The organism is Aureimonas phyllosphaerae, assembly GCF_900113065.1.
GTDB lineage: Bacteria > Pseudomonadota > Alphaproteobacteria > Rhizobiales > Rhizobiaceae > Aureimonas > Aureimonas phyllosphaerae.
Genome location: NZ_FOOA01000005.1, coordinates 1 through 57,671 on the forward strand (window position 1 = coordinate 1; position 57,671 = coordinate 57,671).

General features: G+C 68.5%; 46 protein-coding genes, 3 tRNA genes and 1 pseudogene (1 of these 50 running past the window's edge). 19 read left to right on the plus strand and 31 right to left on the minus strand.

Annotation, left to right across the window (positions count from 1 at the left end):
* Positions 1-9: 9 nt before the first annotated feature.
* Positions 10-279: pseudogene (locus tag BM175_RS08370) on the minus strand (transposase); the annotation flags it as partial.
* Positions 280-410: 131 nt separating this feature from the next.
* Between BM175_RS08370 and BM175_RS22355 the strand changes: the two are divergent.
* Positions 411-839: a hypothetical protein gene (locus tag BM175_RS22355; protein WP_139224590.1), complete on the plus strand. Its 429-nt coding sequence runs from the start codon at positions 411-413 to the stop codon at positions 837-839.
* Here the strand turns inward: BM175_RS22355 and BM175_RS08375 are convergent.
* The 5 genes from BM175_RS08375 to BM175_RS08395 form a co-directional block, all read right to left on the minus strand.
* Positions 810-886, minus strand: a tRNA-Arg gene (locus BM175_RS08375). The genes BM175_RS22355 and BM175_RS08375 overlap by 30 nt on opposite strands.
* A 166-nt stretch (positions 887-1,052) precedes the next feature.
* A complete protein-coding gene (locus tag BM175_RS08380; protein WP_416357705.1) occupies positions 1,053-1,439 on the minus strand; it encodes a septal ring lytic transglycosylase RlpA family protein in 387 nt (128 codons plus the stop codon).
* A gap of 193 nt (positions 1,440-1,632) precedes the next feature.
* Positions 1,633-2,517 (minus strand): SDR family oxidoreductase, encoded by an 885-nt coding sequence (locus BM175_RS08385; protein WP_090961927.1) that lies wholly within the window; start codon positions 2,515-2,517, stop codon positions 1,633-1,635.
* A 180-nt stretch (positions 2,518-2,697) separates the two neighbouring features.
* A complete protein-coding gene (gene queG, locus BM175_RS08390) occupies positions 2,698-3,873 on the minus strand; it encodes a tRNA epoxyqueuosine(34) reductase QueG (protein ID WP_090961930.1) in 1,176 nt (391 codons plus the stop codon).
* A gap of 236 nt (positions 3,874-4,109) precedes the next feature.
* Positions 4,110-4,802, minus strand: coding sequence for a glutathione S-transferase family protein (locus BM175_RS08395; RefSeq protein ID WP_090961933.1), 693 nt, complete (start codon positions 4,800-4,802; stop codon positions 4,110-4,112).
* 289 nt (positions 4,803-5,091) lie between these two features.
* On the opposite strand from BM175_RS08395, the gene BM175_RS08400 reads away from it, so the two are divergent.
* Positions 5,092-5,898 carry an undecaprenyl-diphosphate phosphatase gene (locus BM175_RS08400; protein WP_090961936.1) on the plus strand — a complete coding sequence of 269 codons (807 nt, stop codon included), beginning with the start codon at positions 5,092-5,094 and terminating at the stop codon, positions 5,896-5,898.
* Positions 5,899-5,986: 88 nt separating this feature from the next.
* Here BM175_RS08400 and BM175_RS08405 read toward each other — a convergent pair whose 3' ends face one another.
* Entirely contained in the window at positions 5,987-7,012 is a 1,026-nt protein-coding gene (locus BM175_RS08405) for a complex I NDUFA9 subunit family protein (protein ID WP_090961939.1), read from the minus strand.
* A 195-nt stretch (positions 7,013-7,207) separates the two neighbouring features.
* Between BM175_RS08405 and BM175_RS08410 the strand changes: the two genes are divergently transcribed.
* Together BM175_RS08410 and BM175_RS08415 are read left to right on the plus strand one after the other, a co-directional pair.
* Positions 7,208-7,292, plus strand: a tRNA-Leu gene (locus BM175_RS08410).
* A gap of 407 nt (positions 7,293-7,699) precedes the next feature.
* Positions 7,700-7,984 (plus strand): hypothetical protein, encoded by a 285-nt coding sequence (locus BM175_RS08415; RefSeq protein ID WP_090961942.1) that lies wholly within the window; start codon positions 7,700-7,702, stop codon positions 7,982-7,984.
* A gap of 737 nt (positions 7,985-8,721) precedes the next feature.
* Here BM175_RS08415 and BM175_RS08420 read toward each other — a convergent pair.
* From BM175_RS08420 to BM175_RS08445, 6 genes are all read right to left on the minus strand, one after another.
* Positions 8,722-10,170, minus strand: a complete 1,449-nt coding sequence (locus BM175_RS08420) for an SGNH/GDSL hydrolase family protein (RefSeq protein WP_090961944.1) — start codon at positions 10,168-10,170, stop codon at positions 8,722-8,724.
* Positions 10,170-10,442, minus strand: a complete 273-nt coding sequence (locus BM175_RS08425; protein WP_090961947.1) for a spike base protein, RCAP_Rcc01079 family — start codon at positions 10,440-10,442, stop codon at positions 10,170-10,172. Before BM175_RS08425 ends, BM175_RS08420 begins: the two co-directional genes overlap by 1 nt.
* Before the next feature lie 205 nt (positions 10,443-10,647).
* Positions 10,648-11,508, minus strand: a complete 861-nt coding sequence (locus tag BM175_RS08430) for a glycosyltransferase family 2 protein (protein ID WP_090961950.1) — start codon at positions 11,506-11,508, stop codon at positions 10,648-10,650.
* 98 nt (positions 11,509-11,606) lie between these two features.
* Positions 11,607-12,275 carry an SGNH/GDSL hydrolase family protein gene (locus BM175_RS08435; protein WP_139224591.1) on the minus strand — a complete coding sequence of 223 codons (669 nt, stop codon included), beginning with the start codon at positions 12,273-12,275 and terminating at the stop codon, positions 11,607-11,609.
* 82 nt (positions 12,276-12,357) lie between these two features.
* Positions 12,358-13,740 carry a UDP-glucose dehydrogenase family protein gene (locus tag BM175_RS08440; protein ID WP_244545930.1) on the minus strand — a complete coding sequence of 461 codons (1,383 nt, stop codon included), beginning with the start codon at positions 13,738-13,740 and terminating at the stop codon, positions 12,358-12,360.
* Between the two features lie 238 nt (positions 13,741-13,978).
* Positions 13,979-14,326: a hypothetical protein gene (locus BM175_RS08445; RefSeq protein ID WP_090961954.1), complete on the minus strand. Its 348-nt coding sequence runs from the start codon at positions 14,324-14,326 to the stop codon at positions 13,979-13,981.
* A gap of 163 nt (positions 14,327-14,489) precedes the next feature.
* On the opposite strand from BM175_RS08445, the gene BM175_RS08450 reads away from it, so the two are divergent.
* Positions 14,490-15,479 carry an NAD-dependent epimerase/dehydratase family protein gene (locus BM175_RS08450; RefSeq protein ID WP_244545931.1) on the plus strand — a complete coding sequence of 330 codons (990 nt, stop codon included), beginning with the start codon at positions 14,490-14,492 and terminating at the stop codon, positions 15,477-15,479.
* Positions 15,480-15,585: 106 nt separating this feature from the next.
* Here BM175_RS08450 and BM175_RS08455 read toward each other — a convergent pair whose 3' ends face one another.
* Entirely contained in the window at positions 15,586-16,620 is a 1,035-nt protein-coding gene (locus BM175_RS08455) for a calcium-binding protein (protein WP_090961956.1), read from the minus strand.
* Between the two features lie 327 nt (positions 16,621-16,947).
* Positions 16,948-17,301: a hypothetical protein gene (locus BM175_RS08460; protein ID WP_090961958.1), complete on the minus strand. Its 354-nt coding sequence runs from the start codon at positions 17,299-17,301 to the stop codon at positions 16,948-16,950.
* A 206-nt stretch (positions 17,302-17,507) separates the two neighbouring features.
* On the opposite strand from BM175_RS08460, the gene BM175_RS08465 reads away from it, so the two are divergent.
* Both BM175_RS08465 and BM175_RS08470 read left to right on the plus strand, forming a co-directional pair.
* Positions 17,508-18,941, plus strand: a complete 1,434-nt coding sequence (locus tag BM175_RS08465; protein ID WP_090961959.1) for a mannose-1-phosphate guanylyltransferase/mannose-6-phosphate isomerase — start codon at positions 17,508-17,510, stop codon at positions 18,939-18,941.
* A 51-nt stretch (positions 18,942-18,992) separates the two neighbouring features.
* Entirely contained in the window at positions 18,993-20,405 is a 1,413-nt protein-coding gene (locus BM175_RS08470; protein ID WP_090961962.1) for a phosphohexomutase domain-containing protein, read from the plus strand.
* 167 nt (positions 20,406-20,572) lie between these two features.
* On the opposite strand, the gene rfbD is transcribed toward BM175_RS08470, so the two are convergent.
* Positions 20,573-21,448, minus strand: coding sequence for a dTDP-4-dehydrorhamnose reductase (gene rfbD, locus BM175_RS08475; protein ID WP_090961965.1), 876 nt, complete (start codon positions 21,446-21,448; stop codon positions 20,573-20,575).
* Between the two features lie 36 nt (positions 21,449-21,484).
* Positions 21,485-22,402 (minus strand): LysR family transcriptional regulator, encoded by a 918-nt coding sequence (locus tag BM175_RS08480; protein ID WP_090961968.1) that lies wholly within the window; start codon positions 22,400-22,402, stop codon positions 21,485-21,487.
* Positions 22,403-22,586: 184 nt separating this feature from the next.
* Between BM175_RS08480 and ampC the strand changes: the two genes are divergently transcribed.
* Positions 22,587-23,708, plus strand: a complete 1,122-nt coding sequence (ampC, locus tag BM175_RS08485) for a class C beta-lactamase (RefSeq protein ID WP_090961971.1) — start codon at positions 22,587-22,589, stop codon at positions 23,706-23,708.
* 154 nt (positions 23,709-23,862) lie between these two features.
* Here ampC and BM175_RS08490 read toward each other — a convergent pair whose 3' ends face one another.
* Positions 23,863-24,237, minus strand: coding sequence for a response regulator (locus BM175_RS08490; protein ID WP_090961974.1), 375 nt, complete (start codon positions 24,235-24,237; stop codon positions 23,863-23,865).
* 213 nt (positions 24,238-24,450) lie between these two features.
* Here BM175_RS08490 and BM175_RS08495 point away from each other — a divergent pair, with 213 nt between their 5' ends.
* Positions 24,451-26,160, plus strand: coding sequence for a sensor histidine kinase (locus tag BM175_RS08495; protein WP_090961976.1), 1,710 nt, complete (start codon positions 24,451-24,453; stop codon positions 26,158-26,160).
* 36 nt (positions 26,161-26,196) lie between these two features.
* On the opposite strand, the gene BM175_RS08500 is transcribed toward BM175_RS08495, so the two are convergent.
* Entirely contained in the window at positions 26,197-27,906 is a 1,710-nt protein-coding gene (locus BM175_RS08500) for a methyl-accepting chemotaxis protein (RefSeq protein ID WP_090961979.1), read from the minus strand.
* 208 nt (positions 27,907-28,114) lie between these two features.
* Between BM175_RS08500 and BM175_RS08505 the strand changes: the two genes are divergently transcribed.
* On the plus strand, positions 28,115-28,807 hold the full coding sequence (locus BM175_RS08505; RefSeq protein ID WP_090961982.1) for a methyltransferase domain-containing protein: 693 nt from the start codon (positions 28,115-28,117) through the stop codon (positions 28,805-28,807).
* Between the two features lie 15 nt (positions 28,808-28,822).
* On the opposite strand, the gene BM175_RS08510 is transcribed toward BM175_RS08505, so the two are convergent.
* The 8 genes from BM175_RS08510 to BM175_RS08545 form a co-directional block, all read right to left on the minus strand.
* Positions 28,823-30,334, minus strand: coding sequence for a phospholipase D-like domain-containing protein (locus BM175_RS08510; RefSeq protein ID WP_342029223.1), 1,512 nt, complete (start codon positions 30,332-30,334; stop codon positions 28,823-28,825).
* Between the two features lie 91 nt (positions 30,335-30,425).
* Complete coding sequence (locus BM175_RS08515; protein WP_090961988.1) at positions 30,426-32,216, minus strand: chloride channel protein; 1,791 nt, start codon at positions 32,214-32,216, stop codon at positions 30,426-30,428.
* A 205-nt stretch (positions 32,217-32,421) separates the two neighbouring features.
* Entirely contained in the window at positions 32,422-32,739 is a 318-nt protein-coding gene (locus BM175_RS08520; protein WP_090961991.1) for a formate dehydrogenase subunit delta, read from the minus strand.
* Positions 32,736-35,609: a formate dehydrogenase subunit alpha gene (gene fdhF / locus BM175_RS08525; RefSeq protein WP_090961994.1), complete on the minus strand. Its 2,874-nt coding sequence runs from the start codon at positions 35,607-35,609 to the stop codon at positions 32,736-32,738. The genes BM175_RS08520 and fdhF overlap by 4 nt, the downstream gene beginning before the upstream one ends.
* A gap of 13 nt (positions 35,610-35,622) precedes the next feature.
* Entirely contained in the window at positions 35,623-37,200 is a 1,578-nt protein-coding gene (locus BM175_RS08530) for a formate dehydrogenase beta subunit (RefSeq protein ID WP_090961997.1), read from the minus strand.
* Positions 37,197-37,682: a formate dehydrogenase subunit gamma gene (locus BM175_RS08535; RefSeq protein WP_090961999.1), complete on the minus strand. Its 486-nt coding sequence runs from the start codon at positions 37,680-37,682 to the stop codon at positions 37,197-37,199. The genes BM175_RS08530 and BM175_RS08535 overlap by 4 nt, the downstream gene beginning before the upstream one ends.
* A 63-nt stretch (positions 37,683-37,745) precedes the next feature.
* The gene (locus tag BM175_RS08540; protein WP_090962002.1) at positions 37,746-39,401 is read right to left on the minus strand and encodes an OFA family MFS transporter; all 1,656 of its coding nucleotides are present in this window, start codon (positions 39,399-39,401) and stop codon (positions 37,746-37,748) included.
* A gap of 121 nt (positions 39,402-39,522) precedes the next feature.
* Positions 39,523-40,461 (minus strand): LysR family transcriptional regulator, encoded by a 939-nt coding sequence (locus tag BM175_RS08545; protein ID WP_090962005.1) that lies wholly within the window; start codon positions 40,459-40,461, stop codon positions 39,523-39,525.
* Positions 40,462-40,741: 280 nt separating this feature from the next.
* Here BM175_RS08545 and hglS point away from each other — a divergent pair, with 280 nt between their 5' ends.
* From hglS to BM175_RS08570, 5 genes are all read left to right on the plus strand, one after another.
* Positions 40,742-42,142: a 2-oxoadipate dioxygenase/decarboxylase HglS gene (hglS, locus tag BM175_RS08550; protein ID WP_090962008.1), complete on the plus strand. Its 1,401-nt coding sequence runs from the start codon at positions 40,742-40,744 to the stop codon at positions 42,140-42,142.
* Positions 42,143-42,144: 2 nt separating this feature from the next.
* Positions 42,145-43,428, plus strand: coding sequence for an NAD(P)/FAD-dependent oxidoreductase (locus BM175_RS08555; protein ID WP_090962011.1), 1,284 nt, complete (start codon positions 42,145-42,147; stop codon positions 43,426-43,428).
* 38 nt (positions 43,429-43,466) lie between these two features.
* A complete protein-coding gene (amaB, locus tag BM175_RS08560) occupies positions 43,467-45,011 on the plus strand; it encodes an L-piperidine-6-carboxylate dehydrogenase (protein ID WP_090962018.1) in 1,545 nt (514 codons plus the stop codon).
* Positions 45,008-46,243 carry a pyridoxal phosphate-dependent aminotransferase gene (locus BM175_RS08565; RefSeq protein WP_090962021.1) on the plus strand — a complete coding sequence of 412 codons (1,236 nt, stop codon included), beginning with the start codon at positions 45,008-45,010 and terminating at the stop codon, positions 46,241-46,243. The genes amaB and BM175_RS08565 overlap by 4 nt, the downstream gene beginning before the upstream one ends.
* A 67-nt stretch (positions 46,244-46,310) precedes the next feature.
* A complete protein-coding gene (locus tag BM175_RS08570) occupies positions 46,311-47,225 on the plus strand; it encodes a LysR family transcriptional regulator (protein WP_090962024.1) in 915 nt (304 codons plus the stop codon).
* 470 nt (positions 47,226-47,695) lie between these two features.
* Here the strand turns inward: BM175_RS08570 and BM175_RS08575 are convergent.
* A tRNA-Val gene (locus BM175_RS08575) sits at positions 47,696-47,770 on the minus strand.
* A gap of 84 nt (positions 47,771-47,854) precedes the next feature.
* Positions 47,855-48,220, minus strand: coding sequence for a cell cycle two-component system response regulator CpdR (gene cpdR, locus BM175_RS08580; RefSeq protein WP_019996719.1), 366 nt, complete (start codon positions 48,218-48,220; stop codon positions 47,855-47,857).
* A 162-nt stretch (positions 48,221-48,382) separates the two neighbouring features.
* On the opposite strand from cpdR, the gene BM175_RS08585 reads away from it, so the two are divergent.
* Both BM175_RS08585 and hisN read left to right on the plus strand, forming a co-directional pair.
* The gene (locus BM175_RS08585) at positions 48,383-49,285 is read left to right on the plus strand and encodes an N-formylglutamate amidohydrolase (RefSeq protein WP_090962026.1); all 903 of its coding nucleotides are present in this window, start codon (positions 48,383-48,385) and stop codon (positions 49,283-49,285) included.
* A gap of 61 nt (positions 49,286-49,346) precedes the next feature.
* Positions 49,347-50,129, plus strand: a complete 783-nt coding sequence (gene hisN, locus BM175_RS08590; protein WP_090962029.1) for a histidinol-phosphatase — start codon at positions 49,347-49,349, stop codon at positions 50,127-50,129.
* On the opposite strand, the gene BM175_RS08595 is transcribed toward hisN, so the two are convergent.
* Positions 50,119-51,177, minus strand: coding sequence for an alpha/beta fold hydrolase (locus BM175_RS08595; protein WP_175526803.1), 1,059 nt, complete (start codon positions 51,175-51,177; stop codon positions 50,119-50,121). The two genes, hisN and BM175_RS08595, sit on opposite strands and share 11 nt — an antisense overlap.
* A 515-nt stretch (positions 51,178-51,692) precedes the next feature.
* On the opposite strand from BM175_RS08595, the gene BM175_RS08600 reads away from it, so the two are divergent.
* Positions 51,693-52,157: an Hsp20 family protein gene (locus BM175_RS08600; protein ID WP_090962034.1), complete on the plus strand. Its 465-nt coding sequence runs from the start codon at positions 51,693-51,695 to the stop codon at positions 52,155-52,157.
* Between the two features lie 64 nt (positions 52,158-52,221).
* Here BM175_RS08600 and BM175_RS08605 read toward each other — a convergent pair whose 3' ends face one another.
* Positions 52,222-53,271: a threonine aldolase family protein gene (locus BM175_RS08605; protein WP_090962036.1), complete on the minus strand. Its 1,050-nt coding sequence runs from the start codon at positions 53,269-53,271 to the stop codon at positions 52,222-52,224.
* A gap of 386 nt (positions 53,272-53,657) precedes the next feature.
* On the opposite strand from BM175_RS08605, the gene gltB reads away from it, so the two are divergent.
* Positions 53,658-57,671 carry the 5' portion of a glutamate synthase large subunit gene (gene gltB / locus BM175_RS08610; protein ID WP_244545941.1) on the plus strand. The gene runs 645 nt beyond the window's last position, so 4,014 of the gene's 4,659 nt are visible here — the first part of the coding sequence; the start codon lies at positions 53,658-53,660; its stop codon lies beyond the right edge, outside the window.

A 57,671-nucleotide genomic window follows, 5' to 3' on the forward strand; every position in this document is an offset into this window, starting at 1 on the left:
TCACCAGTTTCCCGAGGCGGCCTCTTTCAAGATCAGCTTCTCCAGCGTCAGGTCCGACACGGCCTTGCGCAGGCGCTCGTTCTCCTTCTCGAGGTCCTTCAAACGCTTCACCTGGTCGGACTTCAGCCCACCGAACTCCTTGCGCCACCGGTAGTAGGTGAACGGCGTCACGCTGATCGTACGGATCGCTTCCGCAACCGGGCGGCCTTGCGACAGCAACACGTCGACCTGCCTCAGCCTGGCGACGATCTCTTCCGGCTTGTGCTTCTTCTGTCCCATTCTCGTGTCCTCCAGCGGCTCAAAAGCCTACTTCACGGAGGGCCACTTTTCAGGGGGCAGGCCACGAGATCGTAGGTCAAATTGAGATAGAGCGGCAAAAGGCTACTTCGAACTCATCCGAGATCCTGCGCTTGGAGCAGGAACTGGCTGACGCTCGCGCTCGCCACATGCGTCTCTTACAGCTTGTCGAATTGGGTCTGGCGGATCCGACCGATCCGGATTTTGCGAGTCGGCTTCGTGCGGCGCAGCGCGACCGAGATATCGCTGGTATTGGTATTGAACGCGTGCGTCGACGCATCGGCTCGGGTGGCACGATAACACCAGACAAGATTGTCGCCTTCGCAGCTTTTATGAGAGATCGCATCCGCAACGGAGATGTCCCATACCGCAAGGCCTATATACGCTCAATTGTTGATACGATCTCGGTTGATGACACTCAGCTGACGATCGTCGGACGGCGTGACGTTCTCGAAGCCCGTGTATCAAAAGCAACCAAACAGGAGGCAACAGTGCCCACTGGTATTCAGGAATGGCGCACCCGACAGGATTCGAACCTGTGACCTCTGCCTTCGGAGGGCAGCGCTCTATCCAGCTGAGCTACGGGTGCGGACCGCTCGGGAGCGGTGGGCGAGAAGCTGACGTTCCGTCCGGGTTCGTCAGTACAGGATCGGCGCGCGCGAGGCAAGGCGAGGGTGGGCTCGCGGGAGGGCGGAACTGCGAGCGAAGACGCTTTGTGCCCTCCGGCGAACCCTTTGTTCAGCGGCGGGAGAAGGTCAGGCGCAGCTGTCGGTGCCGGAGCCGTCGGCCGGCTCGATCTGGACGCGCGTGTGACCTGAATCGATGAAGCCGAGCCGCTGCGCGGCGCCCTTCGACAGGTCGATCAGTCGGCCCTTGATGAACGGGCCCCGGTCGTTGATGCGCACCACGACGGAGCGCTGGTTGCGCAGGTTGGTCACCTTGACCTTGCTGCCGAGCGGCAGGGTCTTGTGGGCGGCCGTCATCGCCATCGGATTCATGCGCTCGCCGGAGGCGGTGCGCGAGGTGAGGGCGTACCATGAGGCGCCGCCACAGGTGGTCTTGCCGCCAGCCGCCTCAGCTGGAACCGAGGTCAGCAGAGCGGCGCCCACTAGGGCAACCGCCGTCAGGGATTTTGCGATCAATCGTCCGGTCCTTCTACCGTTTCATACGGACGCGGACCGAGATCTATGATTTCTTTGATGGAAATCCCCTCGTGGCCCCCGCCGTTCGACGGGCGAGAGGTGCGGGTGGGAAGCGGCCAAAACGTGGCGGTTCCATCACGAAACGTTACATTGCGATTCAATCTCGCGATTTTTCGTTATCCGGCAGTGATGCTCAAGAGGTCAGAAGGCTCATCAGCCCCTCCCGAAACGTCGGGAAGCGCAGGGCATAGCCGGCATTCTTCAGTTTGCTGTTCGCGACTCGTTTGTTCTCCCCATAAAAGGATCGGGCCATCGGCGTGAGATCGGCCGCGGCGAAATCGATGGCCGCGGGAAGGGGGTACCCGCCGATCTCGGCCGCATGGGCGACCACGTCCTGCGGCGGTGCCGGTTCGTCGTCGGTCACGTTGAAGATGCCGGCGGCGCACGTGCCGGCGAGATGGCCGAGAGCCCCCGCGATATCTTCGACATGGATGCGGTTGAACACCTGGCCAGGCTTGACGAGACGTCGCGCCGTGCCGGCGCGAAGCTTGTCGAACGGACTGCGCCCCGGGCCGTAGATGCCCGATAACCTCACGGTCGCCAGCGGCAAGCCGAGATCGTCCGCCAGCGCCGCCCAGGCCCGTTCGGCTTCGAGCCGCTCGTGAGAGCGCCTGGATCGGGGCTCGGGCGCGGTCGTCTCGTCCACCCAGGCGCCCCCATGGTCGCCGTAGACGCCGACCGTCGAGAGGTAGCCGATCCAGCGCAGCGCGGGCGCATGAGCGCGAAGATCCTCGCCGTGGTGCCGCAGGACGGGATCGCCGTCGTCGCCGGGCGCGATCGAGACGACAAGATGGGTGGTCCGGCGGAGGGCCTCGGCGATGCCGTCCCCCGGCGCGTGCCCGTCGAAAAGAAACGGCGGCCAGCCCAAAGCACGAAGCTGCCCCGCCTTCTCCCCGGAACGCGTGGTGGCGCCGACGATCTCCTCCGTCTCGCGCGTCCGCAGAAAGGCGCTTGCCGAATAGCCGCAGCCGAAGACGAAGAACCGGGCAGCCTCGGGTGCCTGGGAGACGCTTACCATGAGCCGCGATCCGATCGAGGAGCGTGGGGGATGGCCGGGGTGCGGTTCCGCCCGTGTCGAACCAGAGCCCCTCCCACCCGAGATCTGTCGGTTGTCGCCGTGCCGATCGCGGAACAATCCTCTGAAAACACCCGGACTGCCGGTGCGCCCGGCATGTTGTCCGCCGTTGACGGTCCCGGCTCAGCAGCTCTCATTTGTCCGCCCACCCTCGATCGCATCCCATTCCATCCTCACCTCGTCGTTCATCTCGTGCGCCAGCGCCTCGCCCCGCGCCGCCAGGGCTTCTTCAGGCGCGAGGCGCCCGAGCGCCCAGACCGCCATTGCGCGCACGACGGGCGCTGCGTCGCCGAGCCTCCTGCGCACGTCGGGCAGAAGGTCCGGCCGCCCGGCGTTGCCGGCGGCGATCAGGCAGTTGGAGACGAACTTGTCGCGGCCGATCCGCTTGACCGGAGAGCCTGAAAACAGCGTGCGGAAGGCGGCATCATCGAGCCGGAGGAGCGCTTCGAGCCGCGGCGCGCGCAGGTCTTCGCGCGCCTGCAGCTTGGCCTCGCGCGCGGTTCTGGCGAACTTGTTCCAGGGACAGACGGCAAGGCAGTCGTCGCAACCGTAGATCCGGTTGCCCATGAGCGGGCGAAGCGCGCGCGGCACGGGCGCGCGCGTCTCGATCGTGAGATAGGAGATGCAGCGCCGCGCGTCGATCCGATAGGGCTGCGGAAAGGCGCCTGTCGGGCAGGCATCCTGGCAGGAGCGACAGGAGCCGCAACTGTCCACGCCCGGCGCGTCGGGCTCGAAGGCGATCGTCGTCGCGATCGAGCCGAGGAACAGCCAGGAGCCGAACTCGCGGCTGACGAGATTGGTGTGCTTGCCCTGCCAGCCGAGCCCGGCGGCCTGTCCGAGCGGCTTTTCCATGAGCGGCGCGGTGTCGACGAAGACCTTGGCGTCGTGCGGACGGCCGTCGGGCCGCGCCCCGGCCCGCGCCACCATGCGGCCTGCGAGTTCCTTGAGCTTACCCTTCACGACGTCGTGGTAGTCGCGGTGCCGCGCGTAGACCGAAATCGCCCCCCGGTCCGTCCGCGCATTGACGGCGAGCGGATCCTCGTCCGGTCCGTAGTTGAGGCCGAGGACGACGACCGAACGGGCCTCGTCCCAGAGCGCCGTCACCGCGCGCCGACGCTCGGCCGTCTCGGGCAGCCACGCCATGGTGCCGTGATGACCGGCGGCGAGAAAGGCATCGAGGCGTTCGCCGGCCAGCGCATCTTCGGCCGGTGTCGCGACACCGACGGCGTCGAAGCCGAGGCGGCGCGCATCGGCGTCGAGAAAGCGGCGCAGGGCGGGGAGGGGCAGGGCATCGGCCATGGCCGATCCTTACCAGAGGCGGCGGCTCCATGCGACGGCCGGCTCGGGCCGACGTCAGGAACACCTGCTCCCTCGGAGCCCGTCCGAAACGTCCGGCGGGTCGGCCCGGCGGCGCTTTCCATCTCGCTTTTCGTTGCCGATCCTCGCAGATGCCGGCGGCATCGACCGCTGTCGGCGCCCCGATGGGCAACGAAAATCCCTCGCCGATCCTCCGCCGCGGACGTTCAGGCGGGCTCTTAGAAGTCGAGTTCGGCGTAATGGGCAGCCGGCGGCACGCCACGCACGCGCTCCACCAGGAAAGGGCGGAACGAAGGGCGGGACTTGATGCGCATGTACCAGTCCTTGGCGGCCGGCTCCTCCTCCCAGGCGACCTCGCCGAGATAGTCGAGGATCGAGACCGCGGCGGCGGCCGAAAAGTCGGCATAGGAGAGGCGCGATCCCGACAGCCAGTTCCGGCTTTCGGCGAGCCAGCCGATGTAGCGCATGTGGTTCTTGAGGTTCGCCCGCGCGGCGCGGATCGCCGAGGCGTCCGGCGCGCCGCCGCCTTCGTTCGAGCGCATCTCGCGCTTGAAGACGCGCTCGCGCACGAGATAGCGCGTCACCTCGGCGTCCATCTTGCCGAGGAACCACTCCACGAGGCGCCGGATCTCGGCGCGCTCGATCGGCTTTTCGGCGAGAAGGCGCTTCTCGCGCTGGAAGGCGCCGCGCGTCTCGTCGAGATACTCGGCGACCACGGTGCCGCCGATGATCGGCACGCTGCGGTCCTCGGTCAGGACGGGCAGCGTCGCCGCCGGATTGAGCGCCAGGAATTCGGGACGCCGTTCCCAGGGTCGCTCCTCCACCAGTTCGGCCCGCTCGCCGTATTCCCCGAGGACCAGCCGCACGAAACGGGAGGCGGCGGACATGGGATGGTGGTGCAGGATGAGCATGGAGGCGTGAAACTTGTACTCTCGATGACGCGGCCGGGGGCGGTCGCGAAAAGGGTTGCCGTGACCTTAAGACCAGATGGTTGGCGGATCGTGAACGCCCGCAGACGCTCCAATTCCCACGCGCCACATAAGCCGATCCTCGTCAACAGCAAGCTTTTTCGCGCCGAGGCGGGCGATAGGGTGGGCCGGGGAAAGCTCCATCCTTCATACTGCAGTGCGGCGAAGGCCTTGACCCCCAGCGGGTCGTCGCGGCATTCCCCGGACGCCAAGCCAACTTGCGGGACCCGCGATGGATACCCTCCAGCTCTTCGACGCTTTCGTCCTCGGTCTGATCGAAGGGCTGACCGAGTTCATCCCGGTGTCCTCGACGGGCCACCTGATCCTCGCCGGCCAGCTTCTCGGCTTCCATTCCACCGGCAACACGTTCGAGGTGCTGATCCAGCTCGGCGCGGTGCTGGCGGTGCTGTCGGTCTATTTCGGCAAGCTCTGGCATCTTCTCGTAACCCTGCCGTCCGACCCGAAAAGCCGGCGCTTCGTCACCGGCATCCTGCTGGCCTTCCTGCCGGCTGCCGTGATCGGTGCGATCGCCCACGACTTCATCAAGGGTGTCCTGTTCGAGACGCCGATGGTGATCTGCGTCGCGCTCCTCATCGGCGGCTTCATTCTCCTGGCGATCGATCGCATGCCGCTCAATCCGCGCTATCGCGACATCGAGGAGTATCCGCTGTCGCTCTGCTTCAAGATCGGCCTGATCCAGTGCCTCGCGATGATCCCCGGCACCTCGCGCTCGGGCGCGACGATCGCCGGCGCGCTGCTTTTGGGCACCGACAAGCGCTCGGCGGCCGAATTCTCGTTCTTCCTCGCCATGCCGACCATGGCCGGCGCCTTCGCCTACGACCTCTACAAGAACTGGTCGCTCCTGTCGGTGGACGACGCGGCGACCATCGGCATCGGCTTCGTCATGGCCTTCCTCTCGGCCCTTGTGGTGGTGCGCTCGCTCCTCGGCTTCGTCTCCAAATACGGCTTTGCCCCGTTCGCCTGGTGGCGGATCGCCGTGGGCGCGATCGGCATCGGCGTTATTCTCGCCTATCGTTGACTGCAGCCGCCGGCTGGTCATGAAAAAGGGCGGCCCCGAGGGCGCCCTTTTTCGTTGCTTGCCGGCGCCGCGTGTGCAGCGCGCACCATCAGGCCTTGGCGATCCCGTCGTCGCCGGGCAGGCTGTCGTCCTCGGCTGGACGGTCGTCGTGCGGCTGCGGCTTGGTGAACTGGCCCTGCGGGCGGAAGCGCACGAGATAGGTCGGCAGCACCGCGGCGAGCGTGCGCGGAGCGATGTCGAACGCCTCGAACGTGCGTCCCTCCGCCTTCGCGGCGTCCGACACGACGTTGTCGATCTGAAGCTGGACGACCTGGTCCGGCGTCAGCGGTGCACCTGGCAGCGCCTTCATCCAGCTGGCCATTGAGGCGGCCAGCCCGAACGGGATCGACACGAAGCGGCGGCGCCGCTCGATCACCCGGAGCATCTCCTCCATCATCGCGCGGAAGCTCATCGCCTCCGGGCCGCCGAGCTCGTAGACGCGCCCGCCCGAGACCTCGCCGTCGACGGCTTTCGCCACCGCGAGCGCGACGTCGTTGACGAAGACGGGCTGGAATTGCGTGTGCCCGCCACCGAGAAGCGGCAGGACGGGCGACAGCCGCGCCATGTTGGCGAAGCGGTTGAAGAACTGGTCCTCCGCACCGAACACGATCGAGGGGCGCAGGATCACGGCATCCGGCACGGCCGACAGGACGCGGGCCTCGCCCTCCGCCTTGGTGCGTGCGTAGCTCGACGGCGAGTTGGCGTCGGCACCGATCGCCGACATCTGGACGAGGCCGATCCCGGCTTTCGCGGCCGCGGTCGCGACATGGCCGGCGCCCTCCGCCTGGAGGGCCGCGAAGGTCTGCTGCCCGCCCTCGTTCAGGATGCCGACGAGGTTGACCGCATGGTCCGAGCCCTCCAGCGCCCGCTCCACCGACCAGGGGTGGCGCAGGTTCGCCTGGATCGCCTGGATCTGACCGAGCCGCCCGGCGATCTGCAGATGATAGGCGAGGTCGGGCCGACGGCAGGCGACGCGGATGCGATGGCCGCGCTGGGCCAGCGCGTGAACGACGTAGCGGCCGAGGAAGCCCGACCCTCCGAACACCGTGATCTGCTTCCTGGTATCGACCTTCATCTGGCTCAATCCCTGTCCGGACGTCGCGCATTCCCGGCGCGTGGTCCGCATGATGTGTCGCGCGTGGCTTTAGCGGCAATCGCGGAAGGCGAAAAGCCCGATCAGGAGCCGCTTTGCCGCAACGCTCGGCCTCGCACGCATTTTCTTCCCGAATCGATTGACAGCACGGCGCGACGAAACTAATCAACCGCCAGTGCCCAGGTGGCGGAATTGGTAGACGCGCACGGTTCAGGTCCGTGTGCCGCGAGGCGTGAAGGTTCGAGTCCTTTCCTGGGCACCAATTCCCCGAATTCGTTCGGGAAGCCCTATACTCAGCAACACTGACGATAAGCAATCGAACGGCTGTCCGGACGGCCGCAAGATCTCGTAATCGGGTGGCTTAGAGTCGCTGCGGGCGCCATTGGCTCGGTGATTCGTTCCGGCCGAGTTCGACAGCCATCCTTCCGCCATACCCGGTGCGGTTCGCTGCGTCGACCTGATGAGTTGGTTCGATTTTTCCCAGAATCGAGTTTCGCCTCTCGGTTGCCCTTCAAGGGGGCAAGGAGGGGGTGCTGCGATCCTATGGGGCGCGCCCTGCCGTTGCGCCGATCTCGCGGCTGGTTTTTGACGTCGTTCTATGCGCTCATCGCCCTCGAGACACGGCCGGTGCCAATGCAACGATCGAGCCCGAGGGAATAAGTATCGCGGATGAGGACCTATGCCATCGCCGCCGACATGCCGGGCGAGACGGAGGAGGCCGCCAGTCGCCGGACCTTTCTGGCCGATCGGATCCGCACGTTCTTCCCCACCTGCTGCCAGCCGTTCGGCGCGCTGTGGATCGTGAAATCCGACCGGGAGCTCGGCGAGATCCGGGACAACCTAGCGCCCTATCTGACTGAGGGCGACAAGCTCGTCGTTCTCCTCACGGACGACGCCTGCGCCTGGCGGGGTCTCGCACCCGATGCCGCCCTATGGCTGCAGGAGCAACTGTGAGGAAGCGACCGGCGTGCCTTGCTCGCGCCTGATCTGATCGCGTCGGCCGGCCGGAAGTGAGTCCCCGGTCCTGAAGGTACTGGCGTTCGGCGCTCGGATTGTCGTCCGGCTGCGCAACCCCCTGGAGCGAACCGCCCTGCCGTCACGCTCGACAACGCTGCGGCGCCCGAGAGGCTGGCGGGCCCGCGCCTTACGGCGCGGCGAGACCCGCTTTCCGGTCGCTCAAGCGATCTTAGACCGGATCGGATGGTAGGGCTCGGCGGTGATCTCGCCTTGCGGCACGGCGCGGGGAAGGAGCGGTTCCATCGCGTCGTGACCGCCGGGCAATGTCGGCTCGAAGCGAAGGCGCCCGCTGCATGGTGGGCGTCCGAAGGAGGATGGCGACCGTTCGACCCATTCGGAAAGCGCTCGAAGGGGAGGTCCGAGAAAGTTGGGGTTTGACGGTCGGGTCTGTTGGCCGACGGCCGGCAACACGTGGTGAGTGAGATCAGTGTCGCCTGGCCCGCTCAACCCCTTCGAACCCGGATGCGCGCCGGTGGTTCGGCACTCCTTCGCCGGTCCCGGCACGCCCGATGCCCTCGGGAGAGCGCAGGCCCCCGGCATCGGTCCTCGTCAGCCGCCCCTCGTTTGAACAACCCGAATTCATCGTCCTTTGCCCCCACGGGTCACGATCCGCCTCCCGCCCTCGAGAGCCGGACCGTTTCGCTGCGCGCGATCCGCTTAAGCTGCCGGACGTCCTAGATCGCCAGAGCGTTCTCGGCTGCAGCCGCGAGGATGATCGCCTCGCCTCCCGCCGCGTTGGGATGCTGCTGGGAACCGGGATTGCCCGTGTCCGACGCAAATCCGGCCCTCCACAGATGCGGATCGCCGGGAAGTTGGGCGGGCAGTGCGAACTCCACGAACCCTGCCAAGAGGGAACCGAAACCGCCGGTTCTCAGATCGGCGTTGAAGGCAAGGCGCCGCCCGTCCTGCATTGCGGCAGGCACCGTCTGGTTGCCTTCGGTGATCGGAGCCGTCGCCACCGTCGAGGGTGTGATCGTCGACTGGTAGATCCGCACCGAAGGGATCGCCGCCTTGAAGGCGCCGAACAGTGTGGTGAGGTGACCCTTCAGGGTGGCTGCTGAGGACGACGAGGACATGTCGTTCACCCCGAGATCGCAGAAGATGTCGGTGACACCGAGCGCCTGCATCAGGGCGATGCGCCGGGTGTAGGTCGCGCGGTTGGCCTGCGCCGAGGCGCCGGAGCGCCCGAGATGCAGCACGCTGCCGGTGCCGGTCTGCACGACGAGGCCGGCCAGGATGCCAAGGGCAAGGCCTGGAGCCGCCCCATGTGAATAGCCGCCGACGCCTTGAGAGATGCTGTCGCCGGCAAGGGCAAAGAGGCGATGGGAGGAAGGCATGTCGCCGACGAGGCCGATCGCGGCAGCCGGCATCTGCTGCGTCGCGTTCCCGATCGTCCCCGACGCCGCCTTGTCGACCAGGTCGACGCCCTCCTCCATGTGACCGATATGGGCGCTACGGAACGCGTCGGTATAGGACCAGCGGCCGCCGCTCGGCACCCGGCCGTGCGTGCGGATCCAGTAGAAGCCGGCCGGAACCGTGAAGCCCGCGGCCTTTTCGGATCGCGCCAGGATCGTGCCCGGCACCACGGTCACCGGCGCGCCCATGTCGCGGATCGTGCCGTCCGGCAGCTCGATCGCGCTGTGGTAGGTGGCCTCGTTCGGATGGTCGAACTCGGCGCCCGAATTGTAGTGGAAGCCGGTATAGGCGACCTCCGGATTGGGGATCGGGACCGGCGTATAGAAGCGTTTGCGGACGTTGAAGGCGGTCTTGGTCCCGTCCGACGGGCGGATCTGGTTGCCCTGGTCGCCGCCAAAGCCGGCAAGGCGCCGGACGGTCTCGCCGCTGGCGGCATATCCGGGGCCGATGACGGTCGCGGGCGATGTGATCTCCGTTCGTGCCGCGAGTGCTTGACCTGGCGAGGGTGCCGTGCCGAGCTGATGGGACCAGCGCCCCAGCGCGGAGGTCGTCGCGGTTCCGACGGGCATGCCGTCGAGAAGGACGATCACGGTCGCGCCCCGAGGCGCACGCCCGCTTGCCGTGCGTGTCGCGGGGTCGAAGACCGGTCGCGACAGGCTGGGGCCTCCACGCGCGCCCAGAAGCAGCCCGATGCCGAGACCCGCCATCACGCCATCCCCACGATATGGCCGGCCGTGGTACCTGTCGCGAGGACACGGCCGACGCGGATCGGAAGCCCCGCGCCGTCCGCGAGATTGCGGAACACGACGGTTTCGCCGGTCGTACGATCCTGCACCGCGAGATCGCCGCCCGTGCCGACGAAGAGGCCGGTGGTCACGAAGGCCAGGTCGAGGCTGTCGCTCGGCACCACCGCGAAGAGTCGGTTCGCCGGGCCGTCTGCGGTCGGGGCATTGCTGGAATAGGGGTCTTGGGCTGCCATCGGGCTCTCCTTGGAACGCCCCAAGGCTAGAGCCGAGGCCGGAGGCCGCGGAGAGACGGGGGAGATGGGCCGAGGACCCTGCTCAACTGGCAGCGCTCTGGGCGGGAGGGCGCGTCAACACGCCGATCTTCCCCTTGGCTCGGCGAGGTCGAACCTCGCTGTTCGGCTGCGGACTGATGCGCCCTCCGGCGCTCAAGGGGGCTTCCTAGCGAAGGCTGCGCTGCCGCGTCCTGCGCATCTCTCCCATCGCGTCGCGCGTCGCGGCGAGGAATGTTCCCGGCTTTAACTCGCCGCGTGCCGTCAGTGCGGAGCCGACGGCGAGCTTGCGAAGGAGCGCGCTGCGCAGCGCCGGGATGCGGCCGGCATGGCGGGCGATCACGAGAAGTCCGGACGGATAGTACTTCGCGCGGATTGCCGTGTTGCGGTCGCGGTGGCCGATCGAGGGGAGCGGCATGAAGCGCGTGCGGCGGCACAAGGCGAGCGCCCTCAACGCGTAGTCGGTGTCTTCCGAGCCGTTCAGGCGCGCGCCGACGCCAAGCTCCGGATCGAAGCCGCCAATCTCGCGAACGATGGGGCTGCGAAACACCATCGTGTTCGAGGAGGCGCGTCGCAGGACGTCCTGGACCGAGGCGTCCCGCTCGATCGAACCGTCCACGGGAACCGGAGCGGACGCGTAGTCGCAGAACCAGAAGTCGAGATCGGGCTGCCGGGCGAAGGCATCGTGGATGTAGCCGAGCGCGCCCTCGGGATACCAGCAGTCGTCGTCGGGAAAGGCGACGATCTCGTCGCCGTGCATCCACCCGAGACGACGGCCTTCGTCGAGCAGCCTGTTGCGCGCCGCCGACAGGGAAACGAGGCCAGGCGTGGTGAGGAGGGTGACGAAGCGGGCATCCTCCTGCGACAGGAGATCGGCCGGAGCCTCTCCGCAGCACTGCAGGAGGATCATCAGCCGAAGGTCGATGTCGGGCCGCGCCCGGGCCGTGGCGGATACCGACGCGATCATCCGCGACAGGGCGTCGGAGCGGCCGGACGACAGGTTCGCCGTGCTGAAGAGATTGACGATCATGAACGGGAAGCTCCGGTCGCAGATGGCTCGGGGGCGAGGGGGAGGGCGGCGGTTGGGGGTTGCACGCGGCAACGCCTCTGCGAGATCGCTGCCATCCGTCAGCGATCTCGATCGGTCGCGCAGGGCAGGACGCCGTCGTCCACCAGGCGTTTCATGACGTTGGGCACGATCACCGCGGTGGCGCTGCCCGGCGTCGGATGGGCACCGTCGACGATTGCAAGATACAGCGCGTCGGCGCCCATCGCCTCCCAGCCCGGCCGGTGGTCGATGTAGCGGGCGCCGATCTCCTCGGCCAAACGGCGGTGTGCGTCCTCGTAGCGGTCGCGGAACGGGCGGGCCCACGAACGGCGGCCGCTCACCGGATTCATTGTCATGAGGTAGACGAGGATGTCGGGATTCCGCCGGCGGAATGCGGCGACGATGGCGCGCATGTTGCCAACACTCTCGTCGACGCCGATCCACTTGTTGAGCGCAGCGTCGTTGACGGCAAATTCCAGGAATACGATGTCGGGCCGGGTGGCCGCGACCGCGTCCACCGCCGCGACGCCCCAGTCGGACGCCGCGCCCGCTAGCCCGTCGTTCGTGATCTCGACCGGTTGCCGCAGGCAGGTCCCGATCGCTTCCGCGAGGGGAGCCTGCCAGCCGCCGTTGGCCGTCAGGCTCGTGCCGAAGGTGGAGATCCTCAACGTTGCGTCCCGCGCCGCGGCCGGAAAGGCTCCGACCAACGCGCAGCCGACGAGCAGCAGGGAGCCGAAGGTCCGGACCATCGCATCCTTCACATCCCGCCTCCGGTCCTCGGCCGGCCGTCCGGTCCGTGGGATGATCGGTCGGCCAGTTCCTTCCGAGACGTCAGGCCGAGCGCGCGAGGGGTTCGGCGGCCGGCGCCTGCACGCTGCCGCGGCCGATCGAGTGATATTCGAAGCCGGCCTCCGCCATGGTCTCCAGCGAGAAGACGTTGCGGAAGTCGACGAGGATCGGGTTGCGCAGGGCGGCGCGGTAGCCCTCCAGCGGGAAGCGAACGAACTCCTCCCATTCGGTCGCGAGAACGCAGAGGTCGGCCCCTTCGATCGCGTCCTGCATCGTCGGGCAGTACTCGATCGCATCGCCCAGCATCTCGCGGGCGTGGTCCATGCCCTTCGGGTCGAAGGCGCGTACGATGGCACCGCGCTGCGTCAGCTGCTCGGCGACCAGCACCGCGACGCTGTCGCGCACGTCGTCGGTGTTGGGCTTGAAGGTCAGGCCGAGGAGGGCGATCGTGCGCCCGTCCACCGAGCCGCCGGCAGCCTGGATGACCTTGGCCACCATGCGGTGCGGGCGCGAGCGGTTGACGGTGATGACGGCCTCGACGATCGTCGCGGGGCTGAGCGCCTTCTCGCCGATATGGACCATGGCGAGCGTGTCCTTCGGGAAGCACGAGCCGCCGTAGCCGGGGCCGGGCTTCAGGAACTCGCGGCCGATGCGTTTGTCCGAACCCATGCCGCGCGAGATCGCACCGATGTCGCCGCCGACCTTCTCGCAGATGTCGGCCATCTCGTTGATGAAGGAGACCTTGGTCGCCAGGAAGGTGTTGGCGGCGTACTTGATGAGCTCCGACGAGATGATGTCGGTGGAGATCAGCTCGAAGCCCTGTTCGGTAAAGGGGCGATAGAGCGCCTCGAGACGTTCGCGGGCCCGCGCGCTGTCGGTGCCGATGACGATGCGGTCCGGCTTCATGAAGTCGGAAACCGCGTTGCCCTCGCGCAGGAACTCGGGGTTCGACGCGACGTCGAAGTCGAGGTTCGGATTCTCGCGCTCGATGATCCGGCGCACCTCGTTGCCGGTGCCGGCCGGCACGGTCGACTTGGTCACCACCACGGCATAGTGGTCGAGGTTGCGGGCGATATCGCGGCTTGCGGCGTAGACGTACTGCAGGTCGGCATTGCCGTCGAGCTTGCGGGTCGGCGTACCCACCGCGATGATGACGATCTGCGCTTCGCGCAGCGCCTCGGCGATGTCGGTTGTGAAGATGAGGCGTCCGGCTTCTGCGTTGCGGACCACGACCTCGTCGAGACCCGGCTCGTAGATCGGGATGATGCCCTTCTTCAGCTTCTCGATCTTGGCTTCCACCTGGTCGACGCAGGCGACGCGCCAGCCCGACTCGGCCAGGCAGGCTCCCGAGACGAGGCCGACATAGCCGGTTCCGATCACGGCAACCTGGGGCGCCGAGCTTCCGGCAAGCGACATATCCAGCATCGGACCGATCCATCACGTTCGAGTTGCAGATCGCGCCGGAGGGCATCGCCGGTCGATATGCATCTACAGGATAACGGACCCATGTTTCACGTCGTCCTTCGCATTGCAAGAAAAGGAACGTGACAGGGTTTCCGGCGGGATCTGCAAACCCCCTCCGCCCGCTGCGTTATGCGATGAACGTGACACTACCATGGAGAAGCCGCAAGGCTTCGAAGGTCCGCGCCGGGACGGGCGTCGGTCAGACCGCCGTCTCTTCGCCCGCCTCCGGTCGTGCCGCGCGGTCCTGCCGCAGCGAGACGACCATGCCGGCCAGCGTGCGCAGGGGATCGCCCGCCGCGCTGGCAGACGGGGCCGCCTCGACCGTTTCGCAGACCGGGATCGTATGCTGGTCGACGAGGGTCTGGGCGTGCTCGCGGATGGCGTCGAGATCTCGCTGCAATGCGGCACGGCGGAACGGTCCGCCCCGCAGGAGGCCGCTGATCCGCCCGAGCGACTGAAGGCGTGCGCTCGCCGCTTCCAGGCGCTCCATCTGCGTCCAGAATTCGGCTTCGGCGGTTGGATCGACCCATGTCCGATTCTGAAGCATGCCCCAAGTCCTAGCAAATGCGATCCTTATAATGAGATGCAATTTGCGGGATCAAGCTTGTTCGGGCCTGTGAGTCTGTCGGTCATCAGGGCCGGACCGCCGTCCGCCGCGAGCCGCGAATTGGTTGATCCTTTTCATGTTGCACTGCATATGAACGGGACGGGTGCTGACGGAGGTCGCGGTGAAGCAGGCGATGGTTGTGGGCGGGGCCGGGTTCATCGGGACCCACCTCTTGGCGCATCTCAAGGCGGAAGGGCGCTACGACCGGCTTGTCAGCGTCGACATCGCTCCGCCGCAGCGGCCGGTCGCCGGCGTCGCCTACGAGATCCACGACATCCGCGCCCCGTTCCCAGAGCGGCTCGACGGCGCGTTCGGCGCGATCTTCAATCTCGCGGCCGTCCATCGCACGCCCGGGCACGAGCCACACGAGTACTACGAGACCAATCTCGGCGGGGCGCTCAACGTCTGCGAGTTCGCGGCGCGCAACGGCATCGAGGCGATTCTCTTCACGAGTTCGATCGCGGTCTACGGTCCGGGCGAAGACCTGAAGACCGAACGTTCGGTGCCCGAGCCCGTCTCCGACTACGGCCGCTCCAAGCTTCTCGCCGAAGGCATCCATCGCCAGTGGCTGGCGGGCGAGGCGGCGCGTCGCCTCGTGATCGCGCGGCCCGCCGTGATCTTCGGGCAGGGGGAGGGTGGCAACTTCACGCGCCTCGCCAAGGCGCTGCGCAAGGGCACCTTCGTCTATCCCGGCCGCAAGGACACGATCAAATGCTGCGGCTATGTCGGCGAGATCGTGCGCTCGATGGACCATGCGATGGACTTCGGCGAGCGCGAGTTCCTCTACAACTTCTGCTATCCGCAGGCCTATACGATCGAGGAGATCTGTCAGGCGTTCGAGCGCGTCGCGGGCTACAGGTCGCCGCGCGGCGTCGTTCCGCAGCCCGTGATGAATGCGGCGGCGATCCCGTTCGAGGTGCTGAACCGGGTCGGGGTGCGCAACGGCATCGATCGCGAGCGCATCCTGAAGCTCGTCCGCTCGACGCGCGTCGAGCCGGCGGCGCTTCTTGCCAGCGGCTTCCGTTTCTCCACCGATCTCGAGGGATCGCTGCGCGACTGGAAGAGCCGCAGCACCGGCGACGTCATGGTCTGAAAGGGGAACGCTCGCGCGCGTTCCCTTCTTTTCGGCGCGGAAAAAAAAGGGGCCGCCGGCGAGATGCCGGCGGCCCCTTTCGTTGTCTGGCTGACCGCTACTCGCCTTAGGCGAGCAGGATGTGCTCGGCCTTGAGATCGACGTTCGCGCCGATGAACGCGATCTCCTGCGAGCCGCCGGCGCCCGTGCCGTTCTCGTCGTAGGACAGGATGCCGGTCGCCCGGTTGTAGATCAGTTGGGCGTCGGTGCCGACGGCCGTGTTGAACTGCAGGTCGGCCGGATCCAGGGCGCCGTTGACCGCCGTGAGGCCGGTGAAGGCGCCCTGCGAGCGGTCGAGCACGATGACGTCGTCGGCGCCGAAGTCGAAGATGCCGTCGCGGTTGCCCGCACCCGCTTCCGCGAAGACGAACTTGTCGACGCCGCCATTGCCGTAGAGCCGATCGTTGCCCGCGCCGCCAGCGATGACGTTGTCGGCGGCGTTGCCGGTGATCAGGTTGTTCAGGCTGTTGCCCGTGCCGTTGATGGCGGCATCGCCGACGAGGCGCAGGCTCTCGATATTGGCGTTGTCGGCGCCGGCATCGCCGAGCTTCACTGAAACCGTCGTGAAGATCTGGTCGTGACCGCCGTTCGCGGCTTCGCCAGTGACCTTCTCGCCGACCGTGTCGAAGACGTAGGAGTCGTCGCCGGCCGAGCCCTTGAAGATGTCGAGACCGCCGCGGCCGTCGAGGAAGTCGTTGCCGGCGCCGCCGACCAGGACGTCCTGGTAGCCGCTCGCCTTGATGATGTAGCGCTCGACGCTTTCGCCGGTCAGCGAGCCGGTCGGGATGAAGCCGAAGGCATAGGACTTCACCGTCACGGCCGTCGCGTCGCCGGTCCCCTCGGACGACATGACGATCCGCTTGTCGGAGGTGAGTTCCAGCGTGTCGATGCCGGCGCCGCCGTCGAACTTCGAGCCGAACAGGAGACCGGTGTTCTCGTTGACGATCATGCGATCGTCGCCGTTGCCGCCGAAGAAGTCGCTCGAGGTGATCACGCCGCCGCTGTCGGGCGTCTGGAAGACGTCGTTGCCGTCGAGACCGTGGACCGCGGCGTTCTTGTAGAACAGCGACGTCAGCGTGTCGTCGCTGTTCGTGAGAGACACCTTACCGAAAGATAAAAGTTTACTGAAATCCATGTCGACCCCCTGCTGTTGGTTAGCGACCTATTAATGACGCTAGGGTAGGAGTCAATCGAATGAATAATGATAAGTTAATGATAACAGTTTATGTCATATAGATTAAATCTGGCGCTATCAGGCGGTCGATGGCGTTGGGGCAGTCGATGTCGGTTGGGGCCGATGTTGCGATCGGCGGACGGGCGTGCGGAGGTGATCCCGCGGATACGGGGCGCGAGTCGTCACGGAGCGGCTGGACGCTGCAGAGTCAGGGCAGGGGCGTTCGAGGCCCGGTGCGGGCCCGCCGTGGCCGGGTCAGCGGATATCGAGCTGGCGCTTTTCGCAGATGTCGATGTCTCTGTAGACCTTGAACGGCTTGGCCCTGGTGCGCGTCGCCGATCGCGCGCGCGCCGGCTGCGGATCGTTGAAGTTCACCGTGAAGGTGAAGATGCACTTGTTGTAGTCGTCGAAGATCGTCACCGTCCGCGAAGAGCCGCCGGTCAGCGGAATGCGGGTCAGGTTGCGGTTGTTGGCGACGAGCTCGCTTGCGAATGCGGTAACGGTGTAGATCGTCTCCGACGTCTCGTTCTTCAGTTCCACGCGCAGCGTCGCAGCGTCCGCGGGCGCGGCAGCAAGGAAGGTCAGGAGACAGGCCATCGATCGGCGCATCGGTCATCGTCCTCGTCGCGGTTGCATCGTCGAACTTGCGGTTTGCCCGCCGCTTGGCAAGCCGGATCCCCGCCGGTCATTAAGACCAATTCGAATGCTTTCTAGACAATGACGGACCTTTGCCGTCTATAGCGGGCCGATATGCCGGCCGGGCCGATGGCCTTGGCCGGGATGGTAGACGGTCGGTCGAGGAAAGAGTTGAGCGCATGACGGTATCCAGCAGGGCTCGCCAGGTTCATCCCGTCGTGATCGCAGGCGGCTCGGGAACGCGGCTCTGGCCGGTGTCGCGCGACACGATGCCCAAGCAGTTCGTCTCGCTTCTGGATTCCGGCCGCTCCACCTTCGAGGAGACGATTCTGCGCGTGTCCGGCCAGGGCTTCGCGCGCCCCGTCGTCGTCACCCATTCCGACTTCCGCTTCGTGGTCGCCGAGCAGCTCGCCGGCCTCGGGGTCGAGGCCGACATCGTGCTCGAGCCGGAGCGCCGCGATTCGGCGGCAGCCATCGCCGTCGGTGCGCTGATCGCGGCCGGGCGTGACGAAGACGCCGTCTGCCTGGTGCTCGCCGCGGACCATCTGATCCCCGACGGCGACCTCTTCACCGCCGACTGCCAGGAGGCCGCCGCGGCCGCGGCCGGCTTCCAGCGCATCATGCTCCTCGGCATCGAGCCGACCGGCCCGTCCACCGCCTACGGCTACATCGCGCCCGGCGCCCCGCTCGGCGACAGCGGCGCCTTCACGGTCGAGCGCTTCGCCGAGAAGCCGAACCGCGAGACGGCCGAGACCTATGTCGCGGAAGGCTATCGCTGGAACTCGGGCAACTTCGTCTTCCCGGCGCGCCTGATGCAGGAAGAGCTGTCGACCTATGCGCCCGAGGTCCTGAATGCCGCACGCGGCGCGCTGGAGGCCGCCGTGCGCGACCTCGACTTCCTGCGCCTCGACGCCGACGCCTTCGCCAGGGCCCCGCGCATCTCGATCGACTACGCCGTCATGGAGAAGACGCGGCGCGCCGGCGTTCTGAAGACGCGCTTCCGCTGGTCAGACATCGGCTCCTGGGACGCCATGTTCGACGTCAAGGACAAGGACGCGGCCGGCAACGTCCTCGAGGGCGCCGTCAGCGTCCTCGACACGCACGGCTCCTTCGTACGCTCCGACGAGGTGCTGACGACCGTCGTCGGCCTCGACGACGTCGTCGTGGTGACGACGCCCGACGCCGTTCTCGTCACCTCGCGCGAGCGGGCCGGCGAGGTGAAGTCGCTGGTCGCCAAGCTTCATGCCGAGAAGCGTCCCGAGGCCGGGCAGCACCACCGCATCCACCGCCCCTGGGGCTGGTACCAGCGGATCGACATCGGCGACCGGTTCCAGGTCAAGCATATCTGCGTCAAGCCGGGCGGCATCCTCAGCCTGCAGCGCCATTACCACCGCGCCGAGCACTGGGTCGTCGTGCGCGGCACCGCCGAGGTGACGGTCGACGGCGCGGTCAAGCTCTTCCACGAGAACGAGGCGGCCTACCTGCCGATCGGCTGCACCCACCGCCTGCACAATCCCGGCAAGATTCCGCTGAAGCTCATCGAGGTCCAGGTCGGCTCCTATACCGGCGAGGACGACATCGTGCGCATCGAGGACATCTACGCCCGCAATTGAGCCCGGCGGCTCCTGTTGCGTGCGGAACGAAGCTGAAGGGCAGGCCGGCGGATGAGCAGCTTGAAGTTCGGAACCAGCGGCCTGCGCGGCCTGGTGGTGGATCTCGTCGGCGGTCCGGCGGCCACCTGGACCGCGGCGTTCCTCGCCCATCTCGACGCGGCGGGCCTGAGCCCGGCCACGCGCGAGGTGATCGTCGGGCAGGACCTGCGCTCGTCGAGCCCGCAGATCGCCGCCGACTGCCTGCGCGCCGCGAGCGCCTGGGGCTGGCACGCGCTCGACGCCGGCGCGCTGCCGACGCCGGCGCTCGCGCAGGAGGCGATCCGGCGCGGCGCGGCCGCGGTGATGGTGACGGGCAGCCATATCCCGGACGATCGCAACGGCCTGAAGTTCTATCGCCCCGACGGCGAGATCACCAAGGCCGACGAGACCGGTATCCGCGCCGCCTTCGAGGCGGGGCAGCAGGCCGGTGAGGCGGGTGGGGAGCCCCGGACGCTCGAAGGCCTCACCGAGACCTACATCGACCGCATCGTCGGCTTCTTCGGGCCGGAGGCCCTGTCCGGTCTGCGGGTCGGCGTCTACCAGCAGAGCTCGGTCGCCCGCGACGTGCTCACTGAGGCGCTGGGCCGCCTCGGCGCCTCGCCCGAGCCGCTCGCCCGTGCCGACCGCTTCATTCCCGTCGACACCGAGGCGCATCGCCCGGAGGATCTCGACCTCATCGTCGGCTGGACGGCGGACGGTCGGTTCGACGCCATCGTCTCGACCGACGGCGACGCGGACCGGCCGCTTCTAGCTGACGAGCGCGGCCGCATCGTGCGCGGCGATCTTCTTGGGCTCCTGACCGCCCGCCGGCTCGGCGCCGACATCGTGGTGACGCCGGTCACCTCGTCGTCGAGCCTCGAGCGCGCGCCGTTCCTCTCGCAGGTCGTGCGCACCCGCGTCGGCTCGCCCTTCGTGATCGAGGGAATGGAAGGCGCGGCGGGATCGGGCACCGTCGTCGGCTTCGAGGCGAACGGCGGCGTCCTCGTCGGTTCGGACGTGGAGCGGGACGGGCGCCGTCTGTCCGCGTTGAAGACGCGCGATGCGCTGCTTCCGATCGTCGCGACGCTCGCCGAGGCGAAGGCCGCCGGCCAGTCCGTGTCGCGTGTCGTCGAGGGCCTGGAGGCGGGCGCGGCGGCGGCCGATCGCCTGCCCGAAATCGCGGCTGACAAGAGCACGCCCTTCCTCGCCATGCTGGCGGCGGGGGGCGAGGATGCCCGGGCCTTCTTTGCCGAGCGCGGCACGATCGAGGACGTCAACACGTTCGACGGCGTGCGCACGACGCTCGCCGATGGCTCGACCGTTCACTACCGCGCCTCCGGCAACGCGCCGGAGCTGCGCTGCTATGTCGAGGCCGGGAGCGAGCCCGCCGCGGCCGAGCTTCTCGCCTGGGGTCTCGAAGCCGCCCGGCGTCGCCTCGGCGCCTGAGGTCCAAGAGCCCGTCCGGAAAGTCCCCGGCGGAGGATGGGCGAGGGATTTTCGTCGCCCATGAGGCGCCGAACGCAGTCGATGCCGGCGGCGTCAGTGAGAATCGGTCACGAAATGGGTGAGGGAAAGTACCGCCGAGCCGACCCGGCGGACTTTCCGGACGGGCTCTAAAGAAGGCGGTCGAGGACGGCCTTCGTCGATACGCGCCAGTCGGGCAGGACGAGGCCGTAGACCCGGCCGAGCTTCTCGCCCGATAGGCGCGAATTGGCCGGTCGGCGCGCCGGCGTCGGATAATCCGCCGTGCCGATCCGCCCGACGGTGACGCGCTTGCCGGTGCGGGCCTCCCGTTCCGCGAAGATCGTCTCCGCAAAATCCGCCCACGTCGCTTCGCCCGAACCCGTCAGATGGAAGGTGCCGCGCAGGTTCGGATCGGGGTCCGCCGCCAGGCGCCGCGCGACCGCGATCACCGCGTCGGCGATATCGAGCGCGCTCGTCGGCGTGCCGTGCTGGTCGGCGACGACGTTCACCGCGTCGCGCGTCTCGCCGAGCCGCAGCATGGTCTTCAGGAAGTTCGCGCCGAAGGGCGAGTAGACCCAGGCCGTGCGCAGGATCGCATGGTTCGGCTGCGCTTGTGCAATGCGTCGCTCGCCTTCGAGCTTCGAGCGACCGTAGACCGACACCGGTCCGGTCGGATCGCTTTCGACATAAGGGTCGGTCTTCTCGCCTGAGAACACGTAGTCGGTCGACAGGTGGACGATGGGGACATCGAGTTCGGCGGCCACCGCCGCCAGCGCCGCGGGGCCCTCGGCGTTGACCGCAAAGGCGAGATCCGGCTCGCTCTCCGCCTTGTCCACCGCTGTGTAGGCCGCGGCCGAGACGATCGCATCCGGCCGGGCGGCGGAGACGGCGGCGCGGATCGAGGCGGCATCGGCCAGATCGAGGTCCGGTCGGCCGAGTGCGACGATGTCCACGCCCGCGGCCGGACCGCGCTCCAGAAGGGCCGAGACCACCTGTCCCTGCCGGCCCGTCACCACGATGCGCATCGATCGATCCCCATGCCTCGAGTCGTTCGCCCCTCCTTACGGCGTGAGCGGCGCCGTTTCGAGCAAAAAGGTTGGCCCAGCCTCTCGCGACGCCTCGGAGAGCCAGGACCGGAAGGCTGACATCGCGGAGGTCTCGGGACGCGAATTCAGGCGGGTGAGCCAGTAGCGGCCGAGGTCGACGACGTCCGCGAAGGGCTGGACCAGCGTGCCGGCGACGAGGTGACGGTCGAAGAGGGCCGGCGGCGCGAGTGCCACGCCCACGCCCATCAGCGCCGCTTCGACCATGGCGAGCGAGGTGTCGAACACGATGCCGCCCGGCAGGCGGAGGTCGCCATGGAGACCGGCGGCCACGAACCACCGGGCCCATTCGTCCTGACGATAGGAGCGCAGCAGCCTCTGGCCGAGGAGATCCTCCGGCCGCGTCAGCGCGGCGGCGATCGCGGGCGTGCAGAGCGGGCTCAAGGGCGCGTCGAGGATCGGCACCGACCATGTGCCGTGCCACGCGCCGTCGCCGAAGCGGATGGCGTAGTCGAGCCCTTCGGCCGCCGGGTCGACGCGGTTGTTGTGGGTCGACAGGCGCAGGTCCACGAACGGGTGGCGCTCCGAGAAGTCGGACAGGCGCGGCACCAGCCAGCGGACCGCGAAGGTGCCGACGGCTCCCACCCGCAGCGTCTCGCGCATCGCGCCGTTCTCGAAGCGCGTCAGCGTACCCGCCATCCGGTCGAACGCGTCGCGCACGCCCGGCAGCAGCATCTCCCCCTCGCGCGTCAGCATCAGGCCGCGCGGCAGACGCTCGAAGAGCGCGGCGCCGAGCGACTGCTCCAGCGCCTTGACCTGATGGCTGACGGCCCCTTGCGTGACGTTCAGTTCGATCGCCGCGCGGGTGAACGACTGGTGGCGCGCCGACGCCTCGAAGGCCCGCAGCGCCGTCAGCGGCAGATAGGGCCTGGCCATCCTCGTCCCCCAATTTTTCTCATGGCTCGCCCGAGAATTCGTGGTTTGCGCCGGATGCCCGAAGTTCCGCAAATGCGGGTCAGAAAGATGCACCGGCGGACCGTCTCGCGGCCACCGCCACCCATAAGGTCAACGATCCATGCCCGCCAGCCCGACGCTCCGATCCCTTCTCTCCGGCCTTGCCATGGCGGCCTCTCTTGCCGCCTTGGTGTCGCCTGCGGCCGCCACCGATCCGGCGGCCGTCGAGCGCCAGGTCCGGTCGGTCATCGAGCCCGTCATGCGCGAGGCGTCCATTCCCGGCATGGCCGTCGTGGTGATCGAGAACGGTCGTCGCCATCAGTTCAATTTTGGTGTCGATGCGCCCTCGGGCGGCAAGCCGGTGACGGCGGACACGCTGTTCGAGCTCGGCTCGCTATCGAAGACCTTCACCGCGACGCTCGGCGCGACGGCGGAGGCCGAGGGGCACCTGTCGCTCTCCGACCCCGCCGAACGCTACGAGCCGGCCCTTGCGGGACACCCCATCGGCCGCGCGACGCTTCTCGACCTTGCGACCTATACGGCCGCCGGTCTGCCGCTGCAGTTTCCCGACGACGTGTCGGGCAATGAGGCGATCCTTCGCTATTTCCAGAACTTCCGGCCGGAGGTCGAGCCCGGAACGGTACGACGCTACTCCAACCCGTCGATCGGCCTCTTCGGCGATCTTGCGGGGCGCGCGACGGGAGAGGGCTTCGAAGCGACGATGACGCGCGACATCCTGCCCGCTCTCGGCCTTCGCAGCACGTTCCTGACGGTCCCGGAGCGCGAGATGCCCCGCTACGCTTTCGGCACCGCGCCGACCGGCGAGGCGATCCGCGTGTCGCCCGGCCCGCTCGACGGATCGGCCTACGGGCTGAAGTCCACGGCTACCGACATGGCGCGCTTCGTGGAGGTGCAGATCGATCCCTCCTCGCTGCCCGCCCCGCTTCGCGCCGGGGTCGAGGCGACCCATCTCGGGCACGCCCGGGTCGGTCCGATGGTGCAGGGGCTCGGATGGGAGCAGTATCCCTATCCGGTCGATGTCGAGATGCTTCTGACCGGCAACTCGGCCGACATGGCGTTGAAGCCGCAAACCGCGACGCGCCTCGATCCGCCACAGGCACCGCAGGGCGCGGTGCTCTTCAACAAGACCGGCTCGACCCGCGGCTTCGGCGCCTATGCCGCCTTCGTGCCGGAACGGCGGATCGGCGTCGTGTTCCTGGCGAACCGCAACTGGCCGAACGCGACGCGCGTGCGGGCTGGCCATGCGATCCTGTCGGCGCTGGACTAGAGCGCTGTCCGAGCGGATCGAACGGTCGTCATCGCCCTTCGGACGCCCGCTGCACCGCAGAGCGCTTTCGCCCCGTGCCGGCCTTGCTCGAGAACCGAAACCGCCTCAGTGCCGACCACCCGATCCGGTCGGAAAACGCTCCGGAGGCGACGCGTCAGCTCCGCTCGAAAAGAAGGCGCACGACGTTGTCCGGATCGGCCGGCTTCCGGAACACCGGCACGTCGTCGTATTCCTGGGGGATGATCCAGTCGTCGTAGCCGGTGACGAAGACGATCGGCACGCCGTGGCGGCGCAGCGCGTGGGCGACCGGAAAGACCTTGTCGCCCGCCAGATTGACGTCGAGGATCGCAGCATCGACTGGCCCGCCGCCTTCCAGGACGTTCAACGCATCGTCGACGCTCGCGACCGGCCCGACGACCTCGCCGCCACCTGCTCTCACCGCCGTGGTCAGCGCTTCGGCAGCGAAATACTCGTCCTCGACGATCAGGACGCGTTGGCCGGAGAGTTCGAAGGCAGAGGCTGTTAACATGGCGCAGTCCGCTCGCGCGCGATCCTTTTCTTGGGATGTAAGAGCTTTACAACCGCTTGGCGAATGAAATGGCGGTAAGAAACTCGTCTCGCCTACCGAAGCATTCCGCCCGGGCCGCCGATTGCCACCTTCGGGAGGGCGCGGCGGGCTTGTGCCGGCCCGTTTCCGCTCGTTAGATCAGGCGCACGATGGATCGGCCGAAGGACAGTGCGGATGGTTCCCGAGCCTTTCGACCACCTGCCACCGGACCTTCTCGCCGGCTTCGTCGACTGCCTCTGGCGGATGGACCGCGACGGAATCGTGACCGCCGGTGGACCGATTGCGAGCCATGCCGCCGATGCGTCGGCCTGGGCCGGGCGACGTTTCGTCGAGTGCGTCGAGCCGCAGGACCGGCATCGCGCCGAGCGCCTCTGGAGCGAAGCCGTGGTCGGGCAGGGGCCGGTCGAGGGTTCGCTTCGCCTCGCGGCCGACGGCGGGCGCGACCTTTTTCGCCTCCGCTTGGTACCCGTCACGAATGGGGGCTGGCACGGCATCGGCCGGCGCGTGTCGCAGGACGACCTGCAGGCCGAGGCTCACCGCCGGCTGATCGAGACGATCGACGACGGGTTCTGCACGCTCGAACTGATCCCGGGCGCCGACGGTCAGCCGGTCGACTACCGCTTCCTGTCGGTCAATCCCGCCTTCGAGCGACAGAGCGGCCTTGCCGATGCCGCAGGGCGCACCGCGCTCGAACTCGTGCCCGAACTGCCGCAGGAGTGGCTGAAGATCTACGGACGTATCGCCCGCAGCGGCGAGGCCGAGCGATTCGAGGAGGAACAGAAATCGCCGCACCGGTTCTACGAGGTCTACGCGACCCCGTTCGATCGGTCCGGCCTCGGCCGGATCGCCGTTCTGTTTCGCGACATCCTGCCCCGCCGAAAGGCCGAGGAACGGCTGTCCACCAGCGAGCGTCGGCTGACGACCCTCGTCCAGGGCATGCCGCAGCTCGTCTGGCGGGCCAGCGCCGCCGGCCGCTGGACCTGGGCAAGCCCGCAATGGGCGGCCTATACCGGCCAGGCGATGGTCGAGGCGAGCGGCTTCGGCTGGCTGAAGGCCGTCCATCCCGACGACCGGCAGCGCGTGGTCACCGCCTGGCGGGAGGCGGGCGCGCGCGGCGAGTTCCGAGCGGAGATCCGGATCCGCGGCGTGGAGGAGGGGGCCGAGCGCTGGTTCCAGGCGAGGGCGCTGCCGGTCCTCGACGAGCGGGGCAAGGTGGTGGAATGGATCGGCACCTCGACCGATGTCGACGAGATGCACCAGTTGCGCGGTCGGCAGGACGTCCTTCTCGCCGAGCTCCAGCATCGGACGCGCAATCTCCTCGGCGTCGTCACCTCGGTCGCCGAGCGCACCGCGCGCAACGCCGCCTCGCTGGAGGACTTCCTCCCCCGCCTGCGCGAGCGGCTGCTGGCGCTCTCGCGCATCAACGGGCTTCTGTCGCAGCTCGACCGCGGCCAGCGCGTCACCTTCGATTCATTGATTCGCGCCGAACTGGAGGCACGGGGGTTTCTCGACCCCGACGGCGACGCGCGGGTGCTCCTCGACGGGCCGGACGGGGTTCGCCTTCGCTCGGCCAGTGTCCAGACCTTCGCGCTGGCGATCCACGAACTTGCCACCAACGCCGTGAAATACGGGGCCCTGTCGCAGGACGAAGGCCGGCTCGCGGTGCATTGGCGGCTCTGCGAAGCCGACAGCGGCCTGCGCCGTCTCGTTGTCGACTGGATCGAAAGCGGGCCTGAGCGCCCGGTCGCCCCACCACCTCTGCCGGGCGGCGGCTACGGCCGGGAACTGATCGAAAAGGCGCTGCCCTACCAACTGAAGGCAAGAACCACCTACGAGATCGGGCCGGGCGGCGTGCGCTGCACGATCGACCTGCCGGTGGACTGAGCGGCCGGCGGCTTCCCTTCCGTCGCGGCTTGCGCCTCAGAAGCCGCTTGCGATCCGCGCATGGAGCGTGTGGACGGGTGAGCCTCGCCGCGGGGCGCTTCGCTCCGCCGCCAGCTCGAACCGGCCGATCATCTCATTCAAGGCCCCGACCTCACCCGACAGTTCGGCACAGGCGGCAGCCGATTCCTCCACCATCGCAGCATTGCGCTGGATCGAGCGATCGAGCGTTCCGACACCCGTGTTGACCTCGTCGAGCCCGTGCGCCTGGTTGCGGACGGCATCGACGATCACGCCGACATGGTCGTTCACGGCGGCGAACTTGTCGACGATGCTCTGCAGCGACACGCCGGCACGCCCCACGAGATCGACGCCCTCGGCCACCTGCTCGCGCGAGGTCGAGATCAGCGCCTTGATCTCCTTGGCGGCCTCGGCCGAGCGCTGTGCGAGCCCGCGTACCTCCTGCGCCACCACCGCGAACCCGCGTCCTGCCTCGCCGGCGCGCGCGGCCTCGACGCCCGCGTTGAGCGCGAGAAGGTTGGTCTGGAAGGCGATCTCGTCGATCACGCCGATGATCGAGCCGATCCGGTCGGAGGAGCCCTGGATCTTGCCCATCGCGTCCACCGCGACGCCGACGATGGAGCCCGACTGCTCGGCTTCGCGGCGGGTGCGGGCGACGAGTTCGCCCGCTTCCTCCGCCTTGCTGCTGGCAATCCGCATCCCCGAATTCATCTCGGACAGCGCCGCCGAGATCTCCTCCACCGCCGCGGCATCCTGTTCGGTGCGTCGGGCGAGGTCGTCGGACGCGGCGCGCAGGCCGTCGGCATTGGACTGGATCGAGGCACCGTTGCGGGAGATCGCGAGCATCGCCGCGCCGAGCGTTTCCACCGACCCGTTGAAGCTCTGGCGGATCGGATCGAGCGCGGGCGTGAAGGGCGTCTCGATGCGGCGATCGAGGTCGCCGCCCGCCAGCGCCGTCAACGCCTGGCCCAGCGTCCGGACGGCGCGCACACGCCCGCTGACGTCGGAGGCGAACTTCACGATCCTCGCGACCTTGCCGTCCAGTCCAAGCACGGGGTTGTAGGAGGCCTGGATGAAGACGTCCTGCCCGTCCTTGGCCACACGGCGGAACTCGTCGGCGATGAACTCGCCGGCGCGCAAGCGCGACCAGAACTCCGCATAGGCGGGAGAGGCCGCCTCGGCGCGATCCACGAACAGGCTGTGATGGCGGCCGACGATCTCGTCCAGCCGGTACCCGAAGGCCTTCAGGAACGACGGGTTGGCGGTGATGATCTCGCCGTCCAGCGTGAACTCGATGATGGCCTGGGAGCGGTCGAGCGCGGCGATCCGCGCAGAGCTGTCGATCTGTCGCTGCTTGGTGGCCGTGATGTCGTTGGCGAACTTGACGATCTTAACCGGCTTGCCCGCGCGGTTGAGGATCGGGTTGTAGTTGCCCCGGATGAAGACCTCGCGCCCGCCCTTGGCCAGGCGGCGGAACTCGTCGCACTCGAACTCGCCGCGGCGCAGCTTCGCCCAGAAGGCGGCGTATTCCGGCGAGGCGGCATAGGCATCCTCGACGAAGAGGCGGTGCGAGCGCCCGACGATCTCGCCTTCGGTATAGCCCATCAGGTCGCAGAAGTTGCGGTTCGCCCGCAGGATCTTGCCGTCGAGGTCGAACTCGATCATCGCCATCGACAGGTCGAGAGCCGAGAGGATTCGGTCGGCTTCCGAGGCGAACAGGCCACTCATGTCAGGATCTCCCGATGACGTGGGTCGAATCCTAAACGCCGCCTCTTAAAATCGCTTAAAAATTGATAGTACGATACATGCCTTCGTACCGAACGAAAGAATTGCTAAAAATTTCCCGATTAACTGCGTTCGGTCATGAATTATTAAGGAATATTGACTGGGCGGGGATTGACGGCAGTTTAACCTCACGAAAAGGCGAGGTGCCGTTATGACAATTGCAGCCGACGAGTGGGTCAAGCCGAACCCCCTGTCCAACCCCGAAAGTCTCGAGTTCCGCTTCCGGGCGCGTCGCTTCGCGCAGGTTGCGTCCCTGATCGAGGCGGCGCTCGCGACGCGCCGCGAGATCGAGATCCTCGATCTCGGCGGAACCGAGACCTACTGGAACATCGGCGCGGAGCTTCTGGCGCGCCATGCCGGGCGGATCACCATCACACTCGTCAACAACGAGGCGGCACCGGAGCCGCAGGGCGCAATGTTCCGCAGCCACTTCGGCAATGCGTGCGATCCCACGCTCTTCGACGGGCGGCAGTTCGATCTCGTCCACTCCAACTCGGTCATCGAGCATGTCGGCGACTGGGACGCGATGGTCGCCTTCTCCCGCACCGTCCACCGTCTCGGGTCGCGCCACTTCATCCAGACGCCGAACTACTGGTTCCCGCTCGAGCCGCATTTCCGCGTCGTCGGGTTCCAGTACCTGCCGATCGCCCTGCGCGCGGCGCTGACGCGCCACTTCAACCTCGGCTTCTTCCCGCGCGCGCGCAGCGCCGCCGAGGCTTGGAGCAATGTCCGCGATATCCGGCTTCTCGATGCACGCATGATGCGCACGCTCTTTCCGGGATCGCGGATCGAGATGGAACGCGTCGCCGGGCTCAACAAGTCGATCATGGCGATCCGCGACTGAGGCCGACAGGCGGGGCTAGCGCACCTTGTGCCGGTGCTGCCGGATCCGCCGCCGCAGGCGACCGATGAGATGTCGGCGCTTCGAGAGGGGCTCGAACATCTCGGCCGGGCCCTCGGGATCGAGGATCTTGTTGTCGGCGAGCCACGCCTCGACCTCGTTGAGCTCGGGCGTCTCGTAGGGGACGAGCGAGCGGCCGGGACCGCGCAGCGCCTCGATCGCCGCGATCAGGGATCCGCTCGTCGCCAACGCGCCTGACACTTGGTCGGGTCTGCGGCCGAGGTGCTCGGCGAGGAGATCGTTGCGGATGTCGACGATCGACCCCGCCGCGCCGTCCGGCGCCAGCGCGGCGTCCACCGTGACGTCGCATTCGGTGTCGAGCCGCATCGAGCGGTTGTTCATGTTGGACGAGCCGACGCGCAGGAACCGATCGTCGACGACGAGGATCTTGGCGTGGACGTAGATCGCCTCGCCGCCCTCGTTCACCGGATGGTACATGCGGAAACGGCCGTGACGGTCGAGCTGCCGGAGCGCCTCGACGAGGCGCGCGCGGGCCGTGTCCATCGCGATCGGCTCCAGCCACCCCTGCGCCGAGACCGGGTTGATCACGACGATCTCGGGGCCGTCCGGCTCCTCCAGTCGGTGCGCGATCGCCTCGGCGATGCGCCGCGAGGCGAAATACTGGCTTTCGGCATAGACGATGCGGCGCGCGGCGCGGATCTGGTCGACATAGAGGTCTTCGATCTCGTGCACCGCGTCGCGATGGCTGAGTTCGGGTGCCGAGCGCGACACGGCGATGTCGAGGTCGCGGAAGGTCGTCCACAGACCCTCGGGCCAGATCGCCGTCTCGCCCTCGATCGGCTTCGGGTCCGGCGCGCCGCCGGCGGTCAGCCAGCGCTGGCGACAGATCTCGCCGAGCCGGGCGGCAGCCGGGCCGGTCAGCGCCGTCGAGGCGTCGTGCCAGGGCTTGTAGCGGCGGCGCGTGAAGGGGCGGCGGCGCCGCTCGTCCTGGAACGCATGGGCCCGCGTGTCCCAGCGGTCGGCCGTCATGTCGATCCCGCCGCAGAAGGCGAGGGCATCGTCGATCACCACGATCTTCTGGTGGTGCGAGGAGCCGGTCGGATGGGCGCCGTCGAGCTTGGTGTGGATGCGTGGATGCGCCATCCACTTGAGGAGGGTGAAGAAGGTCGAGCCGCGCAAGAGCGTCTTCAGAGCGCCGACGTCCCAGCGAAGAAGGAAGATCTCGAGGTCCGGATTGCGCTCCACCAGCCAGAGCACGAAGTCGCCGAGCTTCTCCGGGCCTTCCGCCCCTGCCTCGTAGCCGAGCGCGATGCGGCCGTCGAAGTCCCAGCCGACCAGCATGATGCGCCGCCGCGCGGCCGTCATCGCCTGCCGGGCGAAGCGGAAATAGTCGTCGGCGTCGACGATCACCGACAGGCGGTCCGCCCGGTCGATCGCCATGCAGTTGCGCCCCGGCGCCAGGATCGTCGTCGGGGCGGCTCCGGCGGTCGCCTCTCTCACAGCATCCACGGCCGATGTTCCTTCTTCGCTCATGCCGCGGTGCGCGACCGCAGGTGTTCCATATCAGAGGCGGGACGCAAAGCCATGACGGGCGCCGTCCTCAGCGGACTTCCCCTGCCGCCTCGCGGCGCCGGAGGTCGAGCTCCTCGCTGTAGCGACGCAGCGTGTGGCTTTCGGTCAAGAGGCCGACGACGTTGCGCGTCTTCGCCCCGTCCACCACCGCCAGTGCCTCGCTCTCCGCCCGGTCGAAGAGGCTCGCCGCCTCGCGCGCGCTCATCTGCGGCAGGAGCACGGCGTCCTTCCAGCGCAGGAGGGTGTCGATCTTAGCCTCGAGGTCGGTCGCCTCGTCGGAATAGGCGTCGGCAACGAGCACGATGCCGGCATAGGCGCCCGTCGCGTCCACCACGACGACGCGCTGGGCGGAGCCGAGCGGGAAGTCGCGCCGGAAGGTCTTGAGGCTGGTTCCGAGCGTCGTGGTGCGAACGTCGGTGCGCATCATGCGGCCCACCGTCAGGTTGCGGATCCAGCCGACATCGTGGGCGCTGCGGATGTTCTCGCCGCGCAGGTGGAAGCGCCAGGTGGCGAAGGAATAGCCGAAGGTCTTGCGGGCGGTCAGCGATGCGGTGACGACGGCGGCGAGCGCCAGCGCGGTGATCGGGAAGTCGCCGGTCATCTCCAGCGCCAGGAAGGTCATCGTCATCGGTCCGCCGACGATGGTGACGGCGAGCGAACTCATGCCTACGATCGCGAAGGTGACGGGCGTCAGCGCCGTATGGGGGAAGATCCACGGCGCGGCCGCCGCAAAGAGGTTGCCGAGGAGCGCGCCCATGAAGAGCGAGGCGAAGAACAGGCCCCCGCGAAAGCCGCTGCCGATGGAGACCGCCGACGCCAGCGCCTTCAGCGCCAGGATCAGCGCGAGCATCGACAGGGAGGCGGGCAGGTCGAGCTGCAGATGGAGCGCGCCGTGGCCCGACGAGAGAACCTGCGGCGTGACGAGCGCCAGCGCCCCGACGAGGAGACCGCCCGCGATGGGGCGCAGCGGCGCCGGTAGGCCGGAGCCGCGGATGCCGCGCTCGACGCTCGTCACGCCCTTCATGATGGCGATGCCGAGACCGGCGGCGAGGACCGCAAGGAGGATCGCCGGCGGATAGTCGAGCGCCGTGATCCGGCCCGGCGTGCCGACCTCGATCAGGAAGGGGGCGGCCCCCAGGAGCTGTGCGACGAACGTGCCGCAGAGCGCCGCCGCCACGACGGGAGCGAGCGTGACGACGGAGTAGGTGCCGATGATGAGCTCGAACGCGTAGAAGGCGCCGGTGAGGGGTGCGTTGAAGGCGGCGGCGATGGCGCCCGCCGCGCCGCAGCCGACCAGCATGCGCAGGTCCCCCCGCCGCATCTCGAAGGCGGTGCCGAGGCGCGAGGCGAGCCCGCCCGACATCTGCGTGTAGGCGGCCTCCAGCCCGACCGAGGCGCCGAAGCCGTTGGACACGAGGTTCTGCACCACCACGATCACGCTGTCGCGCAGCGACATGCGCCCGCCATGCAGCGCGTTGGCCTCGATCGGATCGACCAGCGGCCGCGCCTTGCGCCTGCGTGTGGCAAACAGCCAGAGGCCGAGAAGCGCACCGCCGCAGGCCGGCAGGGCCGCGTGCCAGGGAGCGGCGAGGGCCGTCATCGAGCTGAGGTGCCCGTCGTCGGCCGAAAACAGAAGCATGTGCAGCGCCTGCGCCGCCCGGCCGATCGCGGTCACCACGAGGCCGGCGATCACGCCCACCACGCAGGCGACGATCACCAGTCCGATCTCGTTGCCGCGGACCCAGGCGCGGAAGCGGCTGGGTGCCTTGACCGGAACCGTGGTCGCCGGCGTCTCCTGTGGAGCCGTGCCTCCGTCCATCGTCGCGATCGCCGCCAGTTCTCGTCAGCCCTTCGTCCGGGCTACATAGGCCACGACCGGCAAAGGGCTCGCGCCGGCGGCGATCTTTCGTGAACCCCGAGCGCGTTCCGGCCGGATCGAACGGTCGTCATCGTCCTTCGGACGCGCGTTGCGCGGCGGAGCGCTTTCGCCCCGCGGCCACCAACCAACCCGGTCGGGAAGCGTGTTAGCCCGCGTCCGACCCCGGCTTGGTGCCGACCGACAGGCCGCCGGCGGCTTCCAGGCGCCGGTGCGCGGCCTTGGGCGGGCGGGCACGCAGCGAGGCGAGCCCCTCCAGCGCCAGCGGGCGAAGGTCCGCGCCGCCGGCGTCGACATGGGCGAAGATCATGTCGCGCATGCGCGGCGTCCAGAAGGCCGCGACGTGGTCGGCGACGCCGAGAACGCCCGGCTCGTGCGCCTGGCTTTCGAAGAAGCGCGCCACCTGGTTGACCATGGTGACGAGCTTCTGCGTCTCGCCCTCAAGGGGTTCGGGTGCCGCGCTCATTCGGCGGGCTCGGCGGCGGCCACGCGGCGCGAGGTGGCGGCGAACGAGTTGTAGCGCTCCTGCCAGTCGGTCGGCCCGTTGGACGGCGAGACCTGGACCGCCGTGACCTTGTATTCCGGACAGTTGGTCGCCCAGTCGGAGTAGTCGGTCGTCACGACGTTCGCCTGCGTCAGCGGATGGTGGAAGGTCGTGTAGACGACGCCCGGCGCGACGCGGTCGGTGATGAGGGCGCGCAGCGTCGTGTCGCCCGCCCGGCTCGCGACCTTGACGAAGGCCCCCTCGCGGATGCCGCGCTCCTCGGCGTCGTGCGGATGGATCTCGAGAAGGTCCTCCTCGTGCCACATCGTGTTGTCGGTGCGCCGCGTCTGCGCGCCGACATTGTACTGCGAGAGGATGCGGCCAGTCGTGAGAAGCAGGGGAAAGCGCGGGCCCACCTTCTCGTCGGTCGGCACGTATTCTGTGACGACGAAGAGGCCCTTGCCGCGCACAAAGCCTTCGAGGTGCATCAGCGGCGTGCCGAGCGGGGCCTTGTCGGTGACGGGCCACTGGAGGGTTTCGGTCTCCAGCCGCTCGTAGGAGACACCGGCAAAGGTCGGGGTGAGCGCCGCGATCTCGGCCATGATCTCGGAAGGGTGCCCGTAGTTCATCGGGAAGCCGAGGGCGTTGGCGAGAAGTTGCGTGATCTCCCAGTCGGCATAGCCGTTCTTCGGCTTCATGACGCGGCGCACGCGCTGGATGCGCCGCTCGGCGTTGGTGAAGGTGCCGTCCTTCTCGAGGAAGGTCGAGCCCGGCAGGAAGACGTGGGCGTGGACGGCCGTCTCGTTCAGGAAGAGGTCCTGCACCACGACGCATTCCATCGCGGCAAGACCGGCCGTCACGTGGCGCGTGTTGGGGTCGGACTGGAGGATGTCCTCGCCCTGGATGTAGATGCCCTTGAACTCGCCGGCGACGGCGGCGTCCAGCATGTTGGGAATGCGCATGCCCGGCTCGTCGTCGAGCTCGACGCCCCACATCGTCTCGAACAGCGCGCGCGCCGTGTCGTCCGACACGTGGCGGTAGCCCGAGAGCTCGTGCGGGAAGGAGCCCATGTCGCAGGCGCCCTGCACGTTGTTCTGGCCGCGCAGCGGGTTCACGCCCGCGCCGCGCTTGCCGATGTTGCCGGTCGCCATCGCAAGGTTCGCGATCGCCATCACCGTGGTCGAACCTTGCGAGTGCTCGGTGACGCCGAGGCCGTAGTAGATCGCGGCCCTGCCGCCGGTGGCATAGAGCCGGGCCGCGGCGCGAAGCTCTTCGGCCGGCACGCGCGTCATCGGCTCCGAGGCTTCCGGCGAGCGCGAGGCGTCGGAGACGAACTCCGCCCAGGCTTGGAACGCCTCGAGGTCGCAGCGCTCGCGCACGTAGCTCTCGTCGACGAGACCTTCGGTCACGATGACATGCGCCATCGCGGTGAGGACGGCGACGTTGGTGCCGGGGCGCAGCGGCAGATGGTGCGCGGCCTCGACATGCGGCGTCTTGACGAGATCGATGCGGCGCGGGTCGACGACGATCAGCTGCGCGCCCTCGCGCAGGCGCTTCTTCATGCGGCTCGCGAAGACCGGATGCCCGTCGGTCGGGTTGGCGCCGATCACGAGGATGACGTCGGCCTCCTCGACCGAATCGAAGTCCTGCGTGCCGGCCGAGGTGCCGAGCGTCGTCTTGAGGCCGTAGCCGGTCGGCGAGTGGCAGACGCGGGCGCACGTGTCGACGTTGTTGTTGCCGAAACCGGCGCGGATCAGCTTCTGGACGAGGAAGGTCTCCTCGTTGGTGCAGCGCGAGGAGGTGATGCCGCCGACGGAGTTGCGTCCGTACTTCGCCTGGATGCGCTTGAACTCGGATGCCGTGTGGGCGATCGCCTCCTCCCAACTCACCTCGCGCCAGGGCTCGGAGGTCGAGTTGCGGATCATCGGCGAGGTGATGCGCTCGCGGTGGTTGGCGTAGCCATAGGCGAAGCGGCCCTTGACGCAGGAATGGCCGTGGTTCGCCTTGCCGTCCTTCCACGGCACCATGCGCACCAGTTCCTCGCCCCGCATCTCGGCCTTGAACGAGCAGCCGACGCCGCAGTAGGCGCAGGTCGTCACCTTCGAGTGCTCCGGCACGCCCAATGCCACGACCGACTTCTCCATCAGCGTCGCGGTCGGGCAGGCCTGCACGCAGGCACCGCAGGACACGCATTCGGAGGAGAAGAAGTCCTCGCCTTGGCTGGGCGAAACGCGGCTGTCGAAGCCGCGGCCGGCGATCGTCAGCGCGAAGGTGCCCTGCACCTCCTCGCAGGCCCGCACGCAGCGCGAGCAGACGATGCATCTCGACGGATCGTACTGGAAATAGGGGTTGGAGAGGTCCTTCTCCATGAAGAGCGGGTTCGGGCTCCCGTGCTCGTGGGGATGCACGTGGTTCTCGCCGTGCTGGCCGTAGCGCACCTCGCGCAGGCCGACCTCGCCGGCCGTGTCCTGCAGCTCGCAGTCGCCGTTCGCCGAACAGGTGAGGCAATCCAGCGGGTGGTCGGAGATGTAGAGTTCCATCACGCCGCGGCGGAGCTTGGCGATCCGGTCGGTCTGGGTCTTCACCACCATGCCGTCGGCGGCGAGCGTCGTGCACGAGGCGGGCGTTCCGCGCATGCCTTCCACTTCGACGAGGCACATGCGGCAGGAGCCGAAGGGCTCGAGACTATCCGTCGCGCAGAGCTTCGGGATCTTGGTGCCCATCTCGGCGGCCGCGCGCATCAGCGAGGTGCCGGCGGGGACGGTTACCGTCTCGCCGTCGATCGTCAACGTGACGTGTTTCTCGGCGCGGCGAGCCGGGGTGCCGTAGTCGGTTTCGGGAACGAGAGACATGGTCGTGTCCTCCTTATTCCGCCGCCTCGAGCCCGGCCGGCAGGGGCTGAGCGTCGAGGTCGAAATCTTCGGGGAAATGGGTCATCGCGCTGGTTACGGGATAGGGCGTGAAGCCGCCGAGCGCACAGAGCGAGCCGAACTTCATGGTGTCGCAGAGGTCGGCGAGCAGCGTCAGCTCCTTAGCCACCGGCTGGCCCGCCGAGCGCTTCTCGAGGATGCGGTCGACGGTCTCGACGCCGCGCACCGCGCCGATGCGGCAAGGCGTGCACTTGCCGCAGCTTTCCGCGGCACAGAACTCCATGGCGAAGCGTGCCATATGGGCCATGTCGACCGTGTCGTCGAAGACCGTGATGCCGCCGTGGCCGATGAGCCCGTCCTTTGCCGTGAAGGCCTCGTAGTCGAAGGGCGTGTCGAAGAGGGACGGGGGGAAGTAGGCGCCGAGCGGGCCCCCGACCTGAACCGCGCGCACCGGACGGCCCGACGCCGTGCCGCCGCCGATCTCATGCACGAGTTCGCCGAGCGTGATGCCGAAGGGCACCTCGACGAGGCCGCCATACCGGACGTTGCCGGCCAGCTGGATCGGCATCGTGCCGCGCGAGCGCCCGAGGCCGAGCCGCTCGTAGGCTTCCGGCCCTTCAGCGAAAATCGCCGGGACGGCGGCGAGCGACAGGACGTTGTTAACCACGGTCGGCTTGCCGAAGAGACCCTGGAGGGCCGGCAGTGGCGGCTTGGCGCGCACGATGCCGCGCTTGCCCTCGATGGAGTTGAGGAGGGACGTCTCCTCGCCGCAGACATAGGCGCCGGCACCGACACGCACCTCCATGTCGAAGGCGAGGCCCGACCCGCCGACCGAAGCACCGAGCCAGCCGGCCTGACGCGCCCCGGCGATCGCGTGCTCCATCGCCTCGATCGCGTGCGGATATTCCGAGCGGATATAGATGTAGCCATAGGTCGCGCCGACGGAGACGCCAGCGATGCACATGCCCTCGACCAGCCGGAACGGATCTCCCTCCATCGTCATCCGGTCGGCGAAAGTGCCCGAATCGCCTTCGTCGGCATTGCAGACGACGTATTTCTGCGCCGCCGCTGCCTTGCGGACGGTCTCCCATTTGATGCCGGTCGGAAAGCCCGCACCGCCGCGGCCGCGAAGGCCCGAGGCCGTCACGGTCCGCACCCGCGCCTCGGCATCCTCTTTCAGCGCCGCCGACAGGCCGCGCCAGCCGCCGTGGGCGGCATAGTCGGATTCCGAGCGCGGATCGACGATGCCGCAGAGCGCCATGGTGGAGCGCGTCTGGCGGGCGAGGAACGGATGGTCTTCCGGCCGGCCGATCCGCGACGGATGGTCCGCGCCGTCGAGCATCCCGGCCGCCAGCAGCGCGTCGACGTCGGCGGCCGCGACCGGCCCGTAGCCGATGCGCCCCTCGGCGGTCTCGACCTCGACCAGCGGCTCCAGCCAGTGCATGCCGCGCGAGCCCGTGCGCACGATCTCGACGGCGCGGCCCGACGCTTTGAGCGCCGCCGCGACCTCGTTGGCGCCGACGGCGACGGCTGCCGCATCGCGCGGCACGAAGATGCGGGTCGTCGGGGTCATCGCATCGCCTCCTCGATGATGGCGGTCAGGCGGTCCGCGGTCAGGCGGCCGTGGATGCGGCCGTCGACCATCGCGGCGGGCGCGACGGAGCAGAGGCCGAGGCAGTAGACGGGCTCCAGCGTCGCCGCGCCGTCGCCGGTCGTGCCCTTCATCGGCACGCCGAGGAGGTCCTTGGCTGCCGCCTGCAATGCGCGGCCGCCCGCGGCCTGGCACGCCTCGGCAGAGCAGAGCTTGACCACGGTTCGCCCGGCCGGAAGGCGGCGGAAGTCGTGATAGAAGGTGAGGACGCCGTGGACGTCCGCGCGCGACAGGTTCAGCGCCGCCGCGATCGCGGGCACTGCCGCGTCGTCCACCATGCCGAACTCGGCCTGCACGTCGTGCAGGATCGGCAGGAGGGCGCCCGGCTTTCCCGCATGGGCGGCGATGATCTCATTCAGGCGCTCGGCATCGAAGGGCAGAGCGCGTCGCGCGGCATCGAGCATGTCGGTCTCCCGAGAAGGTCGGAAGCCGGCGCAGCCGAGGCGCGCGCCGGCTCGGGTGTCAGTCTAGAACAGGGCGGAGGCCTTCAGAAGCGTGATGTAGACGCCCCAGAGGAGCGGCAGGCCGACAGCGACCCAGGCGGCGATCGCCGGCCCGTTGAAGCCGCCGCGGCCGATGCCGTGGTCGCCGAACGCGGGCGCCGCCGCAGCGCCGCCCCGCGCCGCCGTCGCCACGCCCTTTGCCTCCTGTCGCATCTGGTATGTCTCGGCCACCGGCCGGACCAGGAGGTTGGCGACGAAGCCGACCGCCAGAAGCGCCGCCACCGTGAAGAAGATCGGCTGATAGACCGCCTCGCGCGGCACGCCGGCCGCGATCTGCGCGTCGCGGATGTTGCCGGTGATGAGACCGCCGAAGACGCCGGCGAGCGACCAAGCCGTGAGGAGGCGTCCGTGGATCGCGCCGACGAACTTCGTGCCGAAGACGTCGGCGAGATAGGCCGGGACGGTGGCGAAACCGCCGCCATACATCGAGGCGATCACGCAGAACGAGGCGACGAAGAGGAACAGGATCCCGCTCGATGCCGAGAAGGGGATCAGCGCCGCGTAGAGCGCGATGCCGAGCGCCAGGATCACCGCGTACATCGTCTTGCGGCCGAGCCGGTCGGAGAAGGAGGCCCAGAAGAAGCGGCCGCCGATGTTGAAGAGCGAAACGAGGCCGACGAAGCCGGCGCCGACGGCGGCGGCGGCCGTGCGCTGCTCGGGCGTGAAGTCGAGGAAGGCGGTGCCGGCCGCGCCGATCAGGCGGCCGCCGAAAATTTCCTGCAGCATCGGCGAGGCGACGCCGATGAGGCCGATCGATGCGGTCACGTTGGTCAGGAGCACGACCCAGATCAGCCAGAACTGCGGCGTCTTGTGCGCGTCCTTGAGGTGCACGTCGCCGGTCGCGATCATGCGCGTGCCGGCGGCCGCTGGCGGCGTCCATCCGGACGGGCGCCAGTTCTCCGGCGGCACGCGGTAGCCGAGCGCGCCCGAAACCATGAACACGAAATAGCCTGCGGCCAGCACCAGGAAGGTCTGCCAGACGCCGACGCCCGCGGGGCTCGCGAAATGGCGCATCAGGATGTCGGCGAGCGGCGAGCCGATCATCGCACCGCCGCCGAAGCCCATGATCGCCATGCCGGTCGCCATGCCGCGCCGGTCGGGGAACCACTTGATCAAGGTCGAGACCGGCGAGATGTAGCCGAGACCGAGGCCGATGCCGCCGATCACGCCCGAGCCCAGCCACATCAGCCAGAGCTGGTGGAGGTAGATGCCGAGCGCCGAGATCACCATGCCGCCGCACCAGCAGACGGCCGAGACGAGGCCGGCCTTGCGCGGGCCCGCCCGCTCCAGCCAGCCGCCCCAGATCGCCGCCGCGCCGCCGAGCACCACGAAGAAGAGGGTGTACATCCACAGAAGGTCCGACACACGCCAGTCGCACGTTGTCGTGAAGAGGGCCGTCATCAGGGTCATGCCCTCGCAGGCGACCGGCTGGGCGACGCCGATGGCGCGCGACAGGGGCAGCCAGAAGACCGAGAATCCGTAGGCCATGCCGATGCACAGATGGATCGCGAGCGCGCAAGGGGGGATCAGCCAGCGGTTGAAACCGGCCTTCGCCACCGTGTTCTCGCGGTCCAGGAACCCAACGCCCGGCGGGCGCGCGACATCGGCTGCAGAACTCATCGATCCTCCCCATGCAGGTGCGGGCGCGGCCTCCCAGCCGTTCGCCCGTCGTCGCAAAGGGTTGCGCCCAATTTAGAACGCGTCAAATGTTGTTGGAACGATCAATGATAGACGAACTCGATCACGAGGGCTCGTGAGGGGCACCGCCGTCGTCGCGTAAGGCGGCCACGCGCCGCCGGAAATCGGCGGAGCGCACGCAGGACAGGACCGCGCGGCTCTGGGCCGACATCGGATGGCGGTCGAGCACCACGAGCCCGACGGCCTGGGGGGGCGACGGGTCGTCGAAGGGGAGGATGCGGATCGCGGGATCGCGCTCGGCCGTGCCCGCATGGCTGTGCGGCAGGATCGACGACAGGTCCCCCATGCGCACCATCGACAGAAGGGCGGTATAGGAATTGGCGGTCGCGCGCGGCTGCACCTCCATGCCGATACTCGCCATCTGCGCGTCGAGGATGCGACGGTTCTGCATGTCGCGCGTCAGGAGGCAGAGCGGCGCGGCGGCCGCCTCCGCCCAAGAGATCGCCGAGCGACCGGCGAAGGGGCCGTCGGCCGGCGTCGCGAAGCGGTAGCGCTCCTCGTAGAAGGTCCAGGTGATGACCCCGCCGAGCGGTTCGTTCTCGAGATAGGTGACGCCGCCGTCGATGTCGTGGGCGTGGAGCGCGCGCTCGATCTCGCGCGAGGTCATCGACAGGATGACGAGCTGCAGATCGGGATGATCGGTGGCCAGCACCGGCGCGATCGCGCCGACCGCGGGCATCGCGGCGGGAATGACGCCGAGCCGCAGCCGCCCGGTCAGGCCGATGCCGGGCTTGCCGGCCGCGCGCAGCATGCCATCGCAGTCCGCCAGCATCTGCTGCGCCCAGGGGAGGGCGGCCTCACCCTCCGCCGTCAGCCCGACGAAGCGACGGTCGCGGCGCACCAGTTCGACGCCGAGGGCCGTCTCCAGCGAGGCGATGCCGGCCGACAGCGTCGGCTGCGTCACGCTGCAGCTTTCGGCCGCGCGCCGGAAATGGCCGAGCCGGGCGAGCGTCACGAAGTAGCGGAGGTGGCGTATCTGCATCGAGGCCTTTCGCGCCCGGCGGACGGAGCCGGGCGTTCGCGGAAGGCCGAGGGAATCGGGTGCCTGCCGCAAGGCGCCAGCGTGACGCGACGGCCCGCGCCGATCCAGTCCCCTTCGCGTGATGCGTCCCGAAACAACCCACGACGTCATTCTCGGGCGGAATGACGTCATGTGCTAACATCGCTTGAGAAACGCCTCCGCCGGAGCCAAGACTGGTGGAATACCGACGGCTCGCGAGCCTGCCGCGACGTCGTCCGTTGGACCCGGAAAGGATCAGCTTGTGAGCGACGCCGCCTTCGTCACGCCCGACCACATCCGCATCCGCTTTTCCCGGACGATGTCTGACATGTACCGGTCCGAGGTGCCGCAGTACGGAACGCTGATGGAACTCGTCGCCGAGGTCAACGCGGCGATGCTCGCCGCCGACCCGGCGCTGAAGGCCGATCTCGAACGCACTGACGACCTCGATCGCATCGACCTCGAGCGCCACGGCGCGATCCGCCTCGGCACGGCCGAGGAACTGTCCACGATGCGCCGGCTCTTTGCGGTCATGGGCATGGAGCCGGTCGGCTACTACGACCTGTCGGTGGCCGGCGTGCCGGTCCATTCCACCGCGTTCCGCCCGGTGCGCGAGGAGAACCTCGCCCGCAATCCGTTCCGCGTCTTCACCTCGCTTCTTAGGCTCGAACTCATCGAGGACGAGGCCCTGCGTCAGGAAGCGGCCGCCATCCTGTCGCGCCGGCGCATCTTCACGCCCGGCGCGCTGGCGCTGATCGAGCGGTTCGAGGCGGCGGGCGGCCTGACGGACGCGGAGGCCGAAGACTTCGTGCGCGAGGCGGTCGAGACCTTCCGCTGGCACCGCGAGGCGACGGTGGACGAGGGCACCTACCAGCGCCTGTCGACGGTGCACCGGCTAATCTCCGACGTCGTCTGCTTCAAGGGACCGCACATCAACCATCTGACGCCGCGCACGCTCGACATCGACGCCGTGCAGGCCGCCATGCCCGCGCGCGGCATCGCAGCCAAGGACGTGATCGAGGGGCCGCCGACGCGCCGCTGCCCGATCCTCCTGCGCCAGACGAGCTTTAAGGCGCTGGAGGAGCCGATCCTCTTTCGCGGCGCGGACGGCGCGCAGGCCGGCACCCATACGGCCCGCTTCGGGGAGATCGAGCAGCGCGGGCTGGCGCCGACGCGCAAGGGCCGCGCGCTCTACGACGACCTCCTATCGAAGGTGCGCGACGTGGGCGGCCAGGGCAATGCAGGCGCCGACTACGCCACGCGTCTTGCCGGCGTCTTCGAAGCGTTCCCGGACGATCACGAGACGCTGCGCCGTGAGGGGCTCGGCTACTACCGCTATGTTCCGACGGGCAAGAGCGGCGGAGCGGCGCCGGGGGCGCTCGACAGCCTGTCGCTCGAGGCGCTGATCGCGAGCGGCCATGTCGAGGCCTACCCGATCGTCTACGAGGACTTCCTGCCGGTTTCGGCGGCCGGCATCTTCCAGTCCAATCTCGGCGGGCAGGAACAGCGTAGCTACGCCGGCAACGCGAGCCGGGGCGCCTTCGTGGAAGCCCTCGGGGCCGAGGTCCGAGACGAATTCGAGGTCTACGAGGAGGCGCAGGCGCGCTCGATCGAGGCGGTGCGCGAGACGCTGCGCCACGCCCGCCGGCCCGACGTGGCCTGAGCATGAAGAACGATCCGCGCAGCCACGGCCTGTGGGAGGCCTCGGCGCCGCCCGCCCCGCCAACAGCGGCGTTGTCGGGCGAACTCGATGTCGACGTCGCGGTGATCGGCGGCGGCTTCACCGGCTGTTCGGCGGCGCTGCACCTTTGCGAGGGCGGCGCCAGCGTCGCGGTTCTGGAGGCCGAGGAGATCGGCTTCGGCGGGTCTGGCCGCAATGTCGGCCTCGTCAATGCCGGCATGTGGGTGATGCCGGACGATCTGCCGGGCGAACTCGGGGACGTCTACGGCGAGCGGCTGCTGCAGCTCCTCGGCGAGGCCCCGAGCGTCGTGTTCGAGCTCGTCGAACGGCATGCCATCCCCTGCGAGGCCGAGCGGCGGGGCACGCTCCATTGCGCGGTCGGGCCGAAGGGCCTCGACGAGGTGCGCGAGCGCGAGCGCCAATGGCGCGCGCGCGGCGCGCCGGTGCGGCTTCTCGATGCCGAGGAAACCGCCGCCAAGGTCGGCACCATGGCCTATGCCGGCGCGCTTCTCGACGAGCGGGCCGGCACGATCCAGCCGCTCGCCTATGCGCGGGGTCTCGCGCGTGCGGCGATCGCGGCGGGCGCGACGATCTTCACCGCGAGCCCCGTGATCGCGGCCACCGACGAGCGGGATGTCTGGCGTCTCGCGACGCCGACCGGCGTTGTGCGCGCAAGATCCGTCGTGGTCGCCACCGACGCCTACGGCACGGGCGTCTTCCCGCAGATCCGCCGGGAGCAGGTGCATCTGCCCTATTTCAACATGGCCACCCCGCCGCTCGGCGACAATGTCAGGCACTCGATCCTCCCCGAGCGCCAGGGCGCCTGGGATACGAAGGAGATCCTTTCCTCCTTCCGCTTCGACCAGGCCGGCCGGCTCGTGTTCGGCTCGGTCGGCGCCCTTCGCGGCGGCGGCCAGATGGTGCACCGGGATTGGGGACGCCGGGCGCTGGCACGGCTGTTCCCCCAGATCGCGGGCATCGACTTCGAATATCAGTGGTACGGCCAGATCGGCATGACCGAGAACAGCCTGCCGCGCTTCCACCGGCTGGGGCGCGACGTCGTCGCCTTCAGCGGCTACAACGGGCGCGGCATCGCGCCGGGCACCGTGTTCGGGCGCTGCCTCGCCCGGCTTCTTCTCGGTGAGATCGGCGAGGCCGATCTGCCGCTGCCCGTCACCGACCCTTTGCCCGCGCCACGGCGCGCCCTTCGCGAGGCCTATTACGAGGTCGGCGCGCAGGTCGCCCATCTGGCCGGCGCGCGGCTCTGATCCGCACCCCGACGCTTCTTCCTGAGGATCCGACCACCATGCTCGACACGCCCACCTCCCTCGCCACCGAGGCGCAGTCCCTCCTGCCCTCGCTCGGCGTCGCCGAGACCGCGTTCCGCGGCGGCTCCCGCCAGGTCGTCTCGCCCGTCGACGGCGAGGTCCTGGCGTCCGTCCCGACGGTCGATCCGGCAGCCGTCGGCGAGGCGATCGGGCGCGCGCACGAGGCGTTTCTCAAGTGGCGCGAGGTTCCCGCCCCGCGGCGCGGCGAACTCGTCCGGCTCCTCGGCGAGGAGCTTCGCGCCCACAAGGACGCGCTCGGCCGCCTCGTCAGCCTGGAAGTCGGCAAGGCGCCGTCCGAGGGCCTTGGCGAAGTGCAGGAGATGATCGACATCTGCGACTTCGCCGTCGGCCTGTCGCGCCAGCTCTACGGCCTCGTGATCCCGTCCGAGCGGGCCGACCACAAGCTCACCGAGCAGTGGCATCCGATCGGCGTCGTCGGCGTCATCTCGGCCTTCAACTTCCCCGTGGCGGTCTGGTCCTGGAACGCGGCGCTCGCCTTCGTTTGCGGCGACGCCGTGGTCTGGAAGCCGTCGGAAAAGGCGCCGCTCACCGCGCTCGCCGTGCAGGCGATCTTCGAGCGCGCCGCCGCCCGGTTCGGCGATGCGCCCGCTAACCTGTCGACGCTTCTCGTCGGCGAGCGCGAGGTGGGCGAGGCGCTGGTCGATGATCCGCGCGTGCCCGTCGTCTCGGCCACCGGCTCGACCCGGATGGGACGCGCGGTCGGCGAGCGGCTCGCCCGCCGCTTCGCCCGCGCGATCCTCGAACTCGGCGGCAACAACGCCTCGATCGTCACGCCGTCCGCCGATCTCGACCTGACGCTGCGCGCCGTCGCCTTCGGCGCCATGGGCACGGCCGGCCAGCGCTGCACGACGATGCGCCGCCTTATCGTCCATGAGAGCGTCTACGACACGCTGGTGCCGCGTCTCGCAAAGGTCTACCGCTCGATCTCGGTCGGCAATCCGCTGACCTCGGACGCGCTGGTCGGGCCGCTGATCGACCGCGCCGCCTTCGAGGCGATGGGCCGGGCGCTGGAGGCCGCGAAGGCCGCCGGCGGTACGGTGCACGGCGGCGAGCGGGTCGACGTCAACGGCGCGAACTCGTTCTACGTACGCCCGGCACTGGTCGAGATGCCGGCGCAGACCGGGCCGGTGGTCGAGGAGACCTTCGCGCCGATTCTCTACGTCCTGAAGTATCGCGATCTCGCGCAAGCGATCGCGCTGCAGAACGGCGTGCCGCAGGGCCTGTCGTCCTCGATCTTCGGCACCGACATGCGCGAGGTCGAGCGCTATCTTTCGGCGGCGGGCTCGGACTGCGGCATCGCCAACGTCAACATGGGCACCTCGGGCGCCGAGATCGGCGGCGCTTTTGGCGGCGAGAAGGAGACCGGCGGCGGACGCGAGAGCGGCTCGGACGCCTGGAAGGCCTACATGCGCCGCCAGACCAACGCCATCAACTACGGCCGCTCCCTGCCGCTCGCGCAAGGCGTGAAGTTCGACGTGGACGGGGGCTCGGCGGAAGCATGAGCGCGCTGGCCGCCGCCGGGATGCCTGCCTTTCGGCCGGCCGAGCGCATCGCCTCGGTCGGGGTGTCCGAAATCCTGAAGATCACGGCCAGAGCCGGCGCGCTGAAGCGTGCCGGTCGACCGATGATCATCCTCGGGGCGGGCGAGCCCGACTTCGACACGCCCGATAACGTGAAAGAGGCGGCGATCCGCGCGATCCGCGACGGCGCCACCAAGTACACCGCGCTCGACGGCTCCCCCGAACTGAAGGACGCCGTGCGGGCCAAGTTCGAGCGCGAGAACGGGCTCGTCTTCGCCGCCGACGAGGTGACGTGCGGTGCCGGCGCCAAGCAGATCCTCTATAATGCCTTCATGGCGACGCTCGGGCCGGGCGACGAGGTTGTCATCCCCACTCCCTACTGGACGAGCTACAGCGACATCGTCGCCATCGCGGGTGGAACGCCTGTGCTCGTGCCGTGCGGGATCGAGGCGGGCTTCCGGCTCCGGCCCGAGCAGCTCGAGGCGGCGATTACCCCGCGCACCCGCTGGCTTCTCCTCAACTCGCCCTCCAACCCGTCGGGCGCCGCCTACTCGGCCGAGGAGCTCGAGGCGCTGGCGGGCGTCCTGCGTCGCCATACCCATGTCTGGGCAATGTCCGACGACATGTACGAGCACATTCTCTACGACGGTCTGGCGTTCGCGACGCTGGCCGCTGTCGCGCCGGATCTTCGGGATCGCACGCTCACCGTCAACGGCGTTTCGAAGGCCTATGCGATGACCGGCTGGCGCATCGGCTACGGCGGTGGCCCCGCCGTGCTGATCCGGGCGATGGCCGTGGTGCAGAGCCAGGCGACGTCCTGCCCGTCCTCCGTCAGCCAGGCGGCGGCGGTCGAGGCGCTGAACGGGCCGCAGGCCATCGTCGCGGAACGCTGCGCGGCATTCCAGCGGCGGCGCGATCTCGTGGTCGCCGGGCTCAACGCCGTTCCCGGCCTCCAGTGCCCGGTGCCGCAGGGGGCCTTCTATACGTTCGCCAGTTGCGAAGGGCTTCTGGGGGCGCGCACGCCGGACGGGGGCGTCCTGCGTTCCGACCGCGATGTCGCCGACTACCTTCTTGAGGCCGACGTCGCGGTGGTGCCCGGCGCCTGTTTCGGCCTCGAGCCCTTCTTCCGCATCTCCTACGCGACGTCGGACAGCGAGTTGAAGACGGCGCTGGAGCGGATCGAAGCCGCCTGCGCCCGCCTCCATCACGCCTGACGGGGCGGGCCGCGAGGTCGAGGGCGGGAGTGTTGCGGCCTCTCCCATTCCGCTATGGAATGGCGGGATGCAGACCCCGCGCCGCTTCCTTCCGTCCATCGGCCTTCTCAGCGCCTTCGAGGCGGCGGCGCGCACCGGCAGCTTCACCGCGGCGGCGGGCGAGCTGAATCTCACGCAGAGCGCCGTCAGCCGGCAGATCAAGGCGCTGGAGGAGCAGCTCGACGTCGAATTGTTCCTGCGCGAGCGCCAGACCGTTCGCCTGACCCCGGCGGGTGAGGCCTATGCCCGCGACATTCGCGATGCGCTGCGGCGGATTTCCACGGCCTCGCTCAACATCCGCGCCAACCCGTTCGGCGGCACCTTGAATCTGGCGATCCTGCCGACCTTCGGCACGCGCTGGCTGGCACCGCGCCTGCCGGATTTCCTGGCGCTCCATCCCGGCATCACGATGAATCTGGCGACGCGGCTCGTCGAGTTCGACTTCCGGCTCGACACGATGGACGCGGCGATCCACTTCGGCGTGCCGAACTGGCCGGGGACCCGCCACCTCCAGCTTCTGGCCGAGGACGTCGTGCCGATGGGCAGCCCCGACTTCGCCGCGGCCCATCCGGTCGGCGGCGATCCGGCGGCGCTGCGCGCGCTGCCGCTCCTGCACATCACCTCGCGTCCCGACGCGTGGGAGACGTGGTTCGCCGCGCAAGGCGTGGCGCCCGACGGCGTGACGGGCATGCTGTTCGACCAGTTCGCCACGATCGCGCAGGCCGCGATGGCGGGGCTCGGCGTCGCGCTCCTGCCGAGCTTTCTCGTCGCCAAGGAGATCGAGCGCGGCGAGCTCGTGCCGATCATCGACCGCCCGATGCGCTCGCGCGAGGAGTATCATCTTGTCTGGCCGAAGGAGCGCGACCGCTTCCCGCCGCTTGTCGCCTTCCGGCAATGGTTGTCCGCCATCACGGGCCGGGACGGTGCGCCCTCCGGCCCTTAGAGCGTCTCGTTGCGCCCTTGCCGCGAGTGGCGGCCTCGATTGGAGGGGTGTCGGTCGGGCCCGCGTCCGCGGGATGTTCGCTGCAGGCCGAAGCGCCTGCGTCGAACATCCCGCGACAATCCAGTCGGCTGCCACTTGAGATCTGTCGCTGCAACCTCCGTGATTTGATTCCGCCGGCCGCTCGCAGAGAAAGGCTCGGTTCCGACCTCGAATGCATGCGCCGTCCGCCCGAGGCAGATCGACCGTCCGGCGCCCGGAACTCGCGATAAACGCTCAGTCCCGAACGAACGAATCGTCAGCAGAACGCCTGAAATGCAGGGAAGTAAGTCGGCTCGTCGACCGGACCGAGGCAGGGCGATGGCCTGCCAGGTTATCGATGTCTATCGCAAGGAAAAGAGATCGCTGCGGCGCCGCGACCCGCCACTAGAGCTGTCCGGCTGTCCCACTCCAGATCTGCGAGAGGGATCGAATGGTGGGCACGACTGGGATTGAACCAGTGACCCCTGCAATGTCAATGCAGTGCTCTCCCGCTGAGCTACGCGCCCATTCGATGGAGCGGCTTACACCACAGGAGGCGCGGTGCGGTCAAGACCGTTTGCGCCTCTTGTGGGGATGAAGCCGCAAAAAAATCAGGCGGCGTCCTGGAGCATCTTGCCGACTTCCTCCACCAGCTCGCGCAGGTGGAAGGGCTTGGACAGGATCTTGGCGTCCTTCGGGGCCTTGGAGTCGGGGTTCAGCGCGACCGCGGCAAAGCCCGTGATGAACATCACCTTGAGGTCGGGGTCGAGCTCGGTGGCGCGGCGCGCCAGCTCGATGCCGTCCATCTCGGGCATCACGATATCGGTCAGGAGCAGCGAGAACGGCTCCTCGCGAAGGCGCTCGTAGGCGCTGCCGCCGTTGTCGTAGGCGGTCACCTCGTAGCCGGCCTTTTCCAAAGCCTTGGCCAGGAAGCGGCGCATGTCGTTGTCGTCTTCGGCCAGAAGGATCTTGTACATCTCGTAACCTGAATGTCGCGGCGGGTGCCGGACGTGAAGCCTGCTCGCAATCAACCTTTTAGCAGATTGCTTAAGCAAGAGCTAAATGGAATGTTCGAGCGGCAGAACGGCCCTATCTCCAGTGGAACGCGGTTTGCGAAAGGGAAATGAAGGGGAGTGCATTTGGACGTCGCCGCTCCCAACCTGGAAACCGCCGCGGGCGCGTGCCCGGCCTTCGAGGTCATCGAGCCGACCCGCCAGACCAGCCCTTTCGTGTTCTGCTCGCCCCACAGCGGGCGCGCCTATCCGTCCTCGTTCCTCGCGCAGAGCCGGCTCGGCCCCTCGGCGATCCGCCGCTCGGAAGACCTCTTCGTCGACCAGCTCTTCGACTTCGTGCCGGCGCTCGGCGCGCCGCTCCTCGTCGCAAGGTTTCCCCGCGCCTATCTCGACGTCAACCGCGAGCCCTACGAGCTCGACCCCGCGATGTTCTCGGGGCCGCTGCCCGACCGCGCGAACTCGGCCTCCGTGCGGGTCGCTGGCGGCCTCGGCACCATTCCGCGCATCGTCGCCGAGCGCGAGGAGATCTATGCCGGGCGAATTCCCGTCGCCGAGGCGCTCTCGCGTATCGACACGATCTACATGCCCTTCCACGAGACGCTGGAGCGCCTCGTCGAGACGACGCGCCGCGCCTTCGGCTTCGCGATCCTGATCGACTGCCATTCGATGCCCTCCTCGGTCCGGCCGATGCCGGGCGGGCCGAAGGCGGATATCGTGGTCGGCGACCGGTTCGGCACCAGCGCCGCCCACCACTACGTCGCCATGGCGGTGCAGCGCCTGACGGCGCTCGGCCTCGATGTAACGCGCAACAAGCCCTATGCCGGCGGCTACATCACCGAGCGCTACGGGCGGCCGCGCGGTGGGGTCCACGCCATCCAGCTCGAGATCAACCGCGCGCTCTATGCCGACGAGCGCAATTTCGTGCCGCATGCGGCCTTCGGCCATTTCCGGCGCATTCTCTGGGAGTTCGCCTCGTGCTTTGCCGCCGAGGTGGAATCGGAACTCCAGCGCCCCGCCGCGGCGGAGTAGGACGCCCTCGCCAGGACCCTGCGTTGGCCGTATAGGACGGGCCCCGGCTGGAGACCCGACGATGACGACGCTGCCTGATGCTTCCTTCCTGTTCCGCCTGGCGGATGCCGCCGCGAAGGAGACGCTGCCGCGCTTCCGCACGGCGCTCAGCGTCGATTCCAAGCCCAAGGAGGGCTTCGCCTTCGATCCGGTGACCGAGGCCGACCGCGAGGCGGAGAAGGCGATCCGGGCGATCATCGAGGCGGAGTATCCGTCCCATGCGATCCTCGGCGAGGAGTTCGGCTTGTCGGGTTCCGGCGACCATCTCTGGGTGATCGACCCGGTCGACGGCACGCGGCCCTTCATCTGCGGCGTCCCGGTCTGGGGCACGCTGATCGGCCTCCAGGTGCGCGAGCGCGCCGAGATCGGCATCATGAGCCAGCCCTACACGCGCGAGCGCTTCTGGGCGACGCCGGACGGCGCCTTCGGCGACGGGCCGCAGGGTGAGAAGCGCCTGCGCGTGCGCGACGTCGGGGGGCTTTCGGGCGCGACGCTCTTCTCGTCGGCGCCAGAGCTGTTCAAGGGCGGGCTGAAGGACCGCTTCCAAAGCCTCGTCGATCAGGTTCGGCTCACCCGCTTCGGGGCCGACTGCTACGCCTTCGCCATGCTGGCCGCCGGCCATGTCGACATCTGCGTCGAACCCGGCCTCCAGCCCTATGACATCGTGGCGCTGACGCCGATCGTGGAGCAGGCTGGCGGCGTGATCACGACCTTCTCGGGCGACCGGCCGGAGAATGGCGGCGACGTCGTGGCGGCCGCGACGCCCGCCCTGCACGAGGCGGCGCTGCGCATCCTCAACGGCTGACAGGCGCCGGGGGCGGAGCGGGCGCGGCGGCGGCCGCCACCGCCTCGCCGATCAGCGTCTCGTCGAGCGCCGGCAGGGGCGGGGGCTTCGGCAGGCTCTCGGCAAAGAACGTCTCGATCGCGCCGAGCGTCGGCTCGCGGAAGCGGTCGGCCTCCTGCAGGAGTTCGTGCCGCGCACCCGCGACGCGGATCGAATGGCCGCAGCGCATGCGCCAGGCGAGGCGCTCGGCGGCGGCGGTCGAGACGACCTGGTCGTCGCCCGGCAGTAGGAAGAGGGCGGGAAGGTCGAGCCGCGCGATCCGGTCGGAATCGTCGAGGCGGCGCATCGCCTTCAGGGCGGCGCGCAGCCAGGATGCCGAGACGCCCTCGACGGTGAGCCAGGGGGCGGCCGCGCGCAGGGCCCGGTTGCGCTCGAAGCGTCCCGCGTCGGTGGTCAGGACATTGCCCGCGAAGGGCTCGGCCGGGTCGATGCGCCGCGCCCGGCGGAGCGGCAGGAAGCCGAGGCCGCACCAGTGAAGCGCGCCGGCAAGAAGGCCGATAGACCGGTGCAGCCCCGGCGAGCCGGGCAGCGCGACGAGGGGCGCGATCAGCGCCATGCGCTCGACATGCGACGACAGGCGCGCCGAGGCGGCGAGCGCGACGAGGCCGCCCATCGAATGGGCGACGAGGGCATAGGGCGGCGCGCAGCGGTCCAGCACGACCTCGCGCAGGAAGCGCTCGAGGTCGTCCGCGTAGTCTTCGACGCTCGCCACATGCCCGACGCCCGGCAGGAACGTGCCGCGACCGGAGCCGCCCTGGCCGCGCCAGTCGAAGGTCGCGACCGTGAAGCCGCGCGCGTTGAGGTCGGCGATCGTCTCGTAATATTTCTCGATCGCCTCGTTGCGCCCCTGGAGGAGGAGGACGGTTCCACGGCTCGTCATGCCGGCCGGCCCCCGCCCGATCGCGTAGCGCAACCGCACGCCATGCCCGAGGTCATGATGGCCGGTTTCGAGGCCCGGCGGTTCCGGGTTCGCCTCGAGGGCGACGAAGGCGTCTTGGGTCTCGGGCACGGCGGCTCCGTCGGGCATCAGGGCTGCCAAGCTCCTAGCGCAGACGCGCGGCGGGTTGAAGGCGGGGCGGCAGGATAAGGGGAGATCGGGGACCCTCCTGCGAGGATCCCCGACCCCGAGCGACCGGGGCGGAAGGGACGGGACGCCTCGATCGTTTGGCGCGAAAGGGTGCTCAGGCGGTCCTGCTCGAATGCGGTGATGTCCGGGCGATGCAGGCGGCCGGGGCTGGAAAGGCCGGGGTTCTATCGCCCCCCGAATGAACGGTAGCCGAAGCCCGCGTTCATCTGCCGTTCACATCGCGGGCGATCGCCAAGCCGTTGTTTCGATTGGCGGAAAAAATTCGGCATGGTGGCTTGCGGCAGCCCTTGAAGCCGTTTTCTGGCTTTACCATCTCATCTCTTGCGATCGCCCAATCGTGGGATCGCTGGCCAGGATCGACCGGCCGCCGCCCGTTGCGCGGGGCCTTCCAGTCGACCGGCCAGACACGCAAAACCGTTGCTCAATGGAGAACACACATGCGTCAGTTCGACTTTGCCCCCCTCTACCGGTCCACCGTCGGTTTCGACCGGCTCTTCTCGATGCTCGACGCAGCCGGCAATGCCGAGAACGCCCAGAGCTATCCGCCCTACAACATCGAGCGCACCGGCGAGACCACCTACCGCATCACCATGGCGGTGGCCGGCTTCTCCGAGACGGAGCTCTCGATCGAGTCGCGTGAGAACACGCTGACCGTGAAGGGCGAGAAGGGCGACGAGACGAACGGCTCGTCGGAGTACCTTTATCGCGGCATCGCGGGTCGCGCCTTCGAGCGCCGCTTCCAGCTGGCCGAGCATGTCGAGGTGAAGGGCGCGAGCCTGAAGAACGGCCTCCTGCACATCGACCTCGCCCGCATCGTGCCCGAGGCCCTGAAGCCCCGCCGCATCGAGATCGCCACGGCCAACACCAACGAGGCCAAGACGATCGAGGCGTCCGCCGCCTGATCGCGGGACATCTCGACAGAATAGAGAACGGCGCCCCGCGGGGCGCCGTTTTCGTTTGGGCGCTTCAGGCGATGAGGTCGCAGAAGCGATCGACGTCGCCGCGCTCGGTCGACCAGCTGGTCACGAGGCGATAGAGGCCTTCGCCCTCGCGCACCAGGCCCGGCATGTCGTGTGGCGCGTTCCAGTCGTAGAAGGTGGCGCCCTCAGTCCGCAGCCGCTCGGCGGTCGCCGTCTCGATCACGGCGAAGATCTCGTTGGACCGGGTGTCCCAGGCCTGACGCGCATGGGCCGACCGGCCGATGCCCTCGCGCAGGGCGTCCGCCATGGCATTGGCGTGGGCGGCGAGCTCCAGCCACAGGCCGCCGTCGAGATAGGCGGCGAACTGGGCGGCCATGAAGCGCGTCTTGGAGAAGAGCTGGGCGCCGCGCTTGCGGATGTAGGGAAACTGCTCGGCCTGTTTCGGGTCGAAGAAGACCACCGCCTCGGCGCACCAGCAGCCGTTCTTGGTGGCGCCGAAGGACAGGATGTCGACGCCGGCCCGCCAGGTCATCTCGGCCGGCGAGGCGTTGGTGGCGGCCAGCGCGTTGGCAAAGCGTGCACCGTCCATGTGGAAGGCGAGGTTGCGCTCGTGCGCGATTTCGCCGATCGCCGCGATCTCGGTCACCGAATAGAGCGTGCCCGCTTCGGTCGCCTGGCTGAGCGAGACCGCCATCGGCTGGCCGGCATGCACGAAGCCCGGACGGAACCGGCCGAGCTCGGACACGAGATGGCCGGGGTCCATGCGTCCGAGCGCGCCCTCGACCGGCACCATGCGCGCGCCGTGGGTGAAGAATTCCGGCGCGCCGCATTCGTCCTGCGCGATATGCGCCTCGCGGTGGCACATGACGACGCCGCCCGGCCGGTTCACCGCGGCGAAGGACAAGGAGTTCGCCGCCGTGCCCGTGCCGACGAAATAGACGGCGACCTCGCGCTCGAAGATCTCGTTGAAGCGCCGCTCGACGGCCTTGTCGATGTCGCTCGCCCCGTAGGCGGCGGCAAAGCCCGCGCCGTGGCGCTCCAGCGATTGCGTGACGGCGGGATGGGCGCCGGACCAGTTGTCGGATGCAAAGATCATGGCGGCTGACTAACGCGCCCGCGCGCACCCGTCAAAGCCGCGAATGGCTCGCCGCCTTTGCATGGAATGCTCCGCGAAGTTAGAACCGCTCTTGCCGCAGAAGCACAAGTCTGGCATAAGCTGCGAAATAGGTCAGCATTGCTGCCCTATCTGGGGCGGCCGTTCCCGGAAGGCGCCCGACTGGGCGCGCCGGGAGAGGGCGGCCCCGACCACGAACAGGCAGGCGCGGCGCGCGGCGGCTAGGGGCCGGACCGGGCGCCAAAGTCCTGCCCGAAGAACCAGGTTGCCTCGATCCTTCGGGCGACGACGAGACAGGGAGACACGCGATGACGATCGAAACGCCATCCATCATCGAGGGTGAGGTCATTGGGACCACGAACACCGCGATGGGCGCCGTCAAACCGCGTCGCCTGCCGGAGCGCCAAGGCCTCTACGATCCGGCCAACGAGAGCGACGCCTGCGGCGTCGGCTTCATCGCCCACATGAAGAACCAGAAGTCCCACTCGATCATCGAGAAGGGCCTGAAGATCCTGCACAATCTCGAGCATCGCGGGGCGGTCGGCGCCGACCCGCTGATGGGCGACGGCGCGGGCATGCTGGTGCAGATACCGCACGACTTCTTCCAGGCCGAAATGGCGGCCCAGGGTGTCGAGCTGCCCGAGGCCGGCCACTACGGCGTCGGCTTCGTGTTCATGCCGCAGGACGAGGCGCGCCGCCTCCACTTCAAGACGATCTTCGAGGCTGCCGCCGCCGAGGAGGGCTGCACTGTCATCGGCTGGCGCGACGTGCCGGTGGACAATTCGTCGCTGTCCAAGGCTCTCGAGATCGCCGCGACCGAGCCCTGCCACCGGCAGGTCTTCATCGCGCGCCCGGCATCCGTCGCGAGCGACGACGAGTTCGAGCGCAAGCTCTACATCATCCGCAAGGTGGTCTCGAACCGCGTCTACGCCGAAGCCCATTCGGTGGACACCGACTTCTACGTCGTGTCGCTCTCCTCGCGCACGATCGTCTACAAGGGCATGTTCCTGTCCTATCAGGTCGGCGCCTACTACAAGGACCTGAAGGACCCGCGCTTCACCTCGGCGCTGGCGCTCGTCCACCAGCGCTTCTCCACCAACACGTTCCCGTCCTGGCGCCTCGCACATCCCTATCGCATGGTGGCGCACAACGGCGAGATCAACACGCTGCGCGGCAACGTCAACTGGATGGCCGCCCGGCAGGCGTCGGTCGATTCCGAGCTCTTCGGCAACGACATCTCCAAGCTCTGGCCGATCTCCTACGAGGGCCAGTCCGACACCGCCTGCTTCGACAACGCGCTCGAGTTCCTGACGCAGGGCGGCTACCCGCTCGCCCATGCGATGATGATGCTCATTCCCGAGGCCTGGTCGGGCAACAAGGAGATGAGCCCGGAGCGCCAGGCCTTCTACGAGTACCACGCCGCGCTGATGGAGCCTTGGGACGGGCCGGCCGCCGTGTGCTTCACCGACGGACGCCAGATCGGCGCGACGCTCGATCGCAACGGCCTCAGGCCAGCGCGCTACGTCGTGACCGACGACGATCTCGTGATCCTCGCCTCGGAAGCCGGCACGCTCGAGGTCGCTGAGGAGCGCATCGTCAAGAAGTGGCGCCTCCAGCCGGGCCGCATGCTGCTGATCGACCTCGAGAAGGGCCGCATCGTCTCTGACGAGGAGGTCAAGAGCGAGATCGCGGGTGCCAACCCCTATCGCGACTGGCTGCGCTCCACCCAGCTGATCCTCGAGGACCTGAAGCCCGTGCAGCCGCGGGCGTCGCGCGCCGACGTGTCGCTGCTCGACCGTCAGCAGGCCTTCGGCTACAGCCAGGAGGACACCAAGATCCTGATGGCGCCGATGGCCACGACCGGCCAGGAAGCCATCGGCTCGATGGGGACGGACACGCCGATTTCCGCCATGAGCGAGAAGTCGAAGCTGCTCTACACCTACTTCAAGCAGAACTTCGCGCAGGTCACCAACCCGCCGATCGATCCGATCCGCGAGGAGCTGGTGATGAGCCTCGTCTCGTTCATCGGCCCGCGCCCGAACATCCTCGACCTCGAAGGCACCTCGCGCCGCAAGCGGCTGGAGGTGCGCCAGCCGATCCTGACCAATGCGGATCTTGAGAAGATCCGCACGATCGGCCACACCGAGGACCGGTTCGACACCAAGACGCTCGACACGACCTACCCGTCCGAGCAGGGCGCGGCGGGCATGGCAGGCGCGCTCGACCGGCTCTGCGAGCGGGCGGAGGCGGCCGTCGTCGGCGGCTACAACATCATCATCCTGTCCGACCGCCAGATGGGGCCGGACCGCATTCCGCTGCCGGCGCTGCTCGCGACGGCCGCCGTGCATCATCACCTGATACGCAAGGGCCTGCGCACCGCCGCCGGCCTCGTGGTGGAATCGGGTGAGCCGCGCGAGGTCCATCATTTCGCATGCCTCGCCGGCTACGGCGCGGAGGCGATCAACCCCTATCTCGCCTTCGACACCCTGCTCGGCATGCATGCGCGCGGCGACTTCCCGCCGGAGGTCGATGCCAAGGAGGTCGTCGGCCGCTTCATCAAGTCGGTCGGCAAGGGCCTCCTGAAGGTCATGTCCAAGATGGGCATCTCGACCTACCAGTCCTATTGCGGCGCGCAGATCTTCGACGCGATCGGCCTCAAGTCCGAGTTCGTGAAGCGCTACTTCGCCGGCACCTCGACCACGATCGAGGGCGTCGGGCTGGAGGAAATCGCCCGCGAGACGGTGGAGCGCCACGCGCTTGCCTTCTCCGACGATCCGGTTCTGGCGCGCTCGCTCGAGGTCGGCGGCGAGTATGCCTACCGCATGCGTGGCGAGGCCCACATCTGGTCGCCGGATGCGGTCGCGACGCTCCAGCACGCCGTGCGCCTCGACAGTTACGACACCTACAAGGAGTACGCCGCGCTCGTGAACGAGTCGGCCGTCGCCAACTCCACCATCCGCGGCCTCTTCAAGCTGCGCATGGCCGAAGAGGTGGGCCTGACCCCGGTGCCGCTCGACGAGGTCGAGCCGGCCGCCGAGATCGTCAAGCGCTTCTCGACCGGCGCGATGAGCTTCGGCTCGATCAGCCGAGAAGCTCATGCGACGCTCGCCGTCGCCATGAACCGCATCGGTGGCAAGTCGAACACGGGCGAGGGCGGCGAGGAGCCGGACCGCTACCTGAAGCTGCCGGACGGCTCGGCCAACCCCGAGCGCTCGGCGATCAAGCAGGTGGCGTCCGGGCGCTTCGGCGTGACGACCGAGTATCTCGTCAACGCCGACATGCTGCAGATCAAGGTGGCGCAGGGTGCCAAGCCCGGCGAGGGCGGCCAGCTGCCCGGCCACAAGGTGGACGCGACCATCGCCAAGACCCGGCATTCCACGCCGGGCGTCGGCCTGATCTCGCCGCCGCCGCACCACGACATCTACTCGATCGAGGATCTGGCGCAGCTCATCTACGACCTGAAGAACGTCAACCCGGAAGCCGACATCTCGGTGAAGCTCGTCTCCGAGGTCGGCGTCGGCACGGTGGCCGCCGGCGTCGCCAAGGCGCGCGCCGACCACATCATCGTGTCGGGCTACGACGGGGGCACGGGCGCATCGCCGCTCACCTCCATCAAGCACGCGGGCTCCCCGTGGGAGATGGGCCTTGCCGAGACCCAGCAGACGCTGGTGCTCAACGGGCTGCGCTCGCGCATCGCGCTGCAGGTCGACGGCGGCCTCCGGTCGGGCCGCGACGTCGTCATCGGCGCGCTGCTGGGCGCCGACGAGTTCGGCTTCTCGACGGGCCCGCTGATCGCGGCCGGCTGCATCATGATGCGCAAGTGCCACCTGAACACCTGCCCCGTCGGGGTCGCGACGCAGGACCCGGTCCTTCGCTCGCGCTTCAAGGGCACGCCGGAGCACGTCATCAACTTCTTCTTCTTCGTCGCCGAAGAGGTGCGCGAGATCATGGCGGCCATGGGTGTTCGCACCCTTGCCGAACTGATCGGGCGCTCCGAGCGGCTCGACAAGCGGGAGCTGATCGACCACTGGAAGGCCAAGGGCCTCGACTTCTCCAGGATGTTCTTCAAGCCGGACGCCGCGCTGGAGGAGACCTACTGGACGAAGCGCCAGGAGCATCCGATCGCCGACGTTCTCGACCGCAAGCTGATCGCGCAGGCGGAGAGCGCTCTTACCGCGCGCCAGCAGGTCGAGATCGAGACCGCGATCGGCAACGTCGACCGGTCGGCCGGCGCGATGCTGTCGGGCGAGGTCGCCAAGCGCTTCGGCCACAAGGGGCTCGCCGACGACACGATCAAGGTGAAGCTGACCGGAACCGCCGGCCAGAGCTTCGCGGCCTTCCTTGCCAAGGGCGTCACCTTCGATCTCGTCGGCGACGGCAAC

Excerpts from the sequence above, each read along its gene's own strand:
- BM175_RS08470 (WP_090961962.1), top strand. The coding sequence starts at position 18,993 with ATGAGCAGCTTGAAGTTCGGAACCAGCGGCCTGCGCGGCCTGGTGGTG.
- BM175_RS08570 (WP_090962024.1), top strand. The coding sequence starts at position 46,311 with ATGCAGACCCCGCGCCGCTTCCTTCCGTCCATCGGCCTTCTCAGCGCC.
- queG (WP_090961930.1), bottom strand. The coding sequence starts at position 3,873 with ATGGCCGATGCCCTGCCCCTCCCCGCCCTGCGCCGCTTTCTCGACGCC.
- BM175_RS08545 (WP_090962005.1), bottom strand. The coding sequence starts at position 40,461 with ATGCAGATACGCCACCTCCGCTACTTCGTGACGCTCGCCCGGCTCGGC.
- BM175_RS08460 (WP_090961958.1), bottom strand. The coding sequence starts at position 17,301 with ATGCGCCGATCGATGGCCTGTCTCCTGACCTTCCTTGCTGCCGCGCCC.
- BM175_RS08395 (WP_090961933.1), bottom strand. The coding sequence starts at position 4,802 with ATGCTCATCCTGCACCACCATCCCATGTCCGCCGCCTCCCGTTTCGTG.
- amaB (WP_090962018.1), top strand. The coding sequence starts at position 43,467 with ATGCTCGACACGCCCACCTCCCTCGCCACCGAGGCGCAGTCCCTCCTG.
- BM175_RS08535 (WP_090961999.1), bottom strand. The coding sequence starts at position 37,682 with ATGCTCGATGCCGCGCGACGCGCTCTGCCCTTCGATGCCGAGCGCCTG.
- cpdR (WP_019996719.1), bottom strand. The coding sequence starts at position 48,220 with ATGTACAAGATCCTTCTGGCCGAAGACGACAACGACATGCGCCGCTTC.
- BM175_RS08400 (WP_090961936.1), top strand. The coding sequence starts at position 5,092 with ATGGATACCCTCCAGCTCTTCGACGCTTTCGTCCTCGGTCTGATCGAA.
- BM175_RS08565 (WP_090962021.1), top strand. The coding sequence starts at position 45,008 with ATGAGCGCGCTGGCCGCCGCCGGGATGCCTGCCTTTCGGCCGGCCGAG.
- BM175_RS08600 (WP_090962034.1), top strand. The coding sequence starts at position 51,693 with ATGCGTCAGTTCGACTTTGCCCCCCTCTACCGGTCCACCGTCGGTTTC.
- BM175_RS08500 (WP_090961979.1), bottom strand. The coding sequence starts at position 27,906 with ATGAGTGGCCTGTTCGCCTCGGAAGCCGACCGAATCCTCTCGGCTCTC.
- BM175_RS08440 (WP_244545930.1), bottom strand. The coding sequence starts at position 13,740 with ATGCTGGATATGTCGCTTGCCGGAAGCTCGGCGCCCCAGGTTGCCGTG.
- BM175_RS08495 (WP_090961976.1), top strand. The coding sequence starts at position 24,451 with ATGGTTCCCGAGCCTTTCGACCACCTGCCACCGGACCTTCTCGCCGGC.
- BM175_RS08425 (WP_090961947.1), bottom strand. The coding sequence starts at position 10,442 with ATGGCAGCCCAAGACCCCTATTCCAGCAATGCCCCGACCGCAGACGGC.
- BM175_RS08435 (WP_139224591.1), bottom strand. The coding sequence starts at position 12,275 with ATGGTCCGGACCTTCGGCTCCCTGCTGCTCGTCGGCTGCGCGTTGGTC.
- BM175_RS08515 (WP_090961988.1), bottom strand. The coding sequence starts at position 32,216 with ATGGACGGAGGCACGGCTCCACAGGAGACGCCGGCGACCACGGTTCCG.
- BM175_RS08420 (WP_090961944.1), bottom strand. The coding sequence starts at position 10,170 with ATGGCGGGTCTCGGCATCGGGCTGCTTCTGGGCGCGCGTGGAGGCCCC.
- BM175_RS08385 (WP_090961927.1), bottom strand. The coding sequence starts at position 2,517 with ATGGTAAGCGTCTCCCAGGCACCCGAGGCTGCCCGGTTCTTCGTCTTC.
- BM175_RS08505 (WP_090961982.1), top strand. The coding sequence starts at position 28,115 with ATGACAATTGCAGCCGACGAGTGGGTCAAGCCGAACCCCCTGTCCAAC.
- rfbD (WP_090961965.1), bottom strand. The coding sequence starts at position 21,448 with ATGCGCATCGTGGTGACGGGCCGGCAGGGACAGGTGGTCTCGGCCCTT.
- ampC (WP_090961971.1), top strand. The coding sequence starts at position 22,587 with ATGGCGGCCTCTCTTGCCGCCTTGGTGTCGCCTGCGGCCGCCACCGAT.
- BM175_RS08530 (WP_090961997.1), bottom strand. The coding sequence starts at position 37,200 with ATGACCCCGACGACCCGCATCTTCGTGCCGCGCGATGCGGCAGCCGTC.
- fdhF (WP_090961994.1), bottom strand. The coding sequence starts at position 35,609 with ATGTCTCTCGTTCCCGAAACCGACTACGGCACCCCGGCTCGCCGCGCC.
- BM175_RS08465 (WP_090961959.1), top strand. The coding sequence starts at position 17,508 with ATGACGGTATCCAGCAGGGCTCGCCAGGTTCATCCCGTCGTGATCGCA.
- BM175_RS08405 (WP_090961939.1), bottom strand. The coding sequence starts at position 7,012 with ATGAAGGTCGATACCAGGAAGCAGATCACGGTGTTCGGAGGGTCGGGC.
- BM175_RS08490 (WP_090961974.1), bottom strand. The coding sequence starts at position 24,237 with ATGTTAACAGCCTCTGCCTTCGAACTCTCCGGCCAACGCGTCCTGATC.
- BM175_RS08445 (WP_090961954.1), bottom strand. The coding sequence starts at position 14,326 with ATGCTTCAGAATCGGACATGGGTCGATCCAACCGCCGAAGCCGAATTC.
- BM175_RS08605 (WP_090962036.1), bottom strand. The coding sequence starts at position 53,271 with ATGATCTTTGCATCCGACAACTGGTCCGGCGCCCATCCCGCCGTCACG.
- BM175_RS08540 (WP_090962002.1), bottom strand. The coding sequence starts at position 39,401 with ATGAGTTCTGCAGCCGATGTCGCGCGCCCGCCGGGCGTTGGGTTCCTG.
- BM175_RS08480 (WP_090961968.1), bottom strand. The coding sequence starts at position 22,402 with ATGGCCAGGCCCTATCTGCCGCTGACGGCGCTGCGGGCCTTCGAGGCG.
- BM175_RS08520 (WP_090961991.1), bottom strand. The coding sequence starts at position 32,739 with ATGAGCGCGGCACCCGAACCCCTTGAGGGCGAGACGCAGAAGCTCGTC.
- hisN (WP_090962029.1), top strand. The coding sequence starts at position 49,347 with ATGACGACGCTGCCTGATGCTTCCTTCCTGTTCCGCCTGGCGGATGCC.
- BM175_RS08555 (WP_090962011.1), top strand. The coding sequence starts at position 42,145 with ATGAAGAACGATCCGCGCAGCCACGGCCTGTGGGAGGCCTCGGCGCCG.
- BM175_RS08415 (WP_090961942.1), top strand. The coding sequence starts at position 7,700 with ATGAGGACCTATGCCATCGCCGCCGACATGCCGGGCGAGACGGAGGAG.
- BM175_RS08430 (WP_090961950.1), bottom strand. The coding sequence starts at position 11,508 with ATGATCGTCAATCTCTTCAGCACGGCGAACCTGTCGTCCGGCCGCTCC.